The organism is Saccharibacillus kuerlensis DSM 22868 (assembly GCF_000378145.1).
In the GTDB taxonomy this organism is placed as follows: domain Bacteria; phylum Bacillota; class Bacilli; order Paenibacillales; family Paenibacillaceae; genus Saccharibacillus; species Saccharibacillus kuerlensis.
Genome location: NZ_KB899281.1, coordinates 57,672 through 115,342, shown reverse-complemented (window position 1 = coordinate 115,342; position 57,671 = coordinate 57,672). Strand labels below are relative to the sequence as shown.

Sequence of the window (57,671 nt, the reverse complement as noted above, 5' to 3'; positions counted from 1 at the left end):
TTGCGACGTACAAGGGCTGCCCAGCACTATCGCCCAACTTTTTGCGCAAACTTTTGACATGCACATCCACTACGTTGCTGCCTCCAAAATACTGGGTGCCCCAAATCTTGTTCAACATATCTTCGCGTGTACGTACAGCACCTTGTCCTTTAATCAGTTGAAGCAGCAGTTCGTACTCCGTCTTAGTCAAGTCAATTCGTTCTCCGCTACGATATACCGTCATTCTGCGGCGATCGATACGGAGATCTTTGAAGATCAGCTGATCGCGAACAGCATCCTCATCGGCTGGCGCTGCAGAATCGAAGCCGCGCGAAGCTCCGGTGCGCAGAATGCGGCGAACATGATGCAGCCCCTCCTGTGGACGGGCAGGCCAAACCAGCAGTTCTTCGTGGCCGCCGAACGCGCTTCCGGTATCCAGCATCCGCTCGTCAATCAGGAAGAGTGTCGGTATCGCCGCGTGAACAGGATGCATATTTTCTCGGAAGGCTCCGACCGGATCTTCAGCTTGTGAACCGCTCACGTCGAAGATCAGCAGATCCGCTTGAAGTGCCCCTGCTTCGGAGTGCTCCCAGCGATGAAAAACCAACACATCAAAACAGGCTTCCATCAGTGTGCGCATCAGTTCGTGCATCCGTCCGGGAAACGGACTAACAATAATGATACGTCTTGTCATCTCACAGACTTCAGGCATCGGAGTCTGCATCTCCATAATCATCATTTTTTCCGCTTGCTTCTGCATTCCGCGCACACTCCTTCCAATACGACATGAGCCTCGTGCACCTCATATCCCGTTTCTTCAGCTACCTGGGTCATCCATTCTTCCGGCACAGGTGCCATAACTTCATCGACTCGTCCGCATATTTCGCATACGATGTGCTGATGGTCGTCTATTCGTGCATCGTAGCGGCTGGCCGTCTCTCCAAGTTTAAGTTCGCGAATCATTTCTTTGTCGGTCAAATAACGAAGCGAGTTATATACGGTACCGTAAGCGAAGCTGTGTCCTCGTTCCACCAGCCGATTCATCACGTCCGCTGCTGTTGGATGATCTACCGATTCACAGACTACGTCGTACACGGCTTGACGTTGAGTCGTTAGATTAATTGTTTTCATATTATCATTCCTCATTTTAAGTTTGATTTTCATTCTCATAGATTTCAATTTAGAATAAGTATAAATCTATTTCCTTCAAGAATCAAGTCGTTAGCTAAATTGGAGTGCGCAAAAAAGCGGCCGTCCTTAAAGGACGACCGCCGCTCAGCGGGCTTAACGAACGTAATGCTGTACGTTCTGCCGCTATTCACTTGAATAACTGAGAAACCTCTTACCGTTCGCCAGGCCTAACTGCTCTCCCAGCACTCTTTCCAAAAACCGCACGATTCCGCTCGACGTAATCGATTCTCATGGATGAATCGTTCGTTCATTGCTTGCTTGTATGATATGCTTCTTACGACCGCCAGATCGTATAAGCTCTATGGCGAAACCGTCTCGTTAAAATTGATGAGCTGTCACTCTACGGTGAAAGGCTTCGTTCTCTGAAATCTAAAACAACGAAAGCCCTACCTCTCTTCCATCCTTGCGGCTCCGATGACCGCGCCAGTGCGATTCGGATCTTCAAAGCGTATGCTGCATATGCATAATTGATATTCAAGTGTCCACATATCGTTTATTATAGACTAATTTCCTGATAAAGTCAATCAAAAAAACCTATCATTTAGCTAGCATCATTGGCCGATAAAGATAATAGGCTTATGTCCAAAAGGACCCCCGAGTGGGCAGCCAAAAAGGAGGAAATCAATATGGATATCGCAGGACTTTCTACAGCAATGAGTCAGGTCGCCCTCGTTCAGCAGGCTTCGCTTCAAGTGATGAACGTCTCGATGGATCAGGCCAAGCAGCAGGGAGATCAGATGGCCAAAATGCTTGAGACAAGTGTAACTCCTCATCTTGGCAGTTCGATCGACATTCGCGCGTAATGCGCAGTCAGCAGGGCTTGAAGACCCGGATACAGCATTAAGCTGTATCCGGGTCTTTTTGTATAACTTGGAAAATCACTATGCTATAATCGTTATACTTGATAACTACCATTCGTCATAGGAGGCCCATTTGCTGAACGAACAACAAATTCAAGAAATCGAGACTCTGCAGCGCATCTGTGAACAGGCCGACCATATTTCGCTTAAGCTGAATGGCGATATGCTCAAAATGGATACGCGGCAGGAAGGCATGGATTATTTTCACTACGAAAACGAAAATTTGGTCGGTTTTCTCGGGCTTTACGGCTTCGGTGGACAGTTTGAAGTCTGCGGCATGGTACATCCCGACTGCCGAAGACAGGGTATTTTCACCAAGCTTTGGAACGAAGCATTATCCTCTGGCAGATTGGATTCCACCCCTACTATTCTGCTGAATGCGCCGAAAGCTTCCTTAACTGCGCCCGAATGGCTGAAGAAAGTCCGATGCCGCTACGCTTTTTCGGAACATGAGATGGCTTGGCACGCCGATGTGGCGGTCAAAAAAGCTGCTGCCGATCACTCACACGCCCTTCCATTGGTCTCCCACCGGGCGTATAAACCGTTGGATAGGAATGCTGTGCTGCATTTGTGCGCAGACGGTTTCGATATGAGCGCAGAAGACATGGATGACATGTTAAATGAAGAAAGCCGCAGCGTTAATCGCAGCCGCAGCATGATCCTGCTTGACGATCAAACGGTCGGAACATTTGTCATGGATTATGATATTCCGGATCAGGCTTGGATATTCGGGCTTGTCATCGATGCTTCCTTTCGAGGTCGAGGTATCGGTCGGAACATTCTGAACAAAATTATCTCCCGGGAGAACGATAGGGGACGCCGTCCGTATATCAGTGTGGAGACACAGAATGAAAATGCTCTGTATCTATATGAAAGCTGCGGCTTCCGTTCTTACGCTGTACAGGATTACTATGAGCTGAACAAGTGAAAAGATACCGGTGTGCCATCTGCAATTGACGCATCACAATCAAAAGCCCTGTCCGGCCGCGAAAGTGCAGCTTGGACAAGGCTTTTTTGCAGTTGTACTTCATAATCGTCCCTTCAGACAGCACGGAAGCAGTTCGGTGAAAATCAGCAGACCCGAAATCCGGTTTCCCCTTCAGGCTCTTGCCGGCAGCTCCTGTATGTACAAGGTTCTTGTTTGTAATCCGTCTCCATGCTGCCATAAGCCAAGCGCAGATAATCGAGCGATTTTTCATACGGTATACCCTTTAGATCAAGCTCTATACGCTCTCCGCTCAGTACCTTATAAATTTCTATCGTTTCCGGATCGGATCCGAATGCCTCTCTGCAAAACACTCGTGCGGCATGCCGATATCCGTCCAGGACTTCTGGGTCATAATCGACAACAAACTTTTGAAGATGCAGTCCTGTAAGGTTTTCGTTCTGCCAGACTGCTTGAAACACCATCGACAGGTCGATACCCAGATCGGTAACCTCTGTCTCGAACTGTTCATAGAGCATAACGGGACGCTGCCCTTCATAACCGTTGGATGCAAAAAAGGAAGCCAAATGATCCGTTACCCGATCTTTCAATTCCCAGTAACTTTTCTCCGAATCAAAATAAGAAATTTTGCGCGGCCAGCGATAATCAACCAATTCTGCAGTATCAGCTTGACTTCGAAATTCCGGCTGTATCGAATAAAACCGGTTGACTGCATGTCCGACCGCGTACTGCACACGCTGTGTCCAATGGTAATCTTCTCTTGTTCCGCGATTGGACCTGATTTCTCTCTGCGGATATCGTCCCGAAGCCAGCCAGCTTTCAAGCCGATAGTCCTTCAGCAGCCGAAGTTCACCGCTGTTTTGCGAAGGAGATTCTCTGACATCCCTCATACACTAACCGCACTCCCAGCAAAATGTTTGCCAAACGAGCGGCACGCTTCACGTTCGTCGCCCGAAGGATTCAATTCCAGCTTCAAAGGTTCCAACACCATCTCCGCCCCGCGTTCCACCAGCTTTTCCTGCAGCAGGTCGACCGCTTTGGCAAACTGCTCGTATACGGTATCGCCGCTGCCGAACACGGCCGCTTTTTTCCCCGACAGATCCAGCTCATCCATTTCGTCATAAAAATCCAGAAATTCATCCGGAAGTTCGCCGTCTCCCCAGGTATAAGCACCCAAAATAATACCGTCATAATCCATAAGAATATCCGCATTGCAATCCTCGGCCATCTTTACGGTTAACTCGCCGCCTGCCTCTTCAATACCACTTGTAATCAGTTCCGACATTTCTTCTGTATTTCCGGTCATACTGGCATATATTAAGATGAGTTTGCTCATGATTGATCCTCCAAAATTTATTGTATGTGAACCAGCATTTCTGTGTAACGGCTCTTTAATATGCAACATCATAAATGATAATGATTATCAATGTCAAATACTTTTGAAATTCTGGCTTTTTACCCCCTCCTCAGGTACAATAATACTCTGGGAATGATGCGTTTCTCGGCGAGCAACAACGACAAGATAAGGGTGGTTTAAACAATATGTATATGGCTGATCTTTGGAAAGATTATGAATTGATTGATACCGGTGCAGGCGACAAGCTGGAACGTTGGGGCGATGTCGTGCTGCGGCGTCCGGACCCGCAAATTATTTGGCCAATCGCGGATGAGAGCGGACCATGGCGGGAAACCGCAGGTCATTATCATCGCAGTTCGTCGGGCGGCGGAAGCTGGACTTGGAAAAAACAGCTGCCGGATCGCTGGACGATCTCTTATGACGATAAGCTTAAATTTTATATCAAACCAACCAGCTTCAAGCATACAGGACTCTTCCCGGAACAAGCCGCCAACTGGAGCTGGATGATGGACAAAATCCAGAATGCCGGACGTCCGATTCAAGTACTCAATCTGTTTGCCTATACGGGCGGCGCAACGGTTGCTGCGGCTTACGCCGGTGCCAGCGTCGTACATGTCGATGCGGCAAAAGGTATGGTTCAATGGGCAAAGGAAAATATTCAGCTCTCGGGGTTGAGTGACCGTCCCGTGCGCTTCATCACGGACGACGTGTTCAAGTTCGTACAGCGCGAACAGCGCCGCGGCAACAAGTACGATGCAATCATCATGGACCCTCCTTCTTACGGACGCGGACCTAACGGCGAAACATGGAAGCTGGAATCCAGTCTTTATCCGTTCCTCGAATCATGCATGCAGATTCTGTCGGATAATCCGCTGTTCATGCTGATCAACTCTTATACGACCGGCATTTCTCCGACTGTGCTGTCCAATATGCTCGAAATGACGATGAAACCGCGTTACGGCGGTCAAATCAGCGCAGGCGAAATCGGTCTTCCGATCAGCCGTTCCGGATTGACGCTGCCATGCGGCATCCTCGGACGCTGGGAGTCGAACTGATGAACGGACTGTCCGGCATTCCGGTGCTGCTGGAAGATAATCATCTTCTCGGTGTCGTTAAGCCCGTCAATATACCGGTACAGGAAGACGCAAGCGGCGACGCAGACATGCTCACGCTGCTCAAGAACGATTTGAAGATCCGACATGATAAACCCGGCAATGTCTTTCTTGGTCTTGTTCATCGTCTGGATCGTCCTGTCGGTGGAGCCATGATTTTTGCCAAGACATCCAAAGCGGCGTCACGCCTATCCGACTCGGTGCGCACGCATTCGATTCGCAAAACGTATGCAGCCGTAACAAACGGCGTGCCTCGAGAGCGCGAAGGCAGGCTGGTGCATTACCTTTTAAAAAACGAGCGCAGCAACACCGTTACCTCTGTACCTAAAGGTACCCCAGGCGCCAAAGAAGCCATTTTGGACTATACGGTGCTTGCGGACGACGGTAAAAGGGCTCTTGTCCGCGTTGAGCTGCATACCGGTCGTTCGCATCAGATTCGTGTGCAGATGAGTACGATCGGCTGTCCTCTGTTCGGCGATCAGAAATACGGCGCGTCATTGACGAAGCCCGGCGAGCAGATCGCGCTGTGGTCGGTACGTCTGCGTTTCCCGCATCCGGTAAGCAAGGAATCAACGCTGTTGATTTCACTGCCGCCAGATACGGCTCCTTGGAGCCAGTGGCCGGACAATGTCTACAAGCTGCTCCAAAATGAACTGGAACATGGCGAATAGACAGCAGTCCGATAGATGGCAGATAACAGATGAACAGCTCTATACAATAAGATAAAACGACAAAACGAAATGATCAAACGATATGAAACGATCAAAATAAAAAGGCCTTTCGAAGCTGTAAGTCCAGCTTTCGAAAGGCCTTTTTTCTATTCAGTCTGCTTTCTATTCAGTCTGCTTTCTATTCAGTCTGCAATCGGTCATTACATTTAACTTCTCACTGACTTCTTTATAATCCGAATTTTCAAACTGTGGATTCCCGCTCGAACGAAGGAAGCAGATCAACGATTGTATCCGGTTTGTCGACCGCAACAAGTGCTTTGCCGATATGCTTACGCTCGGTCAATGACGCCTTACTCGCCGGAAACTCAATCTTGTTTCCATTGGAGAGTACTGCGGTTGCAGGCAGGCTTTCCCGTGTATTGTAAGCACCGACCAAACGGCTGCCGTTCGGTTTCACCCGCTTGCCTTCCTTGAATTCAAATGTCGCAATTCCCTTGCCTCCGCGGCTTTGGGATGGATATTCAAGCAGCATTGAGCGTTTCGCATATCCAAGATCGCTGACAACCAGCACCTCTCCGTCGTCGCCGGTGACAAACAATGCTGCCGTCACTTCATCGCCTTCTTTGAGCTGAATTCCGCGTACCCCCGCGGATACTCGGCCCATCGCGGACACTTCCTGTTCACCAAAACGGATACTCATACCTTCTGCCGTTACCAACAGCAGGTCTTTATCTCCATCGCTGAGGGTAACCTGCAGCACTTCATCTCCGTCACCGAGCTTGCAGGCGGCAACTCCTCCGCTTCGCTTGGTTGCATACTCGCGCAGTGCAGTTCGTTTGACCTGTCCTTTACGGGTAACGAATACGAGCGACTGCTCTGATTCTTCCAATTCTTTAACCGGAATGATGGAGACAATCCGCTCTTCCCGATCAAGCGGAATCACGTTAACGATCGCAGTGCCATTATCCTTCCATTTGAACTCCGGAATCTGATGTACTGGCAGCAGATAGAACTGTCCACGCTGAGTAAACACAAGCAGCCGATCAAGCGTACTTACATCAAGCAGTTGACGAATATAATCGTCTTCCCGCGCACCGGAAGCATTACGGTCGCTGCCTGAACGGGTGAACGAAGGCATACCTGTACGTTTGATATATCCTTCTTGCGACAGAGAGACGATTACGTCTTCCTGCGGAATCATAACTTCCAGATTAAGCTTAATTTCTTCAACCTCGCTTTGCAGCTCGGAACGACGGTCGATTCCGTATTTATCGCGTATTTCCGTTAATTCTTTACGGATTACATTGTTCAACTTGCGAGCGCTGGACAATATGCCTTCCAGTACTGCGATCCGTTTCTCAAGCTCCGCATGTTCCTTCTCAAGCTGGTTAATCTCGAGGTTGGTCAAGCGGTACAGTTGGAGTGTCAGGATCGAATCAGCTTGACGCTCGGTGAATCCGAACATCCACTGCAAATTGTTCTGCGCGTCTTGTCGGTTCTTCGAAGCGCGAATGGCTGCAACCACTTCGTCCAAAATATTCAGCGCTTTGACGAGACCTTCCAATACGTGAGAGCGATCTTTGGCTTTTTCCAACTCATGCGAAGTCCGCTTGGTGATGACTTCGCGTTGGTGAGCGATATAAGCTTCCAGAATAGCTTTGACTCCAAGCTGCTGCGGCGCTTTGTTAACAATTGCTACCATATTGAAGTTATAGCTGACCTGAAGATCGGTTTTCTTCAACAGATACGCCAATATTCCGTTTGCATCCGCATCTTTTTTCAATTCAACAACGATACGCATGCCTTCGCGTCCGCTTTCGTCACGAACTTCGGCGATTCCTTCGACCTTTTTTTCCAGCCGAATGTTTTCCATCGCTGTTACAAGCCTTGATTTGACGACTTGATAAGGAATTTGAGTAACTACGATCTGCTGCTTGCCTCCGCGCAAACTTTCAATTTCTGTCCGTGAACGCACTTGAATCTTGCCGCGTCCGGTCGAGTAAGCTTCACGAATGCCGGCTTCGCCCATTACAATGCCGCCTGTCGGGAAGTCCGGTCCTTTAATATGCTGCATAATGCCGTCCAGATCAATCTCAGGGTCTTCCATGACTGCAATACAGGCATCGATCACTTCCCGCAGATTATGCGTTGGAATTTCCGTTGCAAAACCTGCCGAAATCCCGCTGACACCGTTTACCAGCAGGTTCGGATAGCGGGCCGGCAGTACGACCGGTTCTTTGGCCGTATTGTCAAAATTGTCTTTGAACTGGACAGTTCGCTTGTCGATATCACGCAGAATTTCCATCGCTATCGTCGATAAACGCGCTTCCGTATAACGCATTGCTGCCGCTGGATCGTCATCAATCGAACCCCAGTTTCCGTGTCCGTCAACGAGGGTGTGCGCCATTTTCCAAGGCTGTGCCATTCGCACCATACCTTCATAGATCGAAGAGTCACCGTGCGGGTGGTAGTTACCCATAACATCTCCGACCGTTTTGGCCGATTTGCGATAGCCTTTTTCCGGAGTGTTGCCCGATTCGTACATGGCGTACAAAATCCGGCGTTGAACCGGCTTAAGCCCGTCTCGAACATCGGGAATAGCCCGGTCCTGGATGATATATTTGGAATACCGGCCGAAGCGGTCGCCGACCACTTCTTCGAGAAAAGCCGGTTTGAATTGTTCTTCCGGTATGCTCATTGGTTCAAAATCCCCTTCTGTCGCTTATTCTTCGACTTCGGTAAAGTCCACATTTTCTACGATCCAACGCTTGCGCGGATCGACCTTGTCCCCCATCAATGTGGATACACGACGCTCCGCCTTCGCCGCATCTTCAACCTGCACCCTTAACAGTGTTCGGGTTGTCGGATCCATCGTCGTCTCCCAAAGCTGATCCGGGTTCATCTCGCCAAGACCTTTGTAACGCTGCAGTTCGAAGCTTTTACCGCCCTTGGTCAGCTTCTCCAACTCTTCGTCACTCCATGCATAAACGACCTCGTTCTTGCGGGACCCTTTACGTGTGATCTTAAAGAGCGGCGGCTGGGCAATGTAAACTCTTCCCTGATCGATCATCGGTTTCATGTACCGGTAGAAGAAGGTCAAAAGCAGCACCTGAATATGCGCGCCGTCGGTATCTGCGTCGGTCATAATCACGATCTTAGAAAAGTTGCTGTCTTCAATCGCAAATTCCGGACCGATACCGGCGCCGATCGCCGAGACGATTGCACGATACTCCTCATTCTTCAGAATCTCAGCCAGCTTGGCCTTCTCCGGATTCAATGGCTTGCCCTTCAGCGGAAGGATTGCCTGAATTTTGGAATCGCGTCCTTGTTTGGCTGAACCGCCTGCAGAGTCGCCTTCGACAATAAACAGCTCGGTTTTAGTAAAGTCTTTGGACTGTGCCGGCGTCAATTTACCGCCCAGATTCGAACTTTCGCTGCGCTTCTTGCCTGTACGCATCTCGTCGCGCGCTTTGCGTGCCGCTTCGCGTGCTTTTGACGCTTGAACGGCTTTGCGAATCAGTACCTGCGCAACCTGGGGATTCTCTTCCAAAAACCGTGCTGTTTTCTCCGATACAACAGAATCGACCGCACCGCGTGCCGAAGCACTGCCCAGCTGATCTTTGGTCTGGCCGACGAATTCAACATCGCCCATCTTGACGCTGATTACGGCCATCATGCCTTCGCGCAGGTCTCCGCCTTCAAGGTTCTTGTCTTTCTCTTTCAATACGCCCGTCTTGCGTGCATACTCGTTCAATACTCTTGTATAAGCCGTTTTAAAGCCGGTTTCGTGCGTACCGCCGCCGCGTGTCGGGATCGAGTTCACGAATGAAGCAATCGTCTCCGTGTAACCGGCGTTGTACTGGAAAGCGACCTCTACTTCAATCTCATCTTTCTCAGCATAGAAGCGAATAACTTCATGAAGAACTTCCTTGCCTTCGTTCAAAAATTCAACAAACTGCTTGGCTCCGCCTTCGTAATAGAATTCGTCGGAAGTGTCGGTGCGCAGATCGGTCAGTACGATTCGAAGTCCCGAGTTCAGAAACGCGATCTCCTGCAGCCGCTCGGCCAGTGTATTGTAATTCAATGAGATACCGGCCTTGAACACGCGAATATCCGGCTTGAACGTAACCTTCGTGCCGGTCTGTCGCGTATTGCCCAGCACTTCGAGACCTGTTACCGGTTGTCCGACATGCTCGGTACCCTTCTTGTCGACCCGATATTCGAAGCGCTGACGATGAATTTTGCCATCGCGATAAATTTCGACTTCCAGCCATTCCGACAGCGCATTGGTTACGGATGCCCCAACACCGTGCAGACCCCCGGATTTCTTGTATCCGCCGCCGCCAAATTTGCCGCCCGCGTGCAGAACCGTATAGACGACCTGCGGTGTCGGCACGCCGCTCTTGTGCATACCGGTCGGAATTCCGCGTCCGTTGTCTCGCACAGTCGCAGATCCATCTTTGTTTAAAGTTACTTCGATCCGATCGCAATGTTTCGCCAAGTGTTCGTCGACGGCATTATCGATAATCTCCCACACGAGATGGTGCAGGCCGGAGGAGCTGGTGCTCCCGATGTACATGCCCGGCCGTTTGCGGACGGCGACGAGGCCTTCGAGAACCTGAATGTCATCCGCATCATATCCTTGAACGACCTGAGGAGCCGTTGTCTGTTCCGTCGTATCGATCTGTTCGGCCATGATTTCTCCCTCTTTCTCTCTTGCTCGCTTTTTGCCTCCGGACCATTATTGTACCGAAATGCAAACAAGTGTTTTCATTTTCCTCTTTTTATTCTAAGTCAAAACGTCCCTTTTCGTAAAGACGGCAAACGAAATAATCACAGATACCGCTGCCCAAGCAGCCAATACCGCCAATGAAAAGCCCAGTGTCATGCCTTCTATCGGTGCCGGATTGCCGGCCAAATATTCGGTGAGTCCGAGATTGACCATAAACAAATATTTGGCGCTTGTCCAGGCCGAAGCCATATTTGTCAGGATCGAACCTGATATTAAGGCAGACATCATAACGACAATACTAGCCGCCGTGCTTCGGACGAGTACAGACACCATGAAAGCCAGCAGAGCCACCACAGTGCTCACAAACCAGACAAGTCCTGACTGCATCAACAAGTACTCCCATTGAGGCGTTGCATGGACATAACTGAGATCAACATCAGAACCGTTCAGAACGAATCCGGTGAAAATTGGGATAGTCCAACCCGAATAACCAAAAAATACGCCGGAGATCAGATAGCAGATCAGGTAAGCACTGGCGACGATCAGAGATACGAACATGAGCAGTGCAACCAGTTTGCTCAGCAGCACCTTCCATCTTCGGACAGGCCGGGTCAGCAGCATTTTTATCGTACCGCTCGCCCGCTCCGAGGATACAAGGTCCGAAGCGATTGTCATTGTCATCAGCGGAATAAATAGCGTTGCAGAATTGTTAATAAATTCACGCGTAAAAGTTACCCCGCCCGGTTCATTCGGATTCACATCGTTATCCAAATAGTACTGCATCTGCTGGATAAAGATCTGTCGATAAATTTTCCATTCCTGCGGTACCCTATCGCTGCTTAATGAATTTTGATTATCAATGATAGCCTGCTGCACTTCGAGACGCCAATCGCTCCCGTAGCTTTCCTGACGTTCAAGTGACTGCCGCATCTGCGCATAACTGAAAACCGGCACCATGACGGCGAGAATCAGCAAAATGATATAAAAGCGTTTTTTCTTTACAATTTTGACAACTTCATTCTGTACCATGGCCCAAAATCGCTTCACTCGATGCCTGCCCCCTCCGTCATTTTCAGGAAAAGCCGTTCCAGTGTCGGAGCTACACGGTCTACACCTCTCAAAGTGATTCCTTCACGAACCATATGCTCCAGCACTTCGGCTACCCGGTGCTCCGGGGTTTCCGTTACAATACTTCTTTCATTTAACAAAGCAGCCGCAGCATCTTCCAAAACGGATGAATCCACGGGATCCATGACAACGATATCCGTATATTTGCTCAGTAGGATCCGGGCTTTCTCCTTAGGATCAGCATCCCAGATAACCAACGCCTGGCCGGTACCCATAAGCTCGTCGACAGAGCCTACTGCAAGTTCTCGGCCGCTGCCGATAATAGCCACCCGATCGCAGAGAAGCTGAATTTCGCTCAATAAATGGCTGGATACGAACACCGCAAGTCCACTAGCGGCAAGCTCACGGATAAATGCGCGCATTTCTTTGATTCCCTTGGGATCAAGACCATTCGTAGGTTCGTCCAGAATCAGCAGTTTCGGCCGGGCCAGCAGCGCTTGCGCGATGCCTAGACGCTGACGCATACCAAGCGAGTAAGTACGTACTTTCTCATGAATTCTTCCACTCAAATGAACAAGTTCAGTCACTTCCCAAATGCGCTGTTCGTCCACTCCTTCCTGCATACGCGCAAAATGCATCAAGTTTTCCCATCCGGTCAGAAACGGGTACATTTCCGGATTCTCAACGATAGATCCTACATATTTCAAAGCTTCTTCCGGCTGCTTCTGCACGTTGAAACCGCAAATTTCCACACTGCCAGAGCTCGGCTTAATCAACCCTACCAGCATACGAATCGTTGTCGTTTTCCCTGCCCCGTTAGGTCCTAAAAAACCGAAAATTTCACCTTCACGCACGTCAAAACTTATGCTGTCAATAATTGTCCTGCGGCCGATTCGCTTGTTCAGATCCTGTACGTGCAGCACAGAGCCGCCGCTAGGCTGTTGCATTCCTATTTCCCCTTTCCGAATATCTTTTTTCTCTCTTTTGGCATTACTATTGTTTCGTTCCGCCCTATGCTGCTGTCACGTATTTCAATATATATGCTTCTATATTATTTCTATTGTGTGAGTTCATTGTTCATTTCTGTTTCATGGTTCGTTTTTTTTCATGGTTCGTTCCTGTTTCATTGACCTTTTCTTTACTGCAGCTTTTATAAGTATAGACCTTATACGCTTTATCGGCTCGCTAATTTACTCCAGCCCCTGTACGATCCGTTCAGCAATGCGTTCATATCCAATCGAATTTGGATGAAAATGATCGAATGACAAATAAGCCCCTGGATTGCGCTGAAATAAATCAAATGTAGGTGTCAGCGTCATATTTTCAGTTTCTGCAATCATTTCAGCCGCTCTTGCATTCCAATCCGTTATTCCTTGGTTGCCAGCCTCACGCAGTTCTTCGATATCTCCAAACGGGTTATATAATCCGATATAGACGATTCGTGCGGAAGGATTAATCGAACGCAGCATATTCAGGATCTCGCCTAGACGTTCAACTGCGCCCGGCAGAGCTTCATCAAAGGCTGCGGCTGAATCAGGAACTCCAGAACCCATCTGCAGCGCCTCTCCTCCCTGAAACAGGTCGTTGGCGCCGATCGACAGCAAGATAATATTCGCTTCCTTAAGTACATACTGTACGCCCGGCTCTTCAAGCTCATTCAGCAGCTGGCGGGTTGTCATGCCATTGATGCCCAAATTGTTCAGAAAACGTACTTCTTTATCATCTTTTTGATCGAGCAGCGCAGCTGTTCTCCGAGCGAATCCCTGTCCGGTTGTATCGCCCGTACCTTTTGCGAGAGAGTCGCCTACTGCAACAATCCGATAATTGCCATCTTCGAGCGAAGGTTCGCGGTTTGTTAACGGTGCGTTCGCCGAAGCTTCTGTATCTACAACATTAGGCCGCGGAAATATTAGCTCCTGTGCTCCATGGCCAAAGCCTACAGCCAACAGCAGTGTTGCTGCTCCCGACAGTAAAGCGGTCATTCTCCATATCCACTTCCAAGAATTCATGCTCATCCTCCTCAACCGGCGGACCGCCCTTTTCGCGCTTATCTTTTCTAATTTACCATAAGTGTTTGTGAAGCGATTTGCAAACGGTCCAATAAGAAATTCAAAGTTTTTTTCAGAAAATACTTGCCAACCTCTAAGTAACTATGATAAGATATTCCTTGTCGCCGGTAAGCACTGAATAAAAGTAACCGTGCGGCCGTTAGAAGAAATATGGGACATTAGCTCAATTGGCAGAGCATTCGACTCTTAATCGACAGGTTGTAGGTTCGATTCCTACATGTCCCATTCTTTTATATATGATGAAGAAACCCAACCTCCCGGGAGGTTGGGTTTCTTTTGTTAGCTTATTATTCAAACCTATTAGGATCATGCCTTCAACGTGTATTCCGGCTTTCAACTGCTTAGCCGATAAACATCTGCACCCAATATCCGTTGTAATAGCTAACCCCGATCGATTTAAAATTCGGATTCAAAATATTCTTTCGATGCCCTGGGCTGCTCATCCAGCTTTTCATTACACTTTCCGGTGAACGTTGTCCCATTGCAAGGTTCTCGCCAGCTGTACGATAAGAAATCTTTTGCAGCTTAAGCAAATTGAACGGCGATCCGTAAGTTGGAGAAGTGTGATTGAAGTAATTCTTTCTAGACATGTCTTTCGCTTTTAAGCTCGAAGCCCGCGAAGTTTTCGTGTTGATCGAAAGCGACTTCAGTCCAGCCTTGCGGCGTTCCAAGTTCACAAGATAGATAACTTTATTCGTAAACTGGGTTTTGTCGGTAGTTGTTTTCGCGTAAGCGGCTTGATAACTGATCTGGGCATTAGCCGATTCCGCCGGACCCGCTATATAAACGCCTCCGACCGCCAATGAAGCAGCCAAGGCAAAAGTTGCGACACGCTTAGTCAAACTTTTCGTTTTCTTAAATACCTGCATTTTATTCTCAAAAATTGTTTTCAATTCCGAAGTTCCTCCTCTTTCCTAACAAATGGATTAATTTTACATCGCCTAACACTCCTACCCACTCTACCACGTTTCCAGCTTTGAAACAAGAAAAGCCCCCTTTTTTGAAAAAAAATTATAAATTTATCCGTATTTATTGCAATCAAAAGGTTCTAAAATGGGTATATGCTCAAAACAACAAAAGGTCCCGCTCATAAGAAGCGGAACCAAAAATACTTTTATTTATAAGTCATTGAATCTGTAAGTCGTCCAATTCCAAAAGGCGGACCGCTTACTATCTAGAGGGATTTGATGAACTTGCAGCCGAATTTCTCAAAACCTGCACGCTGGTAAAAGTTGTGTGCGCCGAGACGGTCTTCCCGGTTGATTCCTGTTAGGAAGAGGAATTTGCTGCCGGACTCCAGAGCCCAATCTTCCGCCTGTCTCACGAGTTGTCGGCCGATCCCGCAGCCGCGGCAAGCTTCGTCAACGATCAGACCGGCGATTTGGACCATCTGTGCCTCCGAACCCCGTGCCGGGATCAGGCGCAGTGAAATCATACCGATTGCTCTGCCGTCCTGTTCCGCCAAATAAGTGCAATAATTCGGATTGTTTTCGCGGGCCTCCAACTGCTCCCGCATAACGCTTGGTGTCGTAGGATACGACAATTTACGCATCAGCTCTGTCAGGACTGCGGCATCGCCGCAGGTAGCCGTGCGAAGATCGGCCGTTTTTTCCAATACATTAGTTGTCATCCGAATACTCCTCTTTTAGCAGACCGACCGCCTCACGGGCGCGGTTCCGCGCAGTCTCCACATCTTCCGCTGCGCTAAGCGCAACGGCCATTCTGCGACCCGGTTTTGAATCGGGCTTGCCAAATATACGAACCTGGGTGCGCGGAACGCTCAAAGCTTCCGACAGACCTCCAACCGCGAAGCCTTCACTGTACCGGCTCGCTTTTAACGTCGCTGATGCACCTGCTGTCAGCAGTTCAATTCCGGTAATCGGCAGACCCAAAATCGCCCGAATGTGCAGAGCGAACTCTGACAAATCCTGCGTGGCCATCGTTACCATTCCGGTGTCGTGCGGACGAGGCGATACTTCGCTGAATACGACGCCGTCGTCTGTCAAGAACAATTCTACTCCGAACAGACCATACCCGCCCAGCTCGTCCGTAATCGTCTTGGCAATCCGCTTCGCTTCTTCAAGCTTGGCTGCATCCATCGGATGCGGCTGCCACGATTCTACGTAGTCACCATCTTTTTGAATATGGCCGATCGGCGGACAGAATAATGTCCCCGATACGCTTCTGACTGTCAGTAGCGTAATTTCACTTTCAAACGGCACAAAAGCTTCTACAATTACACGTGTACTGTTTTTCGCGCGCGCACCTTCCAATGCAAACTGCCAGCAGTGCTCCGCATCCTCCGGTTTCTTCAGCACGCTCTGTCCCTTGCCTGAAGAACTCATCAGAGGTTTGATTACGCAGGGCGCACCCAGTTCCGCAACGGCTGCCTTAAGTTCATCCAGCGTATCCGCAAAACGGTATTCCGCCGTCGGCAGTCCAAGCGTTTCTGCGGCCAGCCGGCGAATCCCTTCACGGTCCATTGTGAGTCTTGCGGCTGCAGCCGTCGGAATGACCTTGAATCCTTCGCTTTCCAGTCTTTGCAGCATGGGTGTTGCGATGGCTTCTATCTCCGGCACGATCAGATCCGGCTTTTCCATTAGAACAAGTTCCTTCAACGCTTCGGCGTCCAACATATCGATCACATAGCTCCGATGAGCAACCTGCATGGCTGGAGCGTTATTGTAACGATCCACTGCAATACATTCCACTCCGAGCCGCTGCGCTTCGATAACGACTTCTTTGCCCAGTTCACCGCTGCCGAGAAGCATAACTTTCTTCGCGCTCGCGGATAATGGAGCCCCCCACATCGTTGACCAACTCCTACGCCTTTTTGGTTTGTCTCTTTCTATTTTGTGTGCTCGCCAGCCGAATTGCAAGCCCGATTATATAAATTTTTATGAATAATTGACGAAAACCCGCGAAAAAAGTCGCAGGTTTTCCGGTAAATATGACTTACGGTCTTCTCCATACTTTTAGAGCACTCAAATTTTATAAATATCGGAATTGAGCTTCTACAAGACCGTTGTAAATCCCGCCATGTCGGATAAGCTCTTTATGTGTTCCCTGTTCCTTGATTTCGCCGTGATCAAGCACGATAATCTTGTCGGCGTGTCGAATAGTCGAGAGGCGATGCGCTACAATGAAAGATGTTCTTCCCTGAAGCAGGACTTTAAGCGCTTCTTGAATTCTGAGCTCGGTCTCCGTATCGATGCTTGCCGTCGCTTCATCCAGAATCAAGATTCGAGGGTCGGCAAGCAGTGCCCGGGCAAAGGAGAGCAGCTGACGCTGGCCCATCGAAAGCGCACTGCCGCGTTCTTCGACCTCCGTATCGTAACCGGCAGGCAGCGACATGATGAAGTCGTGTGCCTTGACCGCTTCAGCTACTTTTTCAATTTCCTCGTCGGTTGCATCAAGACGCCCAAAGCGGATATTGTCCCGGATCGTACCCGAGAAAATGAACGTATCCTGCAGTACGATGCTAATCTGTGCACGCAAACTTTCTACCTTGACGTCGCGCACATCGATACCGTCAATTTTCACCGTCCCCTGAGTGACGTCATAGAAGCGGCTCAGCAGATTAATAATCGTCGATTTACCGGAACCTGTATGGCCGACCAGAGCGATCGACTGCCCTGCTTTCGCCTCAATGTCGATGCCTTTAAGCGCTTGGCGTCCCGGTTCGTACTCGAAGACAACCTTTTCCAGATTGACGTCGCCCTTGATCTTCGGCAGCGGCTTGGCATCCGGTTTATCGTCGATACTTGGCTTCTCATCGAGGAACTCGAAGATCCGCTCCGAGGAAGCCATTGCGACAAGCAGTTGGTTATACATCTGTCCCAAGCGGTTAATCGGATCCCAGAAGTTGCCGACGTAGTTCGCGAATGTAACGAGCAGGCCGATTGTAACTTCTCCCTCTTGAATCAGATACGCACCATACCAGAACAGAATCATTGAACCGACGCCGCCCGTAATTTCGATCAGCGGTCCGAAAGACTGATTCATCGTCGAAGCGCGGTCCCAAGATTTGCGGCTTTCCGTATTCATTCCGTCAAAAAATTTCATGTTTTCTTGTTCCTGCGTGTAAGCTTGGGTCACTCGGATTCCCTGAATCGCTTCGTTCAAGTGCGAATTGATGCGGGAATTTTTCATTCGTACATCCTGCCACGCTATTCGGATCTTCTGCCGCAGCTTGGTCGAAATAAAGAACATAATCGGCACCGTAATCATGACCGCCAGACCGAGCTTCCAGTTGATCAGCAGCAGAATGACCATGATACCAGCCAACTGAACGCAGTCGATCAATACATTGACCGCACCGTTTGTAAACAGATCCTGCAGCGAATTGACATCGTTCGTTACCCGCACCAATACGGAACCTGCAGGTCTTTTATCGAAAAAGTTAAACGACAGCTTCTGGATATGCGCAAACAGCGAAGAGCGTATATCGTAAATGACCCGCTGTCCGATAATATTCGTATACTTGATCCGGAATACGTTGGCTGCCCACTGCACCACGTACAGCCCCAATACGGACGCCGTTACAATATAGAGAAGCGGGAGATTGCTCTGTCTGATCGCCTGATCGATTGCCAATACGCCGGTCAGATAAGGAACTGCCAGTTTGGTAACTGTGCCGAGAATTGTCATCAGAATGATGAGCGGCAGAAACTGTTTGGCGTAAGGCTTCATATAACCGAACAGCCGGGCAAATTGTTTCCAGTTAAATGCTTTATCGATGTCATCGTCGTCTTTGTAGACAAACCGTTCATTTTCGGGATTTTGCTGCGGCTGCTTGTTAAGCTCCGTTTTCAACTTTTCGGTATGGGTACTCACAGGACCGCTCCCCCTTCGCTGCCTTCATTCTCCATTCGGGCGATATGATCGGCATATTGAATACGATACACGTCGTGATAAGGGCCCGGTTTTCGAATCAGCTCATTATGCGTGCCTCGTTGAACGATTCGTCCTTCGTCGAGCACCAGAATTTCATCGGCGTGACGCAGCGAAGAGATCCGATGCGCGATAATAAACGTGGTACGTCCTTTCATGACTTCTTGGAATCCGGCTTGAATCTCCTGCTCGGTCTCCATGTCAACCGCGCTGGTCGCATCATCCAGGATCAGTATTTTCGGATTTTTGAGCAGCGCCCGTGCAATCGCGATCCGCTGCTTCTGTCCACCCGAGAGTCCCATACCGCGCTCCCCTACAATGGTATCGTAGCCCTGTTTCATTTCCATGATGAAATCATGCGCTTTAGCGAGCTTGGCGGCGCGGATGATATCGTCCATCGAGACGTTGTTCATGCCATAAGCGATGTTTCCCTTAACCGTTGAAGAAAACAGGAACGTCTCCTGGAATACAGCTGCAATCTGACTGCGCAGATCCATGACCCGAATATCCCGAATATCCATTCCATCGAACTTGATCGATCCTTCCGTCACGTCATAAGCGCGCATGAGCAGCTGAATGATCGTTGATTTCCCTGTACCTGTTCCGCCCAGAAGACCGATGACTTTACCCGGAGGCGCATCCAGATTGATTTCATGTACAGCTCGCAGTTGGTTGCCGTAAGCAAAGCTGACATTTTCAAACGTCACATGCCCGCGTATCCGTTCGTCGTCGAGCTTTATGGCTCCTTCCTTGTCGCGGACGTCGATCGGTTGATTCAAAATTTGTAGAACTCGTTCGCCGGACGCTTCGGACTGTGTGTAGTTATTGATATGGAAGCCGGCACCCCACATCGGTCCAATGATATACCAAATCAGACTGAAAAAGGCGACCAATTCCCCGATTGTCAGACTGCCCCGAATGACCATCGTGCCGCCGACGCCAATCAACAGCACCGCACAGGCGGAAGCCAGCAGTTCCATGACCGGGAAGTAACGGCTCCAGAGCCCCGAGGCATGCAGCTGATTATCTCTGTAGCGGTCGTTGCGCAGCGAGAACTTGTTTACTTCGTGCGGTTCACGGGCAAAAGCTTTAACCGTGCGAACGCCAGTGACATTTTCCTGCACCGCCGTCGTCAAGGAGCTGAGTGCCAGGCGCATTTCCTGAAATGCCGGATGAATACGCGATTCGAACCGCAGCGCTACATAGAGCAGCACCGGAATAGTGACCAGGGTAAACAGTGTCAGCTGCCAATTGATCGACAGCATCATCGCTGCACCAAAGCCTACCATCAGAAACAGGTTAAGAATCTGAGCGAAGCCGAACCCGATAAACAGACGAATAGCCTCCAGATCGCCTGTAAGGCGGGCCATCAGATCGCCTGTTTTGGCCGTATCGTAGTAGCGGAATGATAGAAACTGCAGCTTCTCGTAACAAGCGTTGCGTAAACGGTAAGCCAGGTGGTTACCAAGACGAGCGCCGAAGAAGCCGTGCAGGAACTGCATGCACGCTTTGAGCGTTACAACGCCGACCACGGCAAGGGCCAATTTCGGTACGGCTTCAAAATCGCGGGGCAAAATCACATCGTCGATCAGCACTTGGAGCAGTTTGGGGTATACCAACCCCAGAGCAGTGGCGATTGCCAGAAAAAGAATCGAAGCGAACATATACGCTTTCTTCTCCCAGTAATAGTCCTGCAGTCGCCTGAGAACGTTCATGTCTTTCCTCCTCGTTTGTCGGGGTTACGAGCTATTGTCGTTACCCCATTCCGTATAAAGATACATATACCTAAGCATAATGCAGTTTATCACCCTGTCTTTATCCCGGCAAAGCGAGGAAAAAAGCGTATTCTGCCAATGGAGCTCCTCTGGATTCGGCTCGCGTTGTCAGCGCATTCATTTATAGCAAATAGTCTCTGATTCTCGTTAATTCGGCGTCTTTGACAAGATTCGTAGATTTTGATCGAAAAATTCCGAAAACGCTTTAACTTTTTTTGAAGCAGCTAGATTCTTTTTCAAAAAAAGCCCTGTCTAAGCTCCTATAAATCCAATATATATGCAGTAAGAGATCCTTCTCAAACTATCCCGCATTCTTTTCTTCATTATAGGAATACAGAAAGAATATAGAGGATTTTGATGTATATTTATTCGGCAAAGCAAAAGCGCCCTAACAAAACGGGCGCTTAGACTGTCCAAAAGTTTGGATTGAAAATCTTACCCTTCGGACCAACGTTGCTTCGGCCGCATATCGAAATTGGGCAGGGAAATCCGGTTCTACCCTCTGCCTTCATAGCGAAAATATCCGAAATCAGCGTAACTGCCATGCAGCCGCTGCATATCGTGAACGCCAATTCCTACGAAACATCCAGTAAAACCTCCCGACAAAAATCCAATATGACAAAGATCACCGAGCGCAGCCCATTCGTCGGCTTCGCCAACTCGATACAAAAACTGGGCCTCGTTCCCGTTAACTTCGACGGCCAGACCAATCTCCTCGTGACCGTCAACGGCTATTGGCTGAGTTAGCTGCTCAAATGTCTCATCTTCCGCTCGCATAACCGACAGAACTCGGCCTTGATGTTCGTCACAGCTGACCGCAGCATAAAGATAACGTGATTCACTCAGATAAAGCATCAATCCCGCCATATGCAGAAACGATTCCGGTTGATAATCGAGCGATGTTTCCGCACGGAATGCAAAATCCGTCTGTCGAACAGCCAGCAAATGGTGATGAAACAGACTCTGTGGCGATTCGCCCGCTGTCAGACGCAGATAGCCAGGACGAGCATCCAACGAGCACCAACTTTCATTCGGCAGCACACGAGGGCTGTTCCAACCTTTATGCAGCTTCGCTCCGTCAAACTCATCTTGGAACCGCCCTCCGGCAAATCCCCGTATCTTCGCCTCGGACGATTGCAGGGAAGTACCTGTTTTTCCAGCCGCTCCATTCATGTCAGAACGTTCCGCATATTCCGCCGGAACATGAAATTCCAGCTGCGGCGTATGACCGCCTCCGCACAGCCTCAACCAACCATCCGAGTCCCATTCGACTCGCTGCAGTGCCGTTTCGCGGCCGAGAATGGCATCATTCTCTTCAACCGGACGCGTACATAAATGTGCAATGATCCAGTCGCCGCCCGGAGTCTTTACCAGACTTGCATGACCCGCACATTGCAAAGGCCAATCGGGACGGTCGCTCGAAGTCATCATCGGATTGCGCGGGTCCACCTCGTAAGGACCAAGAAGCTCCCTCGACCTCGCGACAGTTACCGCATGTCCCGTACCGGTTCCTCCTTCGGCCGTGATCAGATAATACCAACCTTCATGACGATACAGATGCGGGGCTTCCGTCTTGCGCAGCTCCGTTCCTTCAAAAATCCGGACCGGACGCCCAATAAGCTGGCGAAGTTCAGGATCATACTCCTGCGCCGTAATTCCAACCGATTTATTGCCTTCCGGAATCCGGTGGTCCCATAAGACGTTCAGCAGCCACTTTCGCCCATCCTCGTCGTGAAACAGCGAAGGATCGAATCCCACCCCGTTCAGATATACGGGTTCGGACCAAGGTCCGTCCATTTTGGGAGCGGTAATCAGATAATTCTGAACATCTTTGAATGGCCGGCGGGTACTTTTTACATCCGTATAGACCAAGTGGAAAAGACCGTCCGCATAACTGAGCTGCGGCGCCCAGATACTGCAATTGTGCGGACTGCCAGCCAGTTCGACTTGATCTGTCAACACGTCGGTCAGGTGATCCCATTCCGTCAAGTTCTTGGATTCGTAAATACGAATGCCGGGCAGCCATTGAAAAGAAGATACGGCAATATAATAAGTGTCTCCCGCACGAATCATGCTCGGGTCGGGATTGAATCCTCTCAATACCGGATTTTCGATTGCTACGGATGCAGAGGACTTTGACTTTGCTATTGTCGTTTCGCTTTTGTTCATATCCGTACACTCCTTTCACCTTCGGCCGACTTATTCCAGAAGTGATTGCCGGCAAATAGACTTTCCTTGCTCCAATCCGTGTTCGGATACGGGCGACAGATCGTCCAAGGAGCACGCACAGCCGATATTTGGTGTCCTTCTCCGTAGTATTCCCGGTAATCGGCTGTCCGCTCATTCGCCGGATTGTCCCAGTTGTGCCAGCCGGCCGGATGAATGTGGCTGCCCATGCGGCAGTCGGCAAATACGGTCTTCGCATAACCGCGCCACGGCCGCCCCAGATACACCGAAGCCGGAGGTACACCGGGAGCCGCAGTGAGCACGCAGCTGCGAAATACATAGCCGAAAGGCTGTTCTTCGGGTGTCGAAGCCGCCGTCACATATCCGGTCTGCTGCTCACCTGTACGGACCATGCTATGCAGTTCACAGTGTTCAAAATAGGCAGAAGCGCCGCCGAATATGTAGTCGACCGTCCCTTCGATTCGGCAGTTGAGATACAATTGACGATACTGCTCATGGTGCTCTCGAACTTCGACTCCGCCAAATGCGGCACGTTGTTTGGGCGACGGAGGCAGCGGGCCGGTAAACAGCGTATCTTGATGTCCGCTGAACGTGCAGGAACGAAACACGGCACGATCGCAATATGCTGTTAGCGCTACCGCTTGACCCACAGATTCCCCCTGCCCGGCCGTATTCATCACCGTAAGGTTTTCAACCAGCAGATCGCTCCCTCCGAGAAACAGCGTAGGTGTAGCAAAAGTGCCGATTTCTTCGCCGTCCCCGCCTTTTTCTCGGGCATAGCGATTCATTACGATCTCTACCCGGCCAATGCCGATAATCGACAGCTTCGACCGATAGATGACGATCTGTTCCCGATAAGTGCCGGATAAAATATAGATCGTCTCCGGCAGCTGCGGGGAACGCCGTTCGACTTCTTCTACGGCTTCACGGATTGTCGCATAGTCACAGTACGGCTCCCTGCCTACCCATACGGCCATGAATCATCCCTCCATCCGCAGATGTTTCGCCAGAAAATGTTTCCATGTCTCCCTCATCTCCGCCGTCTCAGCATGCCCTCCGCTTGTAACTACAGAGCACCAACGGTCTGGATATCCTTGCTCGGCATAAACGGCGCGCAGCCCTTCATCCAGACGCCGAACACCTTCCGGTGGACAAAGTTTATCATGTCGTCCGGTCAGGCTGATGCGTGCACGCGGGGCGATTCGTTTCTGAATATCCAGTGTATCCGTATGCTTGAGCAGACCCGGAACGTAGGAATAGAATCCGTGATGATCCAGCCCGCGCCGTTCGATAAGCGCCCGGGCCTCCACCTGTCCGCAAATATCCGCAGTTACACCGATCCGCTCGTCGAGCGCAGCCGACCACCAGGCCATCAGTCCGCCCATTGACATGCCTAACGCAGCAGCCTGTGAAGCTTCCGTATCTTCCCTTCCGCACAAATAATCCAGAAATTTCAGATTGTCGTGCAGCATCATGCCCCACATAACCTGCCCGTTCCAGAGCATTTCCTTGAACGTCTCACTCTCGGTCCTGCCGCTGCGCTCTCCAAAACACCACATGTCAATACAACCTACTGCATATCCCATGCCTGTCAGCGTCCGGGCAAAAGACTCCTGCTGCAAATATGGACTGCTGTGGATCAGCTCGCGTTTACCCTGATCGTAATTGCCTCCGTGAGAGTGATTGAACAGCACGATCGGATAGGGAGCCTCAGCCTCGGCAGGGAGCGCCACATAGGCAGGCACCGACTCGATTCCATTCAGTTCAAGTATCAGCGTCTCCAACCGGTAACCGTCGTACACCTCGCTTCGTACCAATCTGGCTTCCACAGGTTTGTCTTCGGGGAGGTCGCCAAGATAAGCCCACAGCGGACTGACGCGCATATCCACTCCTCCTTCCCGCAAAATTCTCTTCTGCCCTGATGCCTTGTTGTCTTACTGTCTTGCTACCTTACTGGATTGTAATAGGCTTCCAGTTGACAACATCCGCTTGACCCATCTATTGGCCTACTCCGGATTCGCTCATCGTTCGCTCCACCAATTCTTCAGGCTGCGCCGTATCGACGGATCGGCAGTTTTCGAACTCGACCCCATGCCCGTTTTCGATATAAAAAGCAGGACCTTCATGCCTTCCGATCCGCACCCGGTAAAATTGGATATCCCGCACATTTCCCAAATAGAAGCCTCTGGCACGCATCGGTTCAAGCTCGGACATCATGGCCGGCAGGCCGGGAACAGCATCTTCAGCCATCGAGATCTCAATATCGCTGAATGTAATTTCCGACACAGGCATTTCGGCCAGCCCATATAGAAATCCGGCCGCAGCATGCACCCGTCGAGCGGTAATATGGGCAAAATGAATACGCCGAAATTCCGGTGTGTCCTCCGTAATCGGATACGGGCTCTTGTCCCAGACATAACGATCTTTGCCGCGCGGCCCACAGAAATAATAAAGATTGAGGATAAACGGGCAGACGACATCTTCCATGACAATATGACTGATCCGGACATCTTCGACGATTCCTCCGCGACCTCGCCTGGACTTGAAGCGGATTCCCCGGTCAGTCTGCTTGAACACGCAGTTCTGGATCACGACATTCCGAATGTCTCCGCTCATTTCGCTCCCGAGCACAACAGCACCGTGACCGTGAAGCATCGTACAATTGGCGATCGAAATATTTTCGCAGGGAATGCGTTCCTGCGTATCTTCCGTACCGGACTTGATCGCGATACAATCGTCGCCGACGTCGATATGACAGTTGATAATTCGTACACCGGAGCAGGATTCCGGATTGATTCCATCCGTATTCGGCGAATCGGCTGGATTGAGAATCGATAGGTTATCGATGGTTACATCAAGGCAGAGAAGTGGATTGACCGTCCAGCTCGGCGAATTGATCAAATTCAGGTCCCGCAGCGTAACCCGCCTGCAGCGATCGAGACCGATCAGCTTGGGGCGCGGATACGCCAAATCTTCGGGCGCCCCCCGATGCCTATCCCACCAAGGTTGTCCGCAGCCGTCGAGCGTCCCGCCTCCGGTTACCGATACGTTCTCCAGATCCGCCCCATAAATGCAAGAAGCGTACACCTGCCGGGTCACACCTTCCCAACGGGAATCGACAATCGGATAATCATCCGGATCGGTACTGAATTTCAGCAGGGCCCCCGGGCTCAGCCGAAGCTCGATATGGCTGCGCAAACGAAGCGATCCGGTCCGGTAGACGCCCGCAGGTACCAACACTGTGCCGCCTCCGGCAAGAGCAGCGGCATCGATTGCTGCCTGAATGCCGACGGTTGACGGCTGCTCCGTATTCGGCAGTGCGCCGTAATCCTTAACGTTATAGAGAGCCAAGACCTCTCACTCCTTCCTCCAGCCGACTGTCCGCCCCCTGTTCTTCGCTGCCGACTCCGGCATTAGGAAGAGCCAGCTCGTACTCTACGCACGCCTGCAGGAAAGCGCCAAGCCCTTTCTGATCGTTTGTCACGATCGGCTCGCTGATATAGTAAGCGAACGTGCCGTCCCGCTGATCAGCTCCGCCGAGACCTGCTACTTGGCAGTTTTTGTTCAGATTAATCCAGCCTTCTTTCGTCTCCAGTACAAATTCTTCGATAATGCCGCGGAAGGTGCGATCCAGCGGTTCCCGCCATCTTTCGTCCAGCGCACCGAGACGGATGCCCTTGGCCATTGCATAAGCGATCATACTGGAAGCTGAAGCTTCTAAATAGTTGCCTTTGCGCTCTCCGCAGTCGACAACCTGATACCATACGCCCGACGTTTCATCTTGGTATGGAAGCAGTGCAGTGAGCGTATCGTTTAGCATTCGCCGCAGTTCCGGTGCGTCGGCCTGATTATTCGGCAGCAGCTCCAATGTATCGACAAGCGCCATAACGAACCAGCCGAGCGAACGTCCCCAGAAATGTGGAGACAACCCTGTCTGCGGATCACACCAAGGCTGAACTTTTTGCTCATCCCAGGCATGATAGAGAAGCCCTGTTTTCTCGTCCCGGGTGTGACGCTCACACAGCAGAAACTGCCGAGTGACGTCATCCAGTCCTTGACCGCCTCCATATTCCAACTGATATTGAAGATAAAAAGGCGCACCCATGTATAGACCATCTAACCAGATTTGATACGGATAAATTTGTTTGTGCCAGAACGCACCTTCCGACGTACGCGGATGATGCTCCAGCTGTTCACGCAGCAGATCGGCCGCCAAACGATACTTCTCTTCTCCCGTCTCGCGATGCAGGGCAAACATCAGCTTGCCGTTATTGATATGGTCAATATTATATTCTTCCTGTGAGTAACCGAGAATAGTGCCGTCTTCTCCGATGAAGTGATCCATTTGTTCGCGGATATACCGGAAATACCGCTCGTCCCCGGTGTGCCGCCACAAATTTTCAAAACCTCTCAGCACGACGCCGTAGTCATACGACCATTTACCGTTATGTCCGTTGCAGAGATGCAGCTTTGGACTTCGCTGCATGATTGATTCCGCCGTGCGAATGCTCCAGCTGTTCAACTTTTCCATAGAGTTGTTCATGTCGGCCTCCTTATTGCCGAACCGGCAGCGCCGGTCCGGCCTCAACTTGTATGCGGCTTTTTCCTGTACGATACAGTTCCGTTCCTCTTACTTCTCGTTATTGCGATTGAATTTCCTTGTAAGCAGCTTCATATTCCGATATGATCGCCGCTCCTCCGGAATTTTTCCAATTCTCAACTGCCGTATCGAAACCGCTCCGATCGATCTCGCCCAAAATGTACTTGTAAGTCGCGTCGGTAATCATCTTCTGAAGTTCCGATCCCTGTGTATTGTAAGTTTCCGATTCCAGCGAGTAAGCCGGATTCAACACAGCATAGTCGGCGTTTTCCGCAATAAGTTTATCGGATTCTTGTTTGAGCGGATCGGAATCATGAATGTCATATCCGCTTTCTTTCGGACGGCTGGCGGCAAACGGCTGCACTTCCTGCTGCCATAAATCGCTGTCCAGAATCGTTGCAGCTCCCTGATCGTCCAACTTATAGTGAGTGCCTTCAATGCCGTATGTCATCAGCGCATAAGTCTCTTCGTCCATCAGATCGTTCACAAATTTCAGCACACGTTTCAATTCGGCCTCGTCCTTCACCTCGGATCTTGGGAAAGCCAGCAGGCCGCCGATCCCGTTATTGGCTGCCCATATCGCCCGATCGGCTTCATTACCGGTTGACGTGATGTTATTAACCAGTACCAGTTCCATATCGTCCTGAATGCCCTTCGCCATATTGAGCAGGTTTTTACTGTCGAATATTGCTCCGACGTAGATGCCTGCACGGCCCTGCGCAAATTTCTGCTGCTGATCCGTTTTGGCTGTTACCGCAAAGTCCTGATTGATATATCCGTTGTCGTATAAATTTTTCATGTAATCCATCGTTTGAATATAAGGCTCGGTCATAAATTCAGGTGTCATTTTGCCGTCTTCGCTTACTTCCCATACATTTGGAGTACCGAAGTAAGAGCTCAGCGTTTTGAATGCTCCATAAATCAGATCGCTGCGGTCTACAAAGCCCGTCGTATCATTTTTCCCGTTCCCATCCGGATCGTCTTCGGTAAATGCACGTGCAACTTCCATTAGTTCTTCCGTCGTTTTAGGTGTTTCCAGACCCAGCTTATCCAGCCAATCTTTGCGGATGGTTACCCCGTTGCGCGCCAGATCTTTCTGGAAAGGTACCCCGTACAGCTTTCCGTCAATGGAAGCCGAGCGGCGCGTATCTTCGGAGATCTTCGCCAAATTCGGATAATCGTCCAGGTAAGGATCCACTTCCCAGAATAATCCCGACTTGAGCGAGTTGCGCACCGAAGAATTGTCGAGCATGGTCAGCGTAACGACATCGGCCAGCGAGTCGGATGCAAGAGCCGTATTGATTCGCTCTTCTTTTGAAGCATCCGGAATCCAGGAAAACTGAATGTCGGCATTGGTCTTTTCTTCGATCTTGTTCAGCACGGTGTCGGTCGGCGGAGAAGCGGTATGCAAAATATTAAGCCAGCTGATCGTCGCTTTCGAGTTCTCGTCGTAAGGTTGTCCGGAAGCGGCTTGGCTGCCTCCGCCTCCACAGGCGCTTAGCAGTAAAAAGGACGAACAGAGCAGTGCGGCAGTTGCTTTCCGGGCTTTTTTCGCATCGTTCATGTGATTACCCCTTTTCTTTGAAATGAAGTTAATACACGCCGTCTTCCCCAAGTTTTTTAGCGAGTCGGTTGGAGAGTATAACCAGAACCAGTCCGACTACACCTTTAAACAAACCGACTGTCGTACTGTAGCTGAGCTGTCCGTTTTTAAGCCCCGCCGTGTAGATGTACGTATCGAAAATCTCCGCCACTTCGCGGTTCAGGGAATTCAATAACAAGTACATGTGCTCAAAGCCGAGATCCAATGTACTGCCGATCTGGAGGATAAGCAGCGTAATAATGACTGGACGAATCGCTGGAAGCGTCACATGCCAAGTCTTGCGCAGCCGGCTCGCTCCGTCCATATCTGCCGCTTCATACAACTGCGTATCGACGACTGTAATCGCAGCCAGGTAGATGATGGTCGACCAGCCAAGCTCTTTCCAGATAATTTGTCCGATGTAGACGGTTCGTACCCATTCCGGCGATGTCAGGAAGCTGATCTTGGGCAGTCCCATTGACGCCAGCAGTTCATTCAATACTCCGCCGTCAACTGTAAGGAATACGTAGCTGATCGAGACGATGATAACCCATGACATGAAGTGCGGGATATAGACGATCGTCTGGATCGAGTTTTTGAAAAAGCGGTGCCGAACTTCGTTCAGCATAAGTGCAAGAATGATTGGCAGCGGGAAAAAGACGACGATATTCAGTGCAAACAGGACGAGCGTATTGCGCAGCAGCATAAAGAAGGTAGGTTCCGTAAACAGCCGAACAAAATGCTTAAAGCCTACCCATGGACTACCCAGGATGCCTTGATAGGGCTGGTAATCCTGAAACGCGATCACAAGCCCTCCCATCGGAAAATACTTGAAAACAACGAAATAGAGGAAACCGGGCAGGATCATCAGATAGAGCAGTATGTGCTTGCGTATTCCGAATGGACGCTTGCGTACCGCTTGACGATCCAGCTTCAGCAGGGACGCATCCGACACGTTCACCGGCTTTGCCATCGTTTACCAACCTCACTCTCACTTTGAATTCCGATTGCATCCTCAGCGTAAACTCCAGCGGACATTCCGTATATAATCATCAAATGATAACGCTTACAAAACCGCGCCACTACGCCATTCCTTTCCTCCTGAACTCAACTGATGATTACTATAGTGGATGATGATTATTCGGCACACAAGGATTGAAAGGTGAACGATCTCATCCGCGGATTATATACGGAACGACCGGACGCTGTTATCGTTGAAGTAGGCATTCAAGTCCCCTAGGAGGTGCATCACATGAAGCATTTATCCTCAACCCGCAAGCAGACACTGGGCAGTCGGCTGTTCGATATCATCAACTATACGCTGCTGACTCTCATCGCCCTGATCTGCCTGCTCCCGTTCGTCAATGTTATCGCCAGTTCATTTGCGTCGACCCAAGAAGTCGTATCCAAGCCCTTCATTTTGTTTCCCACTACGTTTTCCCTGGATGCTTATCGTTACATTTTATCTACTCCAACTATTTTCAAAGGGCTAGGCGTCTCGATCGGTGTCACGCTGGTCGGTACACTGGTCAGTATGGCGCTGACTGCGCTGATGGCTTACGGACTGTCGCGCAAATATTTGAGAGGACGCAATTTCATTAACTTTGTCGTGGTATTCTCCATGCTCTTCAGCGGCGGCATGATTCCGACATTCCTCGTTGTTAAAGGTGTCGGCCTTATTGACTCTTACTGGGCACTGATTCTGCCTGTTGCGATCAATGCGTTCAACCTGATTATTATGCGTAACTTTTTCCAGGCGCTTCCCCCTGAGCTGGAGGAATCCGCCAAGATCGACGGCAGTAACGATTTCGGTGTCTTTTTCAAAATTATGCTGCCGCTCGCACTGCCTTCTATCGCGACGATCTCATTGTTCTACGGTGTTTCTTACTGGAACACATACATGACTGCTATTCTATATCTCAATGATTCGGTAAAATGGCCGATCCAGGTTCTGCTGCGTCAGATTGTGATCGTGTCCAGCGGTATGCAGGCCGAAGGAACATCGGTCGACGTTATTCCTCCCGCCCAGACGATCAAAATGGCCGTTATCGTCGTGGCTACCGTACCGATGCTGATCGCTTATCCGTTTGTACAGAAGCACTTTACCAAAGGCGCTCTGCTCGGTGCAGTCAAAGGTTGATTTTCATCCATTCAAGCTTCTCCGTGCACGATTCGTATAAAATTCGTATAACTCAAGCGGGCCCCGTACTTCTGTGCAATCACAGGAGCACGGGGCCTTCTTGCTCGAAGTATCTTTTGAACATGTTGAGTGCCGTGAATGAGGTTATACATTTTGCCTAAGTTTGCGGTACACCCCTGGTGTCACCTGTTCTTTTTTGCGGAAAGAGCGGATAAAGTTTTGCGGATTTTGATACTGTAACCGCTCGGCGATCTCTTTGACGGTCTGGTCCGTCTCGGTCAGCCACTTTTTTGCCATGTCCAGCCGGTACCCCATCAAGTAATCGCTGAATGTAACGCCGAATTCCTTTTTGAAAATGCTGCTCAAATAATTCGGATTATAATGCAGCCGCTCTCCGATCATTTCAAGCGACAGCTCCTGGTCGTATTCTTCACGCACAATATCCGCGATAGTCTGCGACAAGCAGCGGAACTGCTCGTTCGTCTTTTTCTTCATGCTCTGCACCATCGGGAAAATAACTTGTTCGACCAGAATCCGTTCTACTTCTTCGGGATTGCGGATACTAAGCAGGCGGTGGTATAGAGCATGATTATCCGCTGTTAACAGCACCTCGATACCAAGCAGCTGTTCCAATTGAATGAGATTGTTAACCAGCCGAATCAGCATCACTTCGAGGTTCATCGAACTGCGGCTTTTTTTCATAAACTCTGCCAGCAGAGGATAAAGTGCCGTCGACACCCGTTCTTCATCCCCCAAACGAATGGCATCGAACAGTTTGGACTCCAGCTCGACCGGATAATGCAGCAGAACTGGTCCCGATACGACTCCGGTAATGTCTTCATAGAAAATAATCGATTCCTTGCCAAGATTCAAACGCTGATGCAGCGCCTGCTTGCTCATTTCGCATGACTCTTTGCTTTTCAGCAGCTTCCCTTGGGCCCGGCTGATGCCCACGCTTACGGAAAGCTTAAGATATTCTTTGACGGTACGAATAACTTCTTTGGCATACTCCAGCATCTTGCGGCGGATTTCCTGCTCATCCATATTATCGAACATGAGGATGGTTGCCTGCGTGTCATCATTTAAGATAACCGGAAGCATCCGCTGCCCTGCAGGGATAATCTCTTCGGCGATCTTGTTCACAGCCAGCAGCAGAACATCACGGTCAGGGGTATCCCGTTTGCCGACGTTGTCGAGCTGGACGAGCATCGTCACATATTGGCGTGACTCGCTGCCTTCGTAGCCGAGCCGCTGCAGCTGACGATCCAGCTCCGCTGCGGAGATCCGGTTACGGAACAGATTCAATACAAATTGAGTCTCCAACTGAGGCTGCTCCGCTTCCATTAGACTTTCCAGACTCTGCTTCTCGCTCAGAAGACGGTTGATCGACGTCAAGATCCAATCGATTTCGTTATGTCCCGGCAGTGTCGCATGAGCCGGAAGGCTGCGGGTAATCTGGCTGATCGGCTTGGTAAAACGAGAAGCGGTCCAGTAAGCGACCACGGCGATAAGCAGAATTAATGCCAATTCCATGGCGATCAAACCAAAACGGGTCGCCTGCAGCGCACCGGCAATCTCCCGTTGGTCGAGTACGGTAAAATACGTCCAGTTATTGTAAGCCGAACGCGAATAAATTAATTGACCTTCTCCATTTGCTTCCCCGTCAATGATTCCGCCCAACTCGCCGTCTGCGGTCGTTTGAACCAGATTGATCCGCTGCTCTCCGTTCAGAACCTCATCCGAAGACTGTACTTCCGTATCGTACATGAGATCGCCCTGCTTATTCAGAATAAAGACGCGGGCTCCTTCCTCCGTACGCAGTGTACGATTCAGCGTTGCCAACGAAATATCGGATAAAGCGATGGCTTCCTTCCTGTTCGAAAAAGCCGGCAGCGTGTTCACAAAGCGGATTCCCGTCTCTGTTTTGATCCAGAACAAGCCCTTTTCTCTATTGTCGATATACTGATTATAAAGCTCTTCCTTCTCTTGAGTACTGATGCGCGATAATGTGCCATTCGAAATTTTCCAATCCTGATTCAAGCTGATCAACGTATATTCCGCACCTTCAAGCCCCATGGTCGCTATGTAATTCAATTGAGAGTTGACCTCGCGGTAAGCGATAAAGTCTCTTTCAGTAATCGGATTGTTTACAACTTCGTCAAAAGAACTTGTCGTACTGTACGTATTGAAAGCGTATTCAATAGTTCTTATTTTTTGCTCTAGGTTATTTTTGATCTGAGTAATGGAATTCTGCTTCTCCTCGGCTACGCTGTCGAGTACGGATCGAACCGTTTGAATGTACGTGTAGATGCCGAAGCTGACCGCTAGGCCTACACCCAACAGGAGAATCGGAATAAACGTTTTGTAGAACATTCTTCCTTTTTTCATAGAATTCCTCCAGCGTCTATAATATTCTTCCATATTATAACGCTTTCAAACCGAATATCGTAACCCTAAATTTTATTTTTAAATAATAAGGCTGTGAGAGATTAGACAATCTATTTACTTTCATCAATCGTCTGTCTGGGTCGGTATGAAACGCAAAGCAGCAGAGTTCACCCGATAATGGAGACGATTTGAACCGGGTCCGTCGTAAAGCAAATAACCTAGACGCATGCCAGTTAGTCGACTAACGAGTGCAGTCCGTACTTCTCCACCGCCCAAATCCGCTTCTCGTCGCACCAAATGGGTATCGGACGTCTTCGAGAAGGCGGGCCAACCGTCTCCCGCATCGTATTTGTCTTTCGAATCGAACAGCGGATCGCCGCTCAATCTATCGACATAAATGCCGGAACGGTATTCATTCCAATAGGCATTGTCGTACGCCCGCTCCATGCCGCCGCGAATCATGACGTCATACTCTGTTTCCGTCAGTTCTTTTCTCAGCCGCTCACGGTCTTTGTCGGTATTCCAATGATTGCGAATAAATGTTTCCCGCCCGGAATGCTGCCGATACAACCGGTAATGACCGAATCTGCGTTTGTAATAGTCTTGATGCTCTTCTTCCGCGGGGTAAAAGGGTCCTGCTTCCGTAATTTCTGTTACGATTTTCCCTTTGAATCTTCCGCTCTTCTGCAGCGCCTTTTTGGATGCTTCCGCTTCGCGCCGCTGATATTCGCTATGTACGAAAATGGCCGTTCGATAAGAAGCGCCCCGGTCCTGAAACTGTCCTTCCGCATCCGTCGGATCAATCTGCTGCCAGAACAATTCAAGCAGTCTCGAATAAGGAAACAAATTGGGATCAAACGTAATCTGCACAGCTTCCGCATGCCCGGTCGTTTCACTTCCTACTTCTTCGTAAGTAGGATTTTCGGTATGACCTCCGGTGTAGCCGGACACAATCGAAACGATACCGGGCAGCTCGTCGAACGGCGCTACCATGCACCAGAAACATCCGCCCGCAAATGTTGCTTGGTCAAACGACTGTTTCGTCACTCCTTCACGGACAGACGAACTCTGCTCTGCAGAAAATTGAGCCGATTTGTTTTTACCGAACCAGCGACCGCCAATCCTCATTCTGTGACCTCCTAGCCCAGTATGATGCACTTCGCATCTTCTCCATGTCCAATCCTATCCGATTTGACAATAGGAATCCGTTTTTTCTGTGTTAGCTCCAGTACATAATCACGCACAATTCCAAACTCGTTGCGATTCTCCAATTCGGTAAAAGTGCCCAGCAGCAGTCCCGAACAGCGTTCAAGCGCTCCGGTCTGGGACAGCTGCGACAGCAGCGATACGATACGGTTGGCACCGCCGCCCAGCGACTCCAACAGTAGGACCTTGTCTGAAAAATCGGGCCAGTAAGGCGTTCCTGCCAGCTTAAGCAGGCAGCGCAGATTTCCGCCGATCACATCGCCGTTCAAATCTTCTCCCTGTAGAAATTCGAAATCAAAATCATAAAGATCCGACTCCCCTTTGAAAAAAGTCCGATAGAATTGTTCCCGCTGACGTTCTCCGTATGCGCCAATCAGATTCATCATTCGGTAATGGTAGGTGCGAATGCCGCTCCGTGTCTGGACTGCATTCAGCACTGTTGTCAGATCACTCAGTCCAAATAAGGGCTTTCCACTGCTTCTAATTTTCTTATAGTCGATTAGAGGAAGTATCTGATTGGCAGAATCGCCGCCGGATATATCGAAAATTGCAGCGATACCCGGATCGGCGAACAACCGGTTCAGCTCGTCCGCTCTTTCCGCCGGGCTTCCGCTAAATGGACTTCTGCTGTCTTTACGCATCAGCGTACGTGATTCCACAATCCGAAGCCCAAAATCTTGCAAATGTTTAATCAGGGTATCGATTCGAGGACGACTTTCCGGCAGAAGGCCGTCGGAGCAGGCAATCAGAGCTGCGGTATCGCCGGCCTTGAATTGAAATGCAGACATTGAGACTCCTCCTTTTTGTATGTATTGTACATGATTTTAATGCTGCTTTTTTATGATCCTCATTTTTCGGTATTTTAATTTTGTTTTTGTTATTGTGAATTTTTCATTACATTATTTTTTTCTTTTAATAGTTCTTATAAAAAAGTAAAAAGCCTTCATTTGTCATAGACAAATTGAAGGCTTTCGCTGCTGTAAGTTATTTCTCTCAGGAGGCGGTTATGCTGTTCTTATAATGGATCTGTTCTGGAGACAATGGGCGGCTGTAATAGAACCCCTGCACATTATAGCACTGCAGTTCCTCCAATAAAGCGACCTGCTCAAGAGTCTCCACACCTTCGGCAATGATTGTGAGCTCCAGCTGCTTGGCCATGGAAATAATCATTTCGGCAATCGCTTTACTGTCCTTATCAGTCGTGATTTTGCGAATGAATGACCGGTCGATCTTTAAGCAGGTGATCGGCAGACTGTGCAGGTAGCTAAGTGAACTGTATCCGGTGCCAAAGTCGTCCATTGAGACCGAAATACCTGCAGCTTTGAGCTTGTCGAGAATTTCGATGACGTGCTCTTCATTATGCATCATCGCACTTTCCGTAATTTCCAGTTCCAGAAGAGTTGGATCAAAGTTCGTTTCGCTCAAAGTTTGAAGAATCGTCTCATAGATATCGGGTTTCATCAGATGGACCTGAGAAATATTGACAGCGATCGGAAGAGGCGGGTGCCCTTCACTTTGCCAGCTTTTTGCCTGCAAACAAGCGGTACGCAGTACCCACTGCTCGATCGGCACGATCATTCCGTTCTTTTCGGCCAATGGGATAAAGCGAAGCGGTGGAATTTCGCCAAGGACAGGATGATGCCAACGAACGAGTGCTTCGTAACCGATTGTCTCCCCGCTGCGGATATCGAATTTTGGCTGGTATAAGAGACGCAGCTGGTTTTGTTCAACCGCATCCTCCAGTTCTTGCTCTAATCGAATTTCTTCCTGACTGTTTCGGTCGCTGTCCGCATCGTAAAAGCGATACTGGGCGCTGCCGTTCTGCTTGGCTACATACATCGCAGCATCTGCATGTTTGGTGAGCAGTTCGCCTACCAACCCATCCTCCGGATAGCGCGCAATGCCAACCGAAGCGGATAGCTTTGCCGTATGTTTGCCGATATCGAATGGCTCATTGAAGCGTTCAACAATAAGACCTGCCCACTTTTTAATATCGTCGCTCTCATGTACGCTAGGCAAAATGACCGTAAATTCATCGCCGCCCATTCGTGCGAGGAAAGCGTCCGCAGGGATGCTCTCCTTAATTAAACGGCCTGCATACTTGATGACAAGATCGCCGAAAGCATGTCCGAAGAAGTCATTGAGCCTTTTGAATCGATCAAGATCGACAAACAGCAGGGTAAAGGGAATCGGTTTGCTTGATCCATAATTGGTGTATCGTTCCAAAGTTACTTCAAACGAACGACGATTGGCCAGCCCCGTTAGCTCGTCGTGATAGGCAAGATGCCGAATGGTTTCCTGATCGCGCTTGCGTTTTGTAATATTTTTAGCAATGCTGTATGCACCAACAATATGATGACCGACCCAGATTGGCAGCGATGTGAGGGCATATGATTCCGTATAACCGTCCGGACCTTGAAGGTCAACTTCCGTCGTTCCTGTTTTTCCGCTCAATACAAGTTTCATATGTTCATTTACAATACGCTGCTGTTCAGCCGAAAATATTTCGCTGAAGCGAACACCCATTACTTTTTTGCCCAGCTTTTTCATCACGCCTTCAGCTCGTGTATTCATTCCTGTCACAATGCCTTCACTGTCAAATTCCAATACGCTGTCCGGATTATGTTCGTACAAGGAAATATAATGCTGCTCGCGTTCGATCATTTTTTTTCTTTGCAGTTTCTCACGGACGTGTACGAAGTTATCGGGAATGGCAACCAACAAACAAATGATAAACAGTGTGTAAATATAAGGATGTAAAAACGCTCGATTGGCTCCAATTTCGCCGCTTTGTGTATAAAGATCCAGCGGCAACACGGAAAGTATGCACAAGAGAGGAATGCTATATAGCCCGAGACCGCACAGTATAATTCCCCAGACCGTCCAGCGAGAATGCAAACCATGCTCGCGGTTGCGATTGGACAGGGTTAACAGCCGAATCACTGCGAAACCCGTACAGAAAGTAAGAGCTGTGGTCATGGCTACAAGATCGGGGTTCCAGACAGCCAAGTCGCGAAATAAGAAGATCACATTTGCGTAATCAAACAGCAGAATAGTAGACGACACAATAATTCCAGTTACAAAAAAACGTGAAGGGCTATTGGCAGACACTACAGCGTAACGAATCGCAAGCCATGTTGCTGTGAAGCAGCCAATGACAGTAAAGATCAAATGAATCGCATAGTAATCGCTGTTGATTTCCAAATTCAAGGAAAGTGGCGCGACAATATGATCAATGCTAAAAGCTGCGGTTCCAAGCAGTACGACAAGTCCCTGCCGCCGCCTGACCCGTCCCGTCCGAAGCTCCGAATGCCGCCATGATGTACCGTAGGCAATCATTATACAAGCCGTAATCGAGCCTATTAATGAAATTGTTAAAAAAAACCAGTTTAGCGCTACGATTTCTAATATATCCTTCATGATTTTCTCTCCCGCCCGTGTATATTAGGGAACTACCCATAGCAAGTCAGCTCTTGTCCTAGAAGTAAGTCTTTTATCACATTAGTTACCCGGCAAACTGAGTCTTCAAACTCATATTAACACAAAAAAGGCATACAAGCAGAAATTTCTTCCTGCTTTGTATGCCTTTTTACCTATTTGTTTATTTCGAGGCCAAAATATGTTCTAACTGGTTTTCGATCTGCTGCCATAATTCCGTATCAGGTGCACCAGACAATGACATTCTTATTCCTTCGGCTGCATCGCCAGCCCGCTGCATCAACTCTTCAGCTTCTTTCATCAGCTTTGCAGTTAATTGATCCCCGTAGAAAGCTTCAAATTCCGGTAATCTTGAGTCCGTAATGTGCTGCAGTGCCTCACGGAATCTCGTTAGAGCCGCTTCACGAACAGCTTCTCTTCCCCGTTGTTCAAAAAAGACTTTGGGGCTTTTGAACATTGGCCACAGTGATGTCCAATCCAGCGCGGTCCCAAGCTGTACTTCGGCAACTTTTAAAGTTTCCCAATCTCCACTGCCACCTTGACCAATTAGGTCGAAAGGCGCACCCAGTTCGGTCAGACGTCCTCTAACATCGTCCAGAGCAGCCCTTAGCATTCGCTGCCCGGCTTTTTCAATCCGCAGCCCGGTTGCCAGCAGTTCATTCTCTACCTCACGCGCTATCATACGCGACAGTTCCCGTCCACAAGCAAGGAAGGAAGCTTTCAAGTCCGTACTTCCTCCGTGCAAAAGCGCTGGATTGAAACTTTCTGCAAACCAAGCGTTGAAACGGAACTCAATCCGCTGCCGAACATGAAACAGCAGTTCCCGAATCTCTCTCACCAATTCCGCCTGCTTGTCGGCAGCCCCTGCCGAGCGAATCATCTCTTCTGCTTTAACAAGTGAGTGTTCGAGCCCTTCAAGGCGGCTCAGCCGCTCTTGTTCGCCTTGATTCGCTTCCCTAGTCCATTCATTCAACCGTTCGCGTGCCGATTCAATTTCCCGATCAGCTGCCGCTGCCGCCAGTCCTGCCAATTCCTCGGCGGCAAAATGCATCAGCTCACGCTCAAAATCCGCAAAGCGATCCAACGAAGCTTCCGTCGACTCTTGGTGAGTATCAAACTCGCCTGATTGTTTGCGCTGCAGCGCCTGTAGGCTCGATACCGGGTAAATTCTCGGCTGAAGAATCCCTTCACCGCGCAGTCTTTCTTCCAAATGAGAAGTAACGCCTCGGCACTCTTCTTCCGAATCGGCAAGATCCGCAGCATTGACAATAAAAAATGTCTTATCCACCGCATCGCTGCCTTTTACCCGTCCCAACTGCGATAGAAATTGTCGATCGGCACGTGAGAAGGCATGATTGTAGTAAGTTACGAACACCAGAGCATCGGCATTTTTCATATAGTCGAATGTGACGCCCGTATGCCGGGCATGTACCGAGTCCGCTCCCGGCGTATCGACCAGCACAATGCCTTGACGGGTCCACTCCGAATCAATGTACAAGTCAATTCGCTTTACGAAGCAGGCTTGGCTCTCGTCGGCTGCATAGAGACGAAACTCTTCTGGCTCCGCCAGCGTTTCCGTACCCAGCAGAGATTCTGCCTGGTCAAATCCTCGATCCGCCGCACGCAGGAAGCTGTAATGAGCGCGACCGGACGGATGAATACGGTCCGGCGTCAGCGCCCGGACCTCCGACCTCCAGCGTCCCAATGCCGGATCTTTCAGTCCAAGCAGTTCGCAGGCGTCAGACAGGTCATCCAACAGCTCTTCTCTCGTCTTCATGACGACCAGGGCTCTGCCATGATCTTCGGCACGTTCTGGTGCCATAATCCGGTTGATCGCCGCTGTTGTCGGATGAGGCGATACGGGCAGATACGATTCGCCGAGCAGTGCATTGGCAAAAGAAGACTTGCCCGCGCTGAATGCGCCGAACAGCGCCAGCGTAAATCTTCCGCTGCGCAGCGAAGTCTCGCGCTCGCGCATAAACCGCAGTGCCGAACCGAATGTCGGCAGCGGCTCAATCAATGCAGCGGCTTCATGCAGGCGGTCAGCGGCCGCATTCAGAATGCCTAGGCGGCCGGAAACTGCCTGCGGATTAGAATCGGAAACACCCAAGGCGTCCTCCGGCGGTATAGACCGAAGGGAATCAGCTGACCTCATAATATCTCCTGATGAGACCGATTCCTCCAAGCTGACAACGGACGGCTGCCTCGCCGCATATTGTTCGCCCTTCCGCCTATTAGCTTCCTGCATCATCCCGATGGCCACTGTCTCCCTGCCAGTGAGTTCCGACAGAGTGTCAATCTCCGGCAGCCTTATTGCCGGAAGAACGTCGGCTTCTCCGATCATCTGCATTAGTTCCGCTTCACGCAGATCCAGCGCTTCCCGGACTTTACGGCGGCGCTTCGCCTTTTCCGCAAGCTCAGAGGCTCCTGCCAACTGCTCTTCCAAGGCAGCTGTCTGCTCCGCATCCTGCGGTTTCCGGCTTTCCAGCAGCTGTTCGGCAAATTCCAGAGATGCTCTGCGAAAGCGTCCAAGCGTATCCGATCGCAGATCCGCTGAAAAATTCATCACATACTCCGGCGATATCCGTGCACCTTCCTTGAGATGTCCGGATATCCAACTGCTGTCCACACGCGGCAGAGCCTGCTCAAGTCTGGCCTCGTGCTCGGCGTTCCAAATGCCCAACTCTCGGCCGAATGCCCGTAATCGTTCGCGAACATGTACGTCTAGACCAGCTTCCACACGCTCAGCAAAATCTGCGGTTACTGCCGCAAGTCGCTGTTCTCTTTCCTGCTCAGTCCGCTTTTTCGAAGCGAACAATCCTCCAGCACGGAAGCCTGGAGCCTGTGATTCCAAGTACACCTGGATAAGATCCCGCAGCGAAGCCGGCATGATCGGTGCATTATCGAGTGTACGTCCGAGATCGGTCATAAGCGCATCGCGCGCTTCCGATCCGCGACCCGACAGTTCATCCAAACGAGACTGAAGCGCTTGCAAGCTTGCTTCCGCTTCGCTCTCCAATTCTTCTTCCTGCTCGTTCATCAGTGCCGCTTCCGCAGGACGAACTTCCCTTTCCCGGCTCAAATGTCGTTTCGTCAGGTCCTGCGCAGCCAGCTGTATTCCGCGTTCCAACAGTTCGTCTCTCTCTGCGAGCAGCTGCCCGATCAGGGATACAAGATGCTTCCACTGACTCAACGGATGCTCGGGATGCTTCACAGACAGATATAAAATACCCGCCGCACCGATTCGCCAGTCGGTAAATGTCTGCTCGACCGTCTCTTTATAGTGTGTAAATGACAGCTCTGCTTCGCGGTGCTTGTCCACCTGATTAATAATTAAGACCAGCGGCTTGCCGAGGTCGGACAAACTTTTGGCAAAAGCCAAATTAGTTTCTGACTGTACATGATTGTAGTCCATCATATAAAATACAACGTCCGCCAAATGCAGAGCCGCATCGGTCGCGGAAGCATGCGCCGCATCGGTAGAATCGACACCCGGTGTATCCAGATAGGCTCCTCCGCCCTTCAACAGCGGAATATCTCCCCAAATTTCGACCGTCGCATAAGATTCTCCGTCCTTGCAATAGCGGGCCAGCGCTTCTTCCATTTCTTCGGTCGCCAGTACAAGCTTGTTCTCCTTCTTGCTCGGAAGGACTTCGGACACCGACTCTTCGGAAGAACCGTCGGCAGGATGCAGCGTAATTTCGGCTCGTCGATCTCCATCCCGAATAATTGCAGCATTTGCCGTTGTCGGCAAAGGCCCGGACGGCAGCAGCGGCTCTCCGCACAGTGCATTAATCAGACTTGATTTCCCTGCCGAGAAGTGTCCAAGAAAAGCAAGCGTTAACTCACGTTGTTCCCATTTTCGTTCCAACTGGCCAATCTTAACCGCCGTTTCGGGATCTTCATATGAAATTAGAGCGGCACGCAGCCGCTCTAATTTCTTGTGCAGATCCCCGGATTGCATCTTCGTATCTGCCATATGCTCCTCCAGGTTCAGTACCGTTAACATTTTGCCAAGCAAAAATTAAGCGGACGGGATGAAGATTTCGAAAATTTTTCCGTGCTGCAAAATCGTGATGTTACGCTTTTTGTCGCGCATAACTACAACTTCCGGTTTCACTCTCATCTGCTCGATATATTCTTCCGGGATATCGGTTACGAGGCCAACAGTTACGCCTTCCACTTCTGTATCTTCGTTTTCCGGAAGATCGCGGGTAATTACCTCTTCGAAAATATCCGAAAATTTCTCAAATTCATTGGTGTAAACGGTCACGCATCTCATGTTTTCCATACTGTTCATCCTCTTTTTCCTATAGTTTTCTTTCCATTTGCCAAATAGCATGCTTTAGCCCGACTTTCGAGTTCTCCGTACCGTGGAAGTTTTCATCCGTTTCTTGCCCTCTTTGCATACGTCGAGCAGCGGACAGACCTGACAATTCGGCGATTGGGCCTTGCAGTGATACCGGCCGAAGAAGATCAAACGATGATGCGTCATGGTCCATTCTTCTTTGGGAACTTTCTTCATCAGCTTCTTCTCGACCTCCAGAACGGAATCACCTTCCGCTGCCAGACCGAGCCTTTTAGACACGCGCTCTACATGGGTATCTACCGCAATAGCCGGTACGTCGAATGCATTGGAAACAACAACGTTAGCCGTCTTGCGTCCCACACCGGGAAGCTTAACTAATTCGTCGTGCGCGCTCGGAATCTCCCCTCCATACTGCTCAAGCAGCAGATGACAGAGACTTTGAATATGCTTGGCCTTATTCCGGTACAATCCGATCCGGCGAATATCCTGTTCCAGTTCTTCGCGCGAAACCGCAACATAATCGGCAGGAGTATGATACTTCCGGAACAGATCTTCTGTCACTTTGTTAACCGTGGCATCCGTACACTGGGCCGAAAGAAGCACTGCAATCGTCAATTCAAATGCATTGCTGTGGTTCAGCTCGCAGCGCGCATCTGGATACATGCCGGTAATCGTGTCCAGAATGTGTCTGATCTTCGCGTTTGCCATAGCTCAATCCTTTTCCCATGTCGTTGTTGCCGAGCACGAAGCAGTAAAAGTTCCATTTGCAAAGACAAACCGGCCGGGATGAACGATTCCGTTCGCACCGGGCCGGCCTGTCGTACCCGGCAGCGCCGGGGCGGAAATCTATAGCTTCACGAGCTCGTACACGACGTTGTTATTCAGATACAATACGATTTTATCATCTCCGGCGAGCGATTGCACGCTGATATTCGTCGCACCTTGGTGAACCCAAGCATCGGGCGCCAATTTGAAGGTGTTAGCTTCGGACGAGCCCGGAGTAATTTTGACGTAAATCGTCTGTGATACAGCATCATACTTCCAGAAGCTTTTGGTCAATGTCTGAAAAACAGTAAAGGAAGTGCTGCCGTCCGGCTGCACGACAGCCTGTACATGCTGGCCGACTGCAAGCGTTGCCGTTCCCGAAACAATAGAACCGTTTTGATTGACGGTCAGCGGCGACACCGCTCCGGAATAAGTCCGGACTGCGCCTGTAGAAGTCAATACCGTTACTGAACGCGAAGCGGCATCGACACTCTGGATTGAGCCAATGACGCTATCGGATACCCGTACTTTAGAGACGTCGGAGCCTGTGAATGTTACGTCGACAAGACTGCCCAGTGTAAGTCCCGCATACCCGATCTGTGTTCCCTGAGCATCGAAAATCTGTTTATTGTCGACATACAAGTTGGAAGTGACTCCACCTTGTTCTACGCTCAGACGACTGCTTCCAGGAGTGGTTCCCGTTACACGGAACTGCTTGGTCGTCTGCACGGATACGGATTGCAGAGCTATCCGGTCGGCATACAGTGAAGCTGAAACGCGATCCCCCACTTTAATATTCGATAGGGTCGCATTGTTAACGCCATACATTTGGACAACTGTTCCCATTGTACCGTAAGGCAGTTTAACACTCGTTCCATCATTCAGCTTCAATGTAAGAGTCAGCGACGCCGCATTTACTTCTTCAACAACACCTTCATATTTATAGATAACTTCCAGCGACAGCAGGCGGCTGCCTACAGCCGTGAGGGTCAATCCGCGTCCCTTTATCAGCAGCGCTTCAATTTCTTTGAGACTAGGCGAAGTCGCATTGTAAGTCAGTTTGGCATTTGCATCCAGCGTAAAAGCATAAGGTTTACCGGACGAATCAATAACGGCCAGCACGCCGGTCGCCGAATCGTATGAGCTGACTGTCGCAAAGCTCAATTGAGTCGCTTCACGGCTCTGAACGACGATTTGTGTTACTTCTCCGTTTCCGTTTAGCGTCAGTACTACGCGATCGCCCTGCGACTTATCCGCAATCAGATCCTGGAACGAAGCATTCTTCCCATCGATCACGACTGAAGCTCCCTGAGCGATCAGTTTGACTTCCAGTGCTCCGGAATCCGTTTTGTAGGTCAGCGTAGAACCGTCATTTGACTTTTGATACAGCGAGGCCGTTATCGTGCGTTCGACATTTTCGGTTACCTCGATAGTGCGAACGACATTATTTTCAATCGAATAGCTTACTTTGCTTCCCGGTTTAAGATCTGCCATGCTCAAAATTTCATTTTGATAACGAACAATCGATGTAGAATCGAGCTTATACTGCTCTGACACTCCCGAAGATGCGGTAAACGTCACAGTACGTGCGGCAGAATCGACAGCCGTAATTGTTCCCGTGTCGGTCTTGCTGACATTTCCCGATGTTAGTTGGACGGTCAGTATGTTGTTCTGCCCGGAGTAGGTTTCCCGCATCAGCGTAACTCGGCTTCCGCCGCTAATATTTTTCGGATCGAGCTTATTTCCATTCTGGTCGAGGAAGGCGGTGGATGCGTCGTATTCGTACTGCTCATAACCATTTTCAGTAGCCAGCCATAATGTTGTCGTGCCGGTTAGTCGGGCAAATTCGCCGGGAATCGTCTCTACTTGTACCTTCGGATCGACAATTTCGACGTAAGCGGCCCGTTGTCCGGAGCCTGCTGCCATAACGCGTGTATAGAGTTGAACCGATGAAGGCTGCACTTTGACATCAGAATTGGAGGTGAAATAAGCGGTACCTGCGTCAAGTGTATAGGTTGTGCTGCGTCCGTTTGCATATAAGGTCATCGTATTTGCCGTAAGGCCTGTTACGATTCCTGTCGTCATTCCTGCATATGTAGGTGTAATATAAGTTTCCGAACGGCTGAAGAATGCAGCCATTTGTGCACGTGTTACCGAACCGGCCGGGTTGAATTTGTTATTATCCAAACCTTGAGCGATACCAAGACGGACTGCTGTCTGGACGTAACCGACACTTCCCTTGGCGATCTCGCTGTTATCCGAGAAAGAGGTTGCAGCAGTCGAAGTCAATGCTTCGGACTCTTTGCCAATGGCCCGTACAATAATTTTGGTTACCCATTCGCGGCTCGCCGGCTGGGTTCCCCAAGCTTTGCCGTCGAGATCGGCTTCTTCTGCGGACTTGATCAGTCCTTTGTCGAGTGCAAGATCCACATAAGGCTTAAAGTAATTGTTAACCGTCAATTTTTCCGGCAGAACGGCTGTCTCGATCGTACCCAGTTCATTCTCCGCTCCGATAAAACGGATGGCCATCGTAATTGCTTCCTGACGAGTAATATTATCTCCCGGCTTGAATTGTCCGTTTTGTCCAAGCACGATGCCCTGAGCAGCCAATTTATAAATATGCTTCTCCGCCCAATAACCCGATTTGACATCACTGAAGCCCCAAAGCGGACTGGCGGCTGCGGCTGTAGGAACCGGCTGCGAGGCGGCAGAAGTTTCGGCTGCAGTCGCAAACGATCCTCCGCTTGCTCCGATCATTACGGCGAGTACCGCTGGAACTACCTTGTTTGCTTTCGCAAATTTCCCACCTGATTGGTGGCTACTGTATTTAAATTGCTTCATCTTTTATGTCCCCTTCCATTCTGTACAAGCGATTAAGCGCTAAACATAACAATTCGCCGCCGGCACTTTTCAATCCTGCCGGCAGCGAATGTATGAAAGAATCGTAACCTTTTAGTTCAAACAGCCTATTTGCTTTACTGGCCCAGATATTCGAATAGACCTTTGGCCAACGCTTCGGCTACACGCTGCTGGAACGCTTCTGTTTTCAATTGAGCGGCTTCGGCTGCATTGCTTACAAAGCCCACCTCAACCAAAGCAGCCGGCATTGTAGTTTCACGAATAACATGGAAGTTGCCATATTGTACTTTGCGATCCTTGAATCCGGTAGCTGTAAGCAAATATTTTTGCAGTACAGTTGCAAGCGACTTGCTGTTTGCCCGCTGGTAGAACGTTTCAGTGCCGCTTGCAGACGCAGGGCCGCTGTTATTATGAATGGAGACGAATACATCGGCTTTGACGTTCTCCGCTACCTTAACGCGCTCTTTCAAGGACAAGAACGTGTCATCGCTGCGGGTCATAACCACATCTACCTTAGAATTTTTTTTCAAAATAGCTTCAAGTTTCAGTGCAAGGCCTAAGTTGACATCTTTTTCGCGGACACCGGTTGGACCAACCGCTCCCGGATCATGCTGACCGTGTCCGGCATCAATTACGATTACTTTTTTGCCATTGCTGCCTACGTTGGTATTCGGCGCTGTTACTTTGTCGAGAGAGACAAACACGGATGTGCCTTCAGAAGACAGCTTGTACGTGTTAGCACTCTTGAGATCGATAACCACTTGGACCGTATTCGGAGCCGTTTTCGGAATGAAGTAACGAATCTGCGAAACGTTTGCCCCGTTTGGCACGGCAACGGTACCTACTTGTCCGACACCCAAGTTACCGCCGATTGTCGCTCCAAATCCGGTATTCGACAGCTCGAGCAAAATGCGATTCGGACCTGTCAGAACCGAATCTTTGACGGCTACTTTTTTACTCGTCGTGACCATCAGACGATTGTCGCTGAAGCTGATTGCTTGGACTTCGGCCAAATTGTTGACCGGAGCTGTCGTACTGCCGCTCGGTGCTGAAGGAGCCGCACCGACCTGACTACCGGCTGGATTGCCCGCAGTGAAGAGATACACCGATTTGCCTGCATTGTCCCACTTAACCTGCAAGCCCATCTGCGAGCTGATAAAGCGCAGCGGAACGTAAGTCGTATTGTTTTTCATCATTGCCGGCTGAGTCAAGGAAACGATAGCTCCGTTTACCGCCGCCGCTCTCTGGTTAATAGTGAGTACAACAGTGTCTGCACCGCTTCCGACCGTAACCTGCTGAGCTGCCCGATTCCAAGCGACCTTGAATCCCATTTCTTCGGATACCACCCGAATCGGAACCATTGTCGTCTGGTTAACGGTTACTACGTCTGCCTTCTCCAGTACCTGATTATCCAGATAAACCTTAGTTCCGGACGAAGCCGCTTGTCCCGTGTGCGGGAGCAAGAACAACAGCATCAGGACCGCCATCATTGTCGTCAAAACATGCTTTTTCATGATCCACCTCTAACTTCGTGTTTTTCGTCGGACTTCGGTACAACCTACGCTTGCTCCCAAACGCTTCCCGAAATTTCCGAACCATTGACATCCCAACAGCTGCTCACGTTAGCTTAGACGCGTACTTTTTTCAAAAGTTGCGACATTTATTGCAATTTTGTTACCAATTTTCTTTCAACCGGGACTACCGACAGGGTTATTTTACGCAGAACGCGTTTTTTTGTGTTTCTCTTATATTATCTATCGGCAGACCAGGCAGGCAAAACTTAGAGTTAATCAAAAAAACCTGCTGTTTTTTTTAGTTGTCGTAAATGAGTAACAATTGTATCACCATATAAGCTGTATTCCAATATAAGTTGTTACAATTCAAAAACGCCGCTGACCCTAGAGGGCCAAGCGGCGTTATTTCGTTTACTGTCAACCTGCCGACGTTATTTCTTAAACGTAAGCCCGTTCGGCACGCTTCGCTTCATAAGCTTCGATCTCATCTTCATGCTGAAGCGTAAGACCGATATCGTCGAGTCCTTGCAGTAGGAACTGGCGGCGATGTTCGTCCAGATCGAAGTCGATCTTCAATCCATAATCGTCGGTAAGGGTCTTGGCTTCAAGATTGACGTTAAGCCGGTAACCTTCATGCTCCGCAGTGCGGGAGAACAGTTCCTGAACCTGTTCTTCGGACAGTTGAATCGGCAGAATACCATTCTTAAAACAGTTGTTATAGAAAATGTCGGCAAACGACGGAGCGATTACGCAGCGGAATCCATAATCCATGATTGCCCACGGCGCATGCTCACGAGACGAGCCGCATCCAAAGTTAGCCCGGGAGATTAATACTTCGGCACCTTGGTAACGCGGTTTATTCATTTCGAACGAAGGATTCTCGGCACCTGCCTCATCAAATCGCCATTCGAAGAAAAGATACTGACCGAAGCCGGTCCGCTCGATGCGCTTCAAAAACTGCTTGGGGATAATAGCGTCTGTATCGACATTGACCCGATCTACTGGAGCGACGAGTCCATTTAATTGTTTGAATGCGTCCATAATAAGTCCCTTCTTTCCGCAGATTGATCAGATAACGACTTCCGTTTTGAATTTCCAGTCACGCACATCGGTAAAGCGTCCTTCGATCGCAGCTGCTGCGGCCATGGCTGGCGAAACCAGATGTGTCCGGCCTCCGCGGCCCTGACGTCCTTCGAAGTTGCGGTTGGATGTCGAGGCGCAGCGCTGTCCCGGCTGGAGTACGTCCGGATTCATTGCCAGACACATACTGCATCCTGCTTCACGCCATTCAAACCCCGCTTCGCGGAAAATGACATCCAACCCTTCCTGCTCTGCCTGCAGCTTGACTCGGCCGGAACCGGGAACGACAATTGCCGTTACTCTATCCGCTACCTTGTAGCCTTTGGCGATTTCAGCTGCAGCGCGCAGATCTTCGATACGCCCGTTTGTGCAGGAGCCGATAAAGACATAGTCGATCGGAATATCGGACATCCGAGTTCCAGGTACCAGATCCATATATTCCAGCGCTTTCTCCGCCGCACGGCGCTCGTTCTCTGTCGCGAAATCCGCCGGATTCGGCACGACCGAATCGATGTCCGCACCCATGCCAGGGCTTGTGCCCCAAGTTACCTGTGGAATCAGAGAATCAACGTCGAACTCGACCACCCGGTCATACTGCGCACCTTCATCCGTAACAAGCTTTTTCCAATCGGCAACCGCCGCTTCGAAAGCTTCGCCCTGCGGCGCATACTGACGTCCCCGAATATGCTCGAATGTCGTTTCATCAGGCGCAATCAGACCTGCTCTCGCTCCGCCTTCGATCGACATGTTGCAGACAGTCATCCGCTCCTCCATCGTCAAGCTGCGAATCGCTTCCCCTGTATATTCCAATACGTATCCTGTCGCAAAATCAGTACCGTACTTGGCAATAACGCCCAGGATCATATCTTTCGCGGTTACTCCCGGCTTGCGAGTTCCGACAAAACGTACTTCCATCGTTTTAGATTTGCCCTGCTGCAGACATTGGGTCGCCAATACGTGTTCCACTTCACTTGTACCAATACCGAACGAGAGAGCGCCGAACGCTCCGTGCGTAGAAGTATGGCTGTCGCCACAGACGATCGTTTTGCCCGGATGGGTCAAGCCCAGCTCCGGTCCCATAACGTGTACGACACCTTGATCAAGCGTATCCAGATCGAACAGTTTGACGCCGAAATCTTTGCAGTTCTGCGTGAGCGTATCGATCTGCTGCTTCGAAATAGGGTCTTTGATATTGAATCGGTCGGTCGTCGGTACGTTATGGTCCATCGTAGCGAATGTCCGATCGGGACGGCGAACCTTGCGATTGCTGAGGCGCAGTCCTTCAAATGCTTGCGGCGATGTTACTTCGTGCACCAGATGCAAATCGATATAAATAATGGACGGCTTGCCTTCTTCCTGATGAATTACGTGGTTGTCCCAAATTTTCTCATACATAGTCTTTTTGCTCATCTTGTTCACCCCGCTGCTGGATTCGAACCGACTGTGCTGCCTCTTGTGCGCCGGTTTTGTTATTGGGTTAAATATAACATGCTGATGTCTCATTGTTCCAAGATATGATAACTATAATTCTGATAGGTTTTGCCTATAGACGATGGGGATACAAAACTTATACAATAAAAGTTACAAGCGATAATGATGACCAAGCGAAGGAGCGTTATACCCATGGAATTGAGACAGCTTCAGTATGCGCTGATGATTGCAGCCGAGCGTAATTTCTCACGGGCTGCGGAAAAACTTCATATTGCTCAACCTTCGCTCAGCCAGCAGCTTTCAAAATTGGAAAAAGAGCTTGGCGTGCTGCTCTTTCAACGCAATACGAGCAGCGTGGAACTGACTCATGCAGGCAGCGAATTCATGAAACGCGCTCAACGAATAGTGGACGAGATGAGCCTTTTGCGCGTCGAGATGGAAGATATTTCACAGCTGCGTAAAGGACGTATCACGGTAGGCAGTATGCCGACGACCGGTTCTCATCTGCTACCTCACGTCCTGCCCGAGTTTCGTTCGGGCTATTCCGGCATCGATGTGACACTGGTGGAGGATACGTCGCAAAATCTGGAACGGCTGACGGCCGCCGGAAAAACGGACATCAGTCTGCTTTCTCTTCCGCTGACCGAGCCGGCCCTTGATTACGAACGGATTGCTGACGAGCCGATCGATCTTGCCGTACCGCCCAATCATCCACTCGCTCTCCGCTTCTCGGCATCGCCATTGGCCAGCGTCGACATGAAAGAACTGCAGCATGAACCTTTTATCATTCTCAAGAAGGGGCAGGGTTTCCGTAAAATGGTGCTCGATTTGTGCCATGAAGCCGGGTACGAGCCGCAGGTCGTATTCGAGAGCAGCAATATGGAAACGCTCCAGTCACTGGTCGCAGCCGGTATGGGCATAACGCTTGTTCCTCGCTTCGTTGCTCGTTCCAAGCGAAGCGAACTGCTTCCGCTTTACCTACCGCTGGCTGATCCGGTGCCCTATCGCACTCTCGTAATCGCCTATCGAAAAGGACGTTCGTTGTCCAAAGCGGCAGAGGCGTTTATCGTTACTCTACAGGACACCATGAAAAACTTGAACCGTTCCTGATCAATGTCCCGTCCTATTATCCATACACTCCTGCTTCATCCTGCGTAAATTCGCCCTTTTACAAACTTTCTTCTCCGTGCTATTCTAGGAAAAACTATACGTTACACCGCAATGACGGGACCAGTAAGAAAGGGGCCACCTTCCAGAGAGTGAATTCCTTTGCGGTTTGTGTTGGCACTTCGTTGTCTGTACGCAACCCTTTGGCTGTAAGAATTCACAGTTCGGTCTTTCTGAAACCTACCTCCGAGCGATCCGGACGACAATTCCGGACGGCGCCCTCCGTTAGCAGGGTTCAAGTGGGGCGGCTTCGGCCGTCAATCAAGGTGGTACCGCGGAAGCGCATGTCAAGCTTTCGTCCTTCGCATAGCCCGGGCTGTGCATGGACGAAAGCTTTTTTATTTTGTACGGCAGAAAGAAGGAGAATTCCATGTCAAAACGTATTGTAGTCAAAATAGGCAGCAGTTCGCTGACGAGCAGCCAAGGCGGTCTTAATCGAGAAGCAGTCGCTTACTTCGCGGGGGAGTTGGCTTCCTTGTACAAACTTGGCTATCAGCCGCTGCTGGTTACTTCCGGCGCCGTAGCTGCTGGATTTCGGGCAATCGGCTACTCTGAACGCCCCAAAAAATTGTATGAAAAACAAGCCTCCGCAGCTGTCGGACAGGCACTGCTTATGCAGGCTTATCAAGAGGCGCTGGCCGATTACGGTCACGTTGCCGCCCAAATCTTGTTGACCCGTACAGATTTCCACAGCCGCCAGCGAATCGGCAATGCAGTCATGACGGTCGAGGAACTACTGGCGCGCGGTATTCTTCCGATATTCAACGAGAACGATACGGTATCCGTCGACGAACTGAAATTTGGTGATAACGACACCTTGTCTGCCCTCGTCGCCAACCTGGTCAAAGCGGAGCGGCTGATTATTCTGACTGATATGGACGGTCTCTACAGCGCCGATCCGCGGAATGATCCGAATGCTTTCAAATACGAGACGATCGACGAAATTAGCGATGAGATCTACCGGATGGCCGGCGGCAGCGGAAGCAGTGTCGGTACCGGCGGCATGCGATCCAAGCTCGATGCCGCCCGGATCGCTACCCGCGGAGGAGTCCCGGTCTTTATCGGCCGTGCAAGCGAAGCCGGCGATCTGACCGCCGCCGCTTCGGGCGGAGGACGCGGAACGCTGTTCACGACACGGGTGGCTTCCATGCCGGTCAAGAAGCAGTGGCTTGGCTATCTATCGCGCCCTCTCGGTGCTCTGATTGTCGATGCCGGTGCAAAACGTGCACTTGCCGAAGAAGGTCGCAGTCTGCTCCCCGTCGGCATTACGGCTGTGGAAGGGCAATTTCACGAAGGAGACGTCGTCGAAGTGCGCGGTCCTGAAGGAGATATCGTCGGACGAGGCGTCGTCAATTATGATATGGAAGACCTTCAGCGTGTCTGCGGGATACCGGGACCCCGAGTGCTGGAGGTACTGAAAGATCTACACCGACTGGAAGCGATCCATCGGGATGAATGGATTTCATTGGGGTAACTGGATTTCATCAGGGTGACTTTCGAGATCAATCTCTTAAATATGGATAAGGAGGAAATAATAATGAGTGAAAAAAATCTTACCGATCAAGCAGACACAGCCCAAGCATCCAGCACTGTCGACTCTTACAGCGAGGTAAAATTCAAAGCCTCGCTCGCCGGCACTGCTGCCCGCCGGATGGCTTCTCTATCCACAGATGAGAAAAACGCCGCCCTACTGGCGATGGCTGACGCTTTGATCGTTGAAGCCGATTCACTGATCGAAGCGAACCGGGAAGATTTGGAGCGGGGACGCGCAGGCGGCACAAGCGAATCGCTTCTCGACCGGTTGATGTTGAACGCGGAGCGGATTACTTCCATATCCGATGCACTCAAATTGGTTGCGGATCTGCCTGATCCAACAGGGAGAGTACTCGAGACTATTGAACGTCCGAACGGACTTCATATCGAGAAAGTCAGCGTACCGCTCGGCGTAATCGGTATTATTTACGAAGCACGGCCGAATGTGACCGTTGACGCGGCTGCACTATGCCTCAAAACAGGCAATGCTGTCGTGCTTCGGGGCGGTTCCGCTGCCTTGTCCACCAATAAGCGCATTGCCGAGGTCCTTCGCGCCGCGCTGGCTCAGACAAGTCTTCCGCCGGACGCCCTTCAAGTAATCGAAGATGCTTCGCGCAGCTCGGTCGACGAAATGCTGAAGCTGAACGGTCTGCTTGATGTAATTATTCCGCGAGGCGGCCGCTCCCTAATCAATAATGTCGTGCAAAATGCGACTGTACCGGTGATCGAAACGGGCGCCGGCGTCTGTCATACGTATCTCGATGCGTCTGCGGATCCTTCAATGGCCGAAGCTATTGCATTGAACGCCAAAATCCAGCGTCCTTCCGTCTGCAATTCGATGGAAACGTTAATCCTGCACGAAGATTTTGCAAATCGTGAATTGTCTTCTCTGGCAGGACAGCTGCTGGAACGCAATGTCGAGCTGCGGGGCGACGAACGGACTCGTGAGCTTGTGCCGGAAGCCAACCCGGCTTCCGAAGAAGATTACGGAACAGAATACAATGATTATATTCTGAACATCAAGATTGTAGGTGGGCTAGATGAAGCGATAGCTCATATCGACAAGTTCGGGACCAAACACTCCGAATGTATCGTAACCGAGGACGAGAAGAACGCTGTACGCTTCCTGAACGAAGTTGACGCTGCAGCGGTCTATCATAACGCTTCTACCCGCTTCACTGACGGTTTTGAATTCGGATTCGGCGCAGAAATCGGTATCAGCACACAGAAGCTGCATGCACGCGGACCTATGGGGCTGCCTGCGCTGACCTCCTCCAAATACCGGATTTACGGAACTGGTCAAATTCGCCAGTAAACCGGACATTATCGATTCACCCAGCTGTTCAACTTGGAAAGGATGAGATGAATATGACCCAATCCCGCATGCTGATCGAAGACCCTATCTGCTTTTTCGGCGCCGGTTCGATGGCTGAGGCTGTCGCCCGCGGCCTGATTGCCCGCGCAGTCATTGCACCTGCACAACTTACATTCTTAAACCGGAGCGACACCGCTCGCCTTGAGCATCTTAAGCAGCGTTACGGCACTCCCGGAACGAACGATCCAACCTCTAAAGAGGAGGTGCTGCGCAATTCTCCGGTTGTTATCCTCGGAATGAAACCGAAAGATGCCGCCGAAGCCCTTCAACAGCTGGGTAAGCTGATCGGTCCCCGTACCTTGATCGTATCCATGATTGCCGGACTCTCGATCGGTACGATGCATACGCTGCTCGGGCGTCCCGAGCAGCCGATTGTTCGCACAATGCCCAACACGTCCAGTTCGATCGGTCTTGGGGTTACCGGACTCAGTTATTCAGCCGGGCTCTCCGAAGAACACCGCCGTACGGCACGTCTTCTGTTCGAAGCGGTCGGAATGATTGTCGAAACTGAAGAAGAAAAAATCGATTCGCTGACCGGAATTTCAGGCAGCGGTCCGGCATATGTCTATTACATGATGGAAGCACTAATGGAAGCTGCGGTACTTGGAGGATTGACTTCCGAACAAGCCCGTGAGATGACGATACAGACCGTGCTCGGCGCAGCACAAATGGTTCGTCAGACAGGTGAAGAACCGGCCGAACTTCGCCGTAAAGTCACTTCGCCTAACGGAGCTACCCAAGCTGCTCTCCTTAAACTCGACGAGAGCGATTTCTTCGGTGCCGTTATTCGCGCCGCTCAGAGCTGTACGGCACGCTCGGCGGAAATGGGCCGCGAGCTGGAACAGCAGCTGCCCAAATCCGATCAAGGCTAGTTCCATCAGCTGATTCCGCAAAAAGCAAAGCCCGTCCTATGAAGAGTCTTTCGACTCTTCATAGGACGGGCTTTTTAGCATTTGGTTCAATCTAGTAGGATTCTGCGTACTCCAAATCAGGTGTTAAACACTTTCTTTTTTCCCGGAACGCAGCATCTTGAGTCCACCGCCGATCAACAGAAGCGCTACGATCGCATTGCGGACATACGGCTCGGTTTCGTAAAATAACCAGGACCAGTAAGAGGACATATGCAGGTCGATAAGCGGCATCACGATCGTTTTCAACACATAATACACACCCAATACGACTAATAGGATGCCGATCCAAACGCGGTTGGTCGAAAAGTTTTGCAGCAGTGGAGTATCGACCAGCGGTTCGTGTCCATAACGTCCGTTTTGTTGAAGCGCATCAAAAAACGCATAAAACCAAATTAACGGAACCAGAAACAGGAACAACGACAATCCCAATACATCAAGAATATAAATGCTGCCGAAGAACAGAATCATCATCTGTGCCCCGCGTTTCATCAATCCCAGATACATATGTGATGCGCCAGGTACAATTGCCAGCAGTAGCCCCAGTGTACGACTTTTGCTGCTCCCTTCCCGGCCCATATCCCACTTTTCGATCAGGGAGTAATCGCGAATTTTCTCTCCCTGACTTTTGCGTCCCGCCAGCTGAACCGCATCAAACATACCGTAGATCCAAATAATCGGCAGAACACCGAGGAACAGCAGGAACGATTCCTGTCCGGTAAAGCCGGTCATGAAGACAAGCGCCGTAGCGAGTCCGAAGAACGCCGCCAAAAACGATACGCCTCGTTGAAGCAGTCCCATATAGAGATGCCCTAGTCCCGGCACAAAGCTGAGGATGACCGTGTAAAAGCGCTCCGAGTCAGAAAAATACTCTGGATCACGTATCATTCTTCCTTCCCCGATTGGCGGGTAAGGCGGATAATCCGGTTCTCCACCTCTATCGAATTTCATTCCCGGTTCCATTCCTTGATCTTCTCTCATTACATTCCGCTCATACTCCCGATAGCGCCGATAAGCCTCTTCACGAGCATAATGCCTTTCTTCATCCCGTTTGCTTGGGCTGCTCAGCAGAACAACTACCATATCCATCATGCTGATGAACCAGAGAAAAATGGCTCCAAGCGTTCCTATAATGACGAAGGAGTCTTCATCGGTTACAATCGTCAGGAACACCCCTCCAACGAACAATCCGGCGATTAACAGAAAATAGATGAAGCTTCTTTTTTTGTTCCCCCAATACAGATGACCGAGCCCGGGCACCATATTGAGCAGCAGCGCTGCCACCCTACTCCGTTGTTGATTCATGTTTGTTTGCTCCTTTCGCCTTAAAGCCGCTCAACCAACTTGAAGCCCCGTCTGCCAGCTTTTGACTGTAAGACACTTTGCTCGCTTCGTCCGCAGCTTGCAGCGCTTGTTCACCAAACCGGTCGAATGCACCTGTAAAGGTCAGCAGCAGGGCAGCAGCAGCAGCCACCGTATACAATACAATCGGCTCTGTCCATCTGCGGCCGAAGCGTCTGCTCTTAACATCGGCTTCTTTCGGAATTGCAGCTATAACACGTTCGCTGAATGCTTCTTCGTTGTTTAGACCCGGAAGCTCGGAGCCGACATTTTCAAGCGCCATCATATAATACTCAAACGCCTGCTCGTCTCCGCCCTGAAGCAGATCTTCCAGTCTGTCCCGAAGCGGTTCGGACAGTGTGCCGCGAACGTAGGCCGTCCATTCCTTAGGCCCGTAATGTACGATTTCATTCATCGCAATTCCTCCTCCCGCCAGTGCTGCCGAATCCACATTCGCGCCCGGTACAATTTTGACTCGACGGTTTTGACCGTTACATGCATTTCCGCCGATATTTCTTCATAATTTTTGCCCTGAAAATAAAATGCCTCAATTACATCTCGATGTCCCTGCGGCATATCCGCTAAACGCTGCCTAATCTCATCCGACCGTTCTTCGCGCAGAATACGGGTCAGTGGTGCTTCGTCTCCTGACGCAATCTGCAGAAGAGCCGGTTCCGAATCATACAGATCTTCGTGTCTTCGATTCTGCTTGCGCTTGAAGTCGATCGCTTTGTTCATGGCAATCCGCGAGATCCACGTCTTGAAACCTTGGGAACGGTAATCAGGGAGCGATTTATGAATTTGGACAAACACTTCCTGCGCGGCATCTTCGGCATCCTTCTCGCTGCGCAGTACCGAGAAGGCTATACGAAATACGTGCTGCCTGTATGTGTCAACGAGCTCGCGAAACGCGTCGTCCTCTCCGCGCAGAATACGTCGAATCAATTCCTGTTCATCAATCTTGCTCCCCCCCTTTCCCGCTTATATAGACGCACCTATCGGGAACAACCCTGCATGTTTTTACAAAATAGTTTGCGATTTTTCCATCCGGGTCTGAAGTCAAGCTGTCATCTCTAATCATACTGCGTCTTCGAATAAAATACAGCAGCGCAAATGATGATGTACAGCGATGGGTTACAGACAAAAAAGCCTTGCGGCAGAAGGCCGCAAGGCTTTGCGATAAACGTCGGGACGC

At 50.2% G+C, this 57,671-nt stretch carries 44 protein-coding genes and 1 tRNA gene (1 of these 45 only partly in view); 10 read left to right on the top strand and 35 right to left on the bottom strand.

The features are described 5' to 3' along the window. Positions 1 to 739 carry the 5' portion of a response regulator transcription factor gene (locus F456_RS0107985; RefSeq protein ID WP_018976488.1) on the bottom strand. 35 nt of this gene lie to the left of the window's left edge, so the window shows 739 of its 774 coding nt (coding positions 1-739); the start codon lies at positions 737 to 739; its stop codon lies beyond the left edge, outside the window. Beyond that, complete coding sequence (locus F456_RS0107980) at positions 715 to 1,110, bottom strand: Fur family transcriptional regulator (protein WP_018976487.1); 396 nt, start codon at positions 1,108 to 1,110, stop codon at positions 715 to 717. Before F456_RS0107980 ends, F456_RS0107985 begins: the two co-directional genes overlap by 25 nt. Positions 1,111 to 1,796: 686 nt before the next feature. Here F456_RS0107980 and F456_RS23955 point away from each other — a divergent pair. Next, complete coding sequence (locus tag F456_RS23955; RefSeq protein ID WP_018976486.1) at positions 1,797 to 1,973, top strand: YjfB family protein; 177 nt, start codon at positions 1,797 to 1,799, stop codon at positions 1,971 to 1,973. 130 nt (positions 1,974 to 2,103) lie between these two features. Further along, on the top strand, positions 2,104 to 2,958 hold the full coding sequence (locus tag F456_RS0107970) for a GNAT family N-acetyltransferase (protein ID WP_018976485.1): 855 nt from the start codon (positions 2,104 to 2,106) through the stop codon (positions 2,956 to 2,958). A 143-nt stretch (positions 2,959 to 3,101) separates the two neighbouring features. On the opposite strand, the gene F456_RS22085 is transcribed toward F456_RS0107970, so the two are convergent. Together F456_RS22085 and F456_RS0107960 are read right to left on the bottom strand one after the other, a co-directional pair. Further along, positions 3,102 to 3,866, bottom strand: coding sequence for a hypothetical protein (locus tag F456_RS22085; RefSeq protein ID WP_018976484.1), 765 nt, complete (start codon positions 3,864 to 3,866; stop codon positions 3,102 to 3,104). Continuing rightward, positions 3,863 to 4,312 carry a flavodoxin gene (locus tag F456_RS0107960; RefSeq protein WP_018976483.1) on the bottom strand — a complete coding sequence of 150 codons (450 nt, stop codon included), beginning with the start codon at positions 4,310 to 4,312 and terminating at the stop codon, positions 3,863 to 3,865. The genes F456_RS22085 and F456_RS0107960 overlap by 4 nt, the downstream gene beginning before the upstream one ends. A 206-nt stretch (positions 4,313 to 4,518) precedes the next feature. Between F456_RS0107960 and F456_RS0107955 the strand changes: the two genes are divergently transcribed. Both F456_RS0107955 and F456_RS0107950 read left to right on the top strand, forming a co-directional pair. Further along, positions 4,519 to 5,388: a class I SAM-dependent methyltransferase gene (locus tag F456_RS0107955; protein ID WP_018976482.1), complete on the top strand. Its 870-nt coding sequence runs from the start codon at positions 4,519 to 4,521 to the stop codon at positions 5,386 to 5,388. Then, entirely contained in the window at positions 5,355 to 6,116 is a 762-nt protein-coding gene (locus tag F456_RS0107950) for an RluA family pseudouridine synthase (RefSeq protein ID WP_157060032.1), read from the top strand. The genes F456_RS0107955 and F456_RS0107950 overlap by 34 nt, the downstream gene beginning before the upstream one ends. 241 nt (positions 6,117 to 6,357) lie before the next feature. On the opposite strand, the gene gyrA is transcribed toward F456_RS0107950, so the two are convergent. From gyrA to F456_RS0107925, 5 genes are all read right to left on the bottom strand, one after another. Next, positions 6,358 to 8,814, bottom strand: coding sequence for a DNA gyrase subunit A (gyrA, locus tag F456_RS0107945; protein WP_018976480.1), 2,457 nt, complete (start codon positions 8,812 to 8,814; stop codon positions 6,358 to 6,360). A gap of 24 nt (positions 8,815 to 8,838) precedes the next feature. Beyond that, a complete protein-coding gene (gene parE, locus F456_RS0107940; protein WP_018976479.1) occupies positions 8,839 to 10,812 on the bottom strand; it encodes a DNA topoisomerase IV subunit B in 1,974 nt (657 codons plus the stop codon). 93 nt (positions 10,813 to 10,905) lie between these two features. After that, positions 10,906 to 11,877, bottom strand: a complete 972-nt coding sequence (locus F456_RS0107935; RefSeq protein ID WP_040925068.1) for an ABC transporter permease — start codon at positions 11,875 to 11,877, stop codon at positions 10,906 to 10,908. Positions 11,878 to 11,891: 14 nt separating this feature from the next. Further along, positions 11,892 to 12,863: an ABC transporter ATP-binding protein gene (locus F456_RS0107930; protein ID WP_018976477.1), complete on the bottom strand. Its 972-nt coding sequence runs from the start codon at positions 12,861 to 12,863 to the stop codon at positions 11,892 to 11,894. Positions 12,864 to 13,106: 243 nt separating this feature from the next. After that, complete coding sequence (locus F456_RS0107925; RefSeq protein WP_018976476.1) at positions 13,107 to 13,925, bottom strand: GDSL-type esterase/lipase family protein; 819 nt, start codon at positions 13,923 to 13,925, stop codon at positions 13,107 to 13,109. Between the two features lie 212 nt (positions 13,926 to 14,137). Here F456_RS0107925 and F456_RS0107920 point away from each other — a divergent pair. Continuing rightward, positions 14,138 to 14,210: transfer RNA gene (locus tag F456_RS0107920), tRNA-Lys, on the top strand. A gap of 116 nt (positions 14,211 to 14,326) precedes the next feature. Here the strand turns inward: F456_RS0107920 and F456_RS25125 are convergent. From F456_RS25125 to F456_RS0107860, 12 genes are all read right to left on the bottom strand, one after another. Continuing rightward, entirely contained in the window at positions 14,327 to 14,878 is a 552-nt protein-coding gene (locus tag F456_RS25125; RefSeq protein WP_018976475.1) for a CAP domain-containing protein, read from the bottom strand. A gap of 281 nt (positions 14,879 to 15,159) precedes the next feature. Next, the gene (locus tag F456_RS0107910; protein WP_018976474.1) at positions 15,160 to 15,615 is read right to left on the bottom strand and encodes a GNAT family N-acetyltransferase; all 456 of its coding nucleotides are present in this window, start codon (positions 15,613 to 15,615) and stop codon (positions 15,160 to 15,162) included. Continuing rightward, positions 15,605 to 16,795 carry a formate-dependent phosphoribosylglycinamide formyltransferase gene (gene purT / locus F456_RS0107905; protein WP_018976473.1) on the bottom strand — a complete coding sequence of 397 codons (1,191 nt, stop codon included), beginning with the start codon at positions 16,793 to 16,795 and terminating at the stop codon, positions 15,605 to 15,607. Before purT ends, F456_RS0107910 begins: the two co-directional genes overlap by 11 nt. A gap of 181 nt (positions 16,796 to 16,976) precedes the next feature. Beyond that, positions 16,977 to 18,800 carry an ABC transporter ATP-binding protein gene (locus tag F456_RS0107900; protein WP_026293738.1) on the bottom strand — a complete coding sequence of 608 codons (1,824 nt, stop codon included), beginning with the start codon at positions 18,798 to 18,800 and terminating at the stop codon, positions 16,977 to 16,979. Between the two features lie 17 nt (positions 18,801 to 18,817). Next, on the bottom strand, positions 18,818 to 20,593 hold the full coding sequence (locus F456_RS0107895; RefSeq protein ID WP_018976471.1) for an ABC transporter ATP-binding protein: 1,776 nt from the start codon (positions 20,591 to 20,593) through the stop codon (positions 18,818 to 18,820). A 555-nt stretch (positions 20,594 to 21,148) separates the two neighbouring features. Then, positions 21,149 to 22,822 (bottom strand): glycoside hydrolase family 43 protein, encoded by a 1,674-nt coding sequence (locus F456_RS0107890; RefSeq protein WP_018976470.1) that lies wholly within the window; start codon positions 22,820 to 22,822, stop codon positions 21,149 to 21,151. Beyond that, positions 22,819 to 23,817: a pectinesterase family protein gene (locus F456_RS0107885; RefSeq protein WP_018976469.1), complete on the bottom strand. Its 999-nt coding sequence runs from the start codon at positions 23,815 to 23,817 to the stop codon at positions 22,819 to 22,821. Before F456_RS0107885 ends, F456_RS0107890 begins: the two co-directional genes overlap by 4 nt. Positions 23,818 to 23,820: 3 nt before the next feature. After that, complete coding sequence (locus tag F456_RS0107880; protein WP_018976468.1) at positions 23,821 to 24,723, bottom strand: dienelactone hydrolase family protein; 903 nt, start codon at positions 24,721 to 24,723, stop codon at positions 23,821 to 23,823. A 115-nt stretch (positions 24,724 to 24,838) separates the two neighbouring features. Beyond that, the gene (locus tag F456_RS0107875; RefSeq protein WP_018976467.1) at positions 24,839 to 26,191 is read right to left on the bottom strand and encodes a glycoside hydrolase family 28 protein; all 1,353 of its coding nucleotides are present in this window, start codon (positions 26,189 to 26,191) and stop codon (positions 24,839 to 24,841) included. Continuing rightward, the gene (locus tag F456_RS22080; RefSeq protein ID WP_018976466.1) at positions 26,178 to 27,383 is read right to left on the bottom strand and encodes a glycoside hydrolase family 88/105 protein; all 1,206 of its coding nucleotides are present in this window, start codon (positions 27,381 to 27,383) and stop codon (positions 26,178 to 26,180) included. The genes F456_RS0107875 and F456_RS22080 overlap by 14 nt, the downstream gene beginning before the upstream one ends. Positions 27,384 to 27,480: 97 nt before the next feature. After that, positions 27,481 to 29,004 carry an extracellular solute-binding protein gene (locus F456_RS0107865; RefSeq protein ID WP_018976465.1) on the bottom strand — a complete coding sequence of 508 codons (1,524 nt, stop codon included), beginning with the start codon at positions 29,002 to 29,004 and terminating at the stop codon, positions 27,481 to 27,483. Positions 29,005 to 29,032: 28 nt separating this feature from the next. Next, positions 29,033 to 29,890 (bottom strand): ABC transporter permease, encoded by an 858-nt coding sequence (locus F456_RS0107860; protein WP_229675716.1) that lies wholly within the window; start codon positions 29,888 to 29,890, stop codon positions 29,033 to 29,035. A gap of 384 nt (positions 29,891 to 30,274) precedes the next feature. Between F456_RS0107860 and F456_RS0107855 the strand changes: the two genes are divergently transcribed. Next, on the top strand, positions 30,275 to 31,162 hold the full coding sequence (locus tag F456_RS0107855; protein ID WP_018976463.1) for a carbohydrate ABC transporter permease: 888 nt from the start codon (positions 30,275 to 30,277) through the stop codon (positions 31,160 to 31,162). A gap of 144 nt (positions 31,163 to 31,306) precedes the next feature. Here F456_RS0107855 and F456_RS0107850 read toward each other — a convergent pair whose 3' ends face one another. From F456_RS0107850 to leuC, 11 genes are all read right to left on the bottom strand, one after another. Next, complete coding sequence (locus F456_RS0107850; RefSeq protein WP_018976462.1) at positions 31,307 to 33,550, bottom strand: helix-turn-helix domain-containing protein; 2,244 nt, start codon at positions 33,548 to 33,550, stop codon at positions 31,307 to 31,309. A 123-nt stretch (positions 33,551 to 33,673) separates the two neighbouring features. Beyond that, complete coding sequence (msrA, locus tag F456_RS0107845) at positions 33,674 to 34,678, bottom strand: peptide-methionine (S)-S-oxide reductase MsrA (protein ID WP_018976461.1); 1,005 nt, start codon at positions 34,676 to 34,678, stop codon at positions 33,674 to 33,676. Between the two features lie 11 nt (positions 34,679 to 34,689). Then, positions 34,690 to 35,544 (bottom strand): S66 peptidase family protein, encoded by an 855-nt coding sequence (locus F456_RS0107840; RefSeq protein WP_018976460.1) that lies wholly within the window; start codon positions 35,542 to 35,544, stop codon positions 34,690 to 34,692. Between the two features lie 205 nt (positions 35,545 to 35,749). Next, positions 35,750 to 38,176 carry a putative bifunctional diguanylate cyclase/phosphodiesterase gene (locus F456_RS0107835; protein WP_018976459.1) on the bottom strand — a complete coding sequence of 809 codons (2,427 nt, stop codon included), beginning with the start codon at positions 38,174 to 38,176 and terminating at the stop codon, positions 35,750 to 35,752. 181 nt (positions 38,177 to 38,357) lie between these two features. Beyond that, positions 38,358 to 42,173, bottom strand: coding sequence for a dynamin family protein (locus F456_RS0107830; RefSeq protein WP_018976458.1), 3,816 nt, complete (start codon positions 42,171 to 42,173; stop codon positions 38,358 to 38,360). A 45-nt stretch (positions 42,174 to 42,218) separates the two neighbouring features. Next, positions 42,219 to 42,476, bottom strand: a complete 258-nt coding sequence (locus tag F456_RS0107825) for a hypothetical protein (protein ID WP_026293733.1) — start codon at positions 42,474 to 42,476, stop codon at positions 42,219 to 42,221. 63 nt (positions 42,477 to 42,539) lie between these two features. Then, positions 42,540 to 43,211 (bottom strand): endonuclease III, encoded by a 672-nt coding sequence (nth, locus tag F456_RS0107820; protein ID WP_018976456.1) that lies wholly within the window; start codon positions 43,209 to 43,211, stop codon positions 42,540 to 42,542. Between the two features lie 138 nt (positions 43,212 to 43,349). Further along, entirely contained in the window at positions 43,350 to 46,109 is a 2,760-nt protein-coding gene (locus tag F456_RS22075) for an S-layer homology domain-containing protein (protein WP_018976455.1), read from the bottom strand. Positions 46,110 to 46,243: 134 nt separating this feature from the next. Then, positions 46,244 to 47,641: an N-acetylmuramoyl-L-alanine amidase gene (locus F456_RS0107810; RefSeq protein WP_018976454.1), complete on the bottom strand. Its 1,398-nt coding sequence runs from the start codon at positions 47,639 to 47,641 to the stop codon at positions 46,244 to 46,246. A gap of 438 nt (positions 47,642 to 48,079) precedes the next feature. Then, the gene (gene leuD / locus F456_RS0107805) at positions 48,080 to 48,682 is read right to left on the bottom strand and encodes a 3-isopropylmalate dehydratase small subunit (RefSeq protein WP_018976453.1); all 603 of its coding nucleotides are present in this window, start codon (positions 48,680 to 48,682) and stop codon (positions 48,080 to 48,082) included. Positions 48,683 to 48,709: 27 nt separating this feature from the next. Continuing rightward, positions 48,710 to 50,131 (bottom strand): 3-isopropylmalate dehydratase large subunit, encoded by a 1,422-nt coding sequence (leuC, locus tag F456_RS0107800; RefSeq protein WP_018976452.1) that lies wholly within the window; start codon positions 50,129 to 50,131, stop codon positions 48,710 to 48,712. Positions 50,132 to 50,344: 213 nt separating this feature from the next. Here leuC and F456_RS0107795 point away from each other — a divergent pair, with 213 nt between their 5' ends. The 4 genes from F456_RS0107795 to proC all read left to right on the top strand — a co-directional run bounded on the left by F456_RS0107795 (position 50,345) and on the right by proC (position 55,099). Next, positions 50,345 to 51,262: a LysR family transcriptional regulator gene (locus F456_RS0107795; RefSeq protein ID WP_018976451.1), complete on the top strand. Its 918-nt coding sequence runs from the start codon at positions 50,345 to 50,347 to the stop codon at positions 51,260 to 51,262. Positions 51,263 to 51,689: 427 nt separating this feature from the next. Next, the gene (gene proB, locus F456_RS0107790; protein ID WP_018976450.1) at positions 51,690 to 52,793 is read left to right on the top strand and encodes a glutamate 5-kinase; all 1,104 of its coding nucleotides are present in this window, start codon (positions 51,690 to 51,692) and stop codon (positions 52,791 to 52,793) included. A 63-nt stretch (positions 52,794 to 52,856) separates the two neighbouring features. Beyond that, the gene (locus F456_RS0107785; RefSeq protein WP_018976449.1) at positions 52,857 to 54,167 is read left to right on the top strand and encodes a glutamate-5-semialdehyde dehydrogenase; all 1,311 of its coding nucleotides are present in this window, start codon (positions 52,857 to 52,859) and stop codon (positions 54,165 to 54,167) included. Between the two features lie 53 nt (positions 54,168 to 54,220). Then, positions 54,221 to 55,099: a pyrroline-5-carboxylate reductase gene (gene proC / locus F456_RS0107780; protein ID WP_018976448.1), complete on the top strand. Its 879-nt coding sequence runs from the start codon at positions 54,221 to 54,223 to the stop codon at positions 55,097 to 55,099. A gap of 123 nt (positions 55,100 to 55,222) precedes the next feature. Here the strand turns inward: proC and F456_RS0107775 are convergent, their stop codons facing one another. From F456_RS0107775 to F456_RS0107765, 3 genes are read right to left on the bottom strand one after another with little or no spacing between them, the layout of a single operon-like run. Then, entirely contained in the window at positions 55,223 to 56,440 is a 1,218-nt protein-coding gene (locus F456_RS0107775) for a DUF6677 family protein (RefSeq protein WP_018976447.1), read from the bottom strand. After that, positions 56,421 to 56,891: a hypothetical protein gene (locus F456_RS0107770; RefSeq protein WP_018976446.1), complete on the bottom strand. Its 471-nt coding sequence runs from the start codon at positions 56,889 to 56,891 to the stop codon at positions 56,421 to 56,423. The genes F456_RS0107775 and F456_RS0107770 overlap by 20 nt, the downstream gene beginning before the upstream one ends. Further along, on the bottom strand, positions 56,888 to 57,421 hold the full coding sequence (locus F456_RS0107765; protein WP_018976445.1) for an RNA polymerase sigma factor: 534 nt from the start codon (positions 57,419 to 57,421) through the stop codon (positions 56,888 to 56,890). Before F456_RS0107765 ends, F456_RS0107770 begins: the two co-directional genes overlap by 4 nt. Positions 57,422 to 57,671: the final 250 nt, after the last annotated feature.

Bases quoted from the DNA above. Each gene is read 5' to 3' on its own strand.
- nth (WP_018976456.1), bottom strand. From the start codon at position 43,211: ATGGCAAACGCGAAGATCAGACACATTCTGGACACGATTACCGGCATG.
- F456_RS0107925 (WP_018976476.1), bottom strand. From the start codon at position 13,925: ATGAATTCTTGGAAGTGGATATGGAGAATGACCGCTTTACTGTCGGGA.
- F456_RS0107850 (WP_018976462.1), bottom strand. From the start codon at position 33,550: ATGAAAAAAGGAAGAATGTTCTACAAAACGTTTATTCCGATTCTCCTG.
- F456_RS0107860 (WP_229675716.1), bottom strand. From the start codon at position 29,890: ATGATCCTGCCCGGTTTCCTCTATTTCGTTGTTTTCAAGTATTTTCCG.
- F456_RS0107955 (WP_018976482.1), top strand. From the start codon at position 4,519: ATGTATATGGCTGATCTTTGGAAAGATTATGAATTGATTGATACCGGT.
- purT (WP_018976473.1), bottom strand. From the start codon at position 16,795: ATGTGGGGGGCTCCATTATCCGCGAGCGCGAAGAAAGTTATGCTTCTC.
- F456_RS22075 (WP_018976455.1), bottom strand. From the start codon at position 46,109: ATGAAGCAATTTAAATACAGTAGCCACCAATCAGGTGGGAAATTTGCG.
- F456_RS0107825 (WP_026293733.1), bottom strand. From the start codon at position 42,476: ATGAGATGCGTGACCGTTTACACCAATGAATTTGAGAAATTTTCGGAT.
- F456_RS0107880 (WP_018976468.1), bottom strand. From the start codon at position 24,723: ATGCGCGTCAGTCCGCTGTGGGCTTATCTTGGCGACCTCCCCGAAGAC.
- F456_RS0107910 (WP_018976474.1), bottom strand. From the start codon at position 15,615: ATGACAACTAATGTATTGGAAAAAACGGCCGATCTTCGCACGGCTACC.
- msrA (WP_018976461.1), bottom strand. From the start codon at position 34,678: ATGAGGATTGGCGGTCGCTGGTTCGGTAAAAACAAATCGGCTCAATTT.
- parE (WP_018976479.1), bottom strand. From the start codon at position 10,812: ATGGCCGAACAGATCGATACGACGGAACAGACAACGGCTCCTCAGGTC.
- F456_RS0107795 (WP_018976451.1), top strand. From the start codon at position 50,345: ATGGAATTGAGACAGCTTCAGTATGCGCTGATGATTGCAGCCGAGCGT.
- F456_RS0107770 (WP_018976446.1), bottom strand. From the start codon at position 56,891: ATGAATGAAATCGTACATTACGGGCCTAAGGAATGGACGGCCTACGTT.
- F456_RS0107775 (WP_018976447.1), bottom strand. From the start codon at position 56,440: ATGAATCAACAACGGAGTAGGGTGGCAGCGCTGCTGCTCAATATGGTG.
- F456_RS0107930 (WP_018976477.1), bottom strand. From the start codon at position 12,863: ATGCAACAGCCTAGCGGCGGCTCTGTGCTGCACGTACAGGATCTGAAC.
- F456_RS0107935 (WP_040925068.1), bottom strand. From the start codon at position 11,877: ATGGTACAGAATGAAGTTGTCAAAATTGTAAAGAAAAAACGCTTTTAT.
- F456_RS0107980 (WP_018976487.1), bottom strand. From the start codon at position 1,110: ATGAAAACAATTAATCTAACGACTCAACGTCAAGCCGTGTACGACGTA.
- F456_RS0107855 (WP_018976463.1), top strand. From the start codon at position 30,275: ATGAAGCATTTATCCTCAACCCGCAAGCAGACACTGGGCAGTCGGCTG.
- F456_RS0107895 (WP_018976471.1), bottom strand. From the start codon at position 20,593: ATGAACGTTCTCAGGCGACTGCAGGACTATTACTGGGAGAAGAAAGCG.
- F456_RS0107890 (WP_018976470.1), bottom strand. From the start codon at position 22,822: ATGAACAAAAGCGAAACGACAATAGCAAAGTCAAAGTCCTCTGCATCC.
- F456_RS0107810 (WP_018976454.1), bottom strand. From the start codon at position 47,641: ATGAAAAAGCATGTTTTGACGACAATGATGGCGGTCCTGATGCTGTTG.
- leuD (WP_018976453.1), bottom strand. From the start codon at position 48,682: ATGGACGCATTCAAACAATTAAATGGACTCGTCGCTCCAGTAGATCGG.
- F456_RS0107865 (WP_018976465.1), bottom strand. From the start codon at position 29,004: ATGAACGATGCGAAAAAAGCCCGGAAAGCAACTGCCGCACTGCTCTGT.
- F456_RS0107960 (WP_018976483.1), bottom strand. From the start codon at position 4,312: ATGAGCAAACTCATCTTAATATATGCCAGTATGACCGGAAATACAGAA.
- F456_RS0107835 (WP_018976459.1), bottom strand. From the start codon at position 38,176: ATGAAGGATATATTAGAAATCGTAGCGCTAAACTGGTTTTTTTTAACA.
- proC (WP_018976448.1), top strand. From the start codon at position 54,221: ATGACCCAATCCCGCATGCTGATCGAAGACCCTATCTGCTTTTTCGGC.
- gyrA (WP_018976480.1), bottom strand. From the start codon at position 8,814: ATGAGCATACCGGAAGAACAATTCAAACCGGCTTTTCTCGAAGAAGTG.
- F456_RS0107885 (WP_018976469.1), bottom strand. From the start codon at position 23,817: ATGGCCGTATGGGTAGGCAGGGAGCCGTACTGTGACTATGCGACAATC.
- F456_RS22080 (WP_018976466.1), bottom strand. From the start codon at position 27,383: ATGAACAACTCTATGGAAAAGTTGAACAGCTGGAGCATTCGCACGGCG.
- proB (WP_018976450.1), top strand. From the start codon at position 51,690: ATGTCAAAACGTATTGTAGTCAAAATAGGCAGCAGTTCGCTGACGAGC.
- F456_RS23955 (WP_018976486.1), top strand. From the start codon at position 1,797: ATGGATATCGCAGGACTTTCTACAGCAATGAGTCAGGTCGCCCTCGTT.
- F456_RS0107830 (WP_018976458.1), bottom strand. From the start codon at position 42,173: ATGGCAGATACGAAGATGCAATCCGGGGATCTGCACAAGAAATTAGAG.
- F456_RS0107950 (WP_157060032.1), top strand. From the start codon at position 5,355: ATGCGGCATCCTCGGACGCTGGGAGTCGAACTGATGAACGGACTGTCC.
- F456_RS22085 (WP_018976484.1), bottom strand. From the start codon at position 3,866: ATGAGGGATGTCAGAGAATCTCCTTCGCAAAACAGCGGTGAACTTCGG.
- F456_RS0107785 (WP_018976449.1), top strand. From the start codon at position 52,857: ATGAGTGAAAAAAATCTTACCGATCAAGCAGACACAGCCCAAGCATCC.
- leuC (WP_018976452.1), bottom strand. From the start codon at position 50,131: ATGAGCAAAAAGACTATGTATGAGAAAATTTGGGACAACCACGTAATT.
- F456_RS0107840 (WP_018976460.1), bottom strand. From the start codon at position 35,544: ATGTCTGCATTTCAATTCAAGGCCGGCGATACCGCAGCTCTGATTGCC.